At 71.7% G+C, this 57,220-nt stretch carries 46 protein-coding genes and 1 pseudogene (1 of these 47 cut by a window edge); 19 read left to right on the top strand and 28 right to left on the bottom strand.

Going from position 1 to position 57,220, the window contains the following annotated elements; genetic code table 11:
• Positions 1-304 carry the start of a cation:dicarboxylate symporter family transporter gene (locus tag ACTWQE_RS09610; protein WP_443328426.1) on the bottom strand. It extends 1,028 nt beyond the left edge of the window, so 304 of the gene's 1,332 nt are visible here — the first part of the coding sequence; it begins with the start codon at positions 302-304; its stop codon lies beyond the left edge, outside the window.
• 225 nt (positions 305-529) lie between these two features.
• Here ACTWQE_RS09610 and ACTWQE_RS09605 point away from each other — a divergent pair, with 225 nt between their 5' ends.
• From ACTWQE_RS09605 to ACTWQE_RS09590, 4 genes are all read left to right on the top strand, one after another.
• A complete protein-coding gene (locus tag ACTWQE_RS09605) occupies positions 530-1,234 on the top strand; it encodes a response regulator transcription factor (protein ID WP_443328425.1) in 705 nt (234 codons plus the stop codon).
• A 13-nt stretch (positions 1,235-1,247) separates the two neighbouring features.
• Entirely contained in the window at positions 1,248-2,684 is a 1,437-nt protein-coding gene (locus ACTWQE_RS09600; protein WP_443328424.1) for a sensor histidine kinase, read from the top strand.
• A gap of 126 nt (positions 2,685-2,810) precedes the next feature.
• Positions 2,811-3,455 (top strand): response regulator transcription factor, encoded by a 645-nt coding sequence (locus ACTWQE_RS09595; RefSeq protein ID WP_443328423.1) that lies wholly within the window; start codon positions 2,811-2,813, stop codon positions 3,453-3,455.
• A 55-nt stretch (positions 3,456-3,510) separates the two neighbouring features.
• On the top strand, positions 3,511-4,872 hold the full coding sequence (locus ACTWQE_RS09590; RefSeq protein ID WP_443328422.1) for an MFS transporter: 1,362 nt from the start codon (positions 3,511-3,513) through the stop codon (positions 4,870-4,872).
• Here ACTWQE_RS09590 and ACTWQE_RS09585 read toward each other — a convergent pair.
• Together ACTWQE_RS09585 and ACTWQE_RS09580 are read right to left on the bottom strand one after the other, a co-directional pair.
• Positions 4,789-6,072 (bottom strand): M16 family metallopeptidase, encoded by a 1,284-nt coding sequence (locus tag ACTWQE_RS09585; protein WP_443328421.1) that lies wholly within the window; start codon positions 6,070-6,072, stop codon positions 4,789-4,791. The genes ACTWQE_RS09590 and ACTWQE_RS09585 overlap by 84 nt on opposite strands.
• On the bottom strand, positions 6,069-7,433 hold the full coding sequence (locus tag ACTWQE_RS09580) for a M16 family metallopeptidase (protein ID WP_443328420.1): 1,365 nt from the start codon (positions 7,431-7,433) through the stop codon (positions 6,069-6,071). The genes ACTWQE_RS09585 and ACTWQE_RS09580 overlap by 4 nt, the downstream gene beginning before the upstream one ends.
• Positions 7,434-7,832: 399 nt before the next feature.
• Here ACTWQE_RS09580 and ACTWQE_RS09575 point away from each other — a divergent pair, with 399 nt between their 5' ends.
• Positions 7,833-8,420: an O-methyltransferase gene (locus ACTWQE_RS09575; RefSeq protein ID WP_443328419.1), complete on the top strand. Its 588-nt coding sequence runs from the start codon at positions 7,833-7,835 to the stop codon at positions 8,418-8,420.
• Positions 8,421-8,502: 82 nt separating this feature from the next.
• Here ACTWQE_RS09575 and ACTWQE_RS09570 read toward each other — a convergent pair whose 3' ends face one another.
• The 3 genes from ACTWQE_RS09570 to ACTWQE_RS09560 form a co-directional block, all read right to left on the bottom strand.
• A complete protein-coding gene (locus ACTWQE_RS09570; protein ID WP_443328418.1) occupies positions 8,503-9,234 on the bottom strand; it encodes a hypothetical protein in 732 nt (243 codons plus the stop codon).
• Between the two features lie 77 nt (positions 9,235-9,311).
• Positions 9,312-9,443: a hypothetical protein gene (locus ACTWQE_RS09565; RefSeq protein WP_443328417.1), complete on the bottom strand. Its 132-nt coding sequence runs from the start codon at positions 9,441-9,443 to the stop codon at positions 9,312-9,314.
• Between the two features lie 252 nt (positions 9,444-9,695).
• Positions 9,696-10,034, bottom strand: coding sequence for a glycosyltransferase (locus tag ACTWQE_RS09560; RefSeq protein ID WP_443328416.1), 339 nt, complete (start codon positions 10,032-10,034; stop codon positions 9,696-9,698).
• Between the two features lie 123 nt (positions 10,035-10,157).
• Between ACTWQE_RS09560 and ACTWQE_RS09555 the strand changes: the two genes are divergently transcribed.
• Entirely contained in the window at positions 10,158-10,904 is a 747-nt protein-coding gene (locus tag ACTWQE_RS09555; protein WP_443328415.1) for an SIR2 family NAD-dependent protein deacylase, read from the top strand.
• Here the strand turns inward: ACTWQE_RS09555 and ACTWQE_RS09550 are convergent.
• The 5 genes from ACTWQE_RS09550 to ACTWQE_RS09530 form a co-directional block, all read right to left on the bottom strand.
• Positions 10,901-11,392 (bottom strand): methylated-DNA--[protein]-cysteine S-methyltransferase, encoded by a 492-nt coding sequence (locus tag ACTWQE_RS09550; RefSeq protein ID WP_443328414.1) that lies wholly within the window; start codon positions 11,390-11,392, stop codon positions 10,901-10,903. The genes ACTWQE_RS09555 and ACTWQE_RS09550 overlap by 4 nt on opposite strands.
• Positions 11,393-11,531: 139 nt before the next feature.
• Positions 11,532-13,004 (bottom strand): AlkA N-terminal domain-containing protein, encoded by a 1,473-nt coding sequence (locus ACTWQE_RS09545; RefSeq protein ID WP_443328413.1) that lies wholly within the window; start codon positions 13,002-13,004, stop codon positions 11,532-11,534.
• A gap of 123 nt (positions 13,005-13,127) precedes the next feature.
• Entirely contained in the window at positions 13,128-14,549 is a 1,422-nt protein-coding gene (locus tag ACTWQE_RS09540) for a phytoene desaturase family protein (protein ID WP_443328412.1), read from the bottom strand.
• A gap of 101 nt (positions 14,550-14,650) precedes the next feature.
• Positions 14,651-15,550 (bottom strand): inositol monophosphatase family protein, encoded by a 900-nt coding sequence (locus ACTWQE_RS09535; RefSeq protein ID WP_443328411.1) that lies wholly within the window; start codon positions 15,548-15,550, stop codon positions 14,651-14,653.
• Between the two features lie 68 nt (positions 15,551-15,618).
• Positions 15,619-17,430 carry a gamma-glutamyltransferase family protein gene (locus ACTWQE_RS09530; RefSeq protein ID WP_443328410.1) on the bottom strand — a complete coding sequence of 604 codons (1,812 nt, stop codon included), beginning with the start codon at positions 17,428-17,430 and terminating at the stop codon, positions 15,619-15,621.
• 297 nt (positions 17,431-17,727) lie between these two features.
• Between ACTWQE_RS09530 and ACTWQE_RS09525 the strand changes: the two genes are divergently transcribed.
• Positions 17,728-18,831 carry an ADP-ribosylglycohydrolase family protein gene (locus ACTWQE_RS09525; RefSeq protein ID WP_443328409.1) on the top strand — a complete coding sequence of 368 codons (1,104 nt, stop codon included), beginning with the start codon at positions 17,728-17,730 and terminating at the stop codon, positions 18,829-18,831.
• 223 nt (positions 18,832-19,054) lie between these two features.
• On the opposite strand, the gene ACTWQE_RS09520 is transcribed toward ACTWQE_RS09525, so the two are convergent.
• The 5 genes from ACTWQE_RS09520 to ACTWQE_RS09500 all read right to left on the bottom strand — a co-directional run bounded on the left by ACTWQE_RS09520 (position 19,055) and on the right by ACTWQE_RS09500 (position 22,977).
• Positions 19,055-19,213 carry a hypothetical protein gene (locus ACTWQE_RS09520; protein WP_443328408.1) on the bottom strand — a complete coding sequence of 53 codons (159 nt, stop codon included), beginning with the start codon at positions 19,211-19,213 and terminating at the stop codon, positions 19,055-19,057.
• A gap of 113 nt (positions 19,214-19,326) precedes the next feature.
• On the bottom strand, positions 19,327-20,328 hold the full coding sequence (locus ACTWQE_RS09515) for a TIGR03842 family LLM class F420-dependent oxidoreductase (RefSeq protein WP_443328407.1): 1,002 nt from the start codon (positions 20,326-20,328) through the stop codon (positions 19,327-19,329).
• Positions 20,329-20,338: 10 nt separating this feature from the next.
• Positions 20,339-21,739 carry a dihydropyrimidinase gene (gene hydA, locus ACTWQE_RS09510; protein ID WP_443328406.1) on the bottom strand — a complete coding sequence of 467 codons (1,401 nt, stop codon included), beginning with the start codon at positions 21,737-21,739 and terminating at the stop codon, positions 20,339-20,341.
• Positions 21,736-21,909, bottom strand: coding sequence for a hypothetical protein (locus ACTWQE_RS09505; protein WP_443328405.1), 174 nt, complete (start codon positions 21,907-21,909; stop codon positions 21,736-21,738). Before ACTWQE_RS09505 ends, hydA begins: the two co-directional genes overlap by 4 nt.
• A gap of 216 nt (positions 21,910-22,125) precedes the next feature.
• Positions 22,126-22,977: an SCO6745 family protein gene (locus ACTWQE_RS09500; RefSeq protein ID WP_443328404.1), complete on the bottom strand. Its 852-nt coding sequence runs from the start codon at positions 22,975-22,977 to the stop codon at positions 22,126-22,128.
• 459 nt (positions 22,978-23,436) lie between these two features.
• Here ACTWQE_RS09500 and ACTWQE_RS09495 point away from each other — a divergent pair, with 459 nt between their 5' ends.
• The 8 genes from ACTWQE_RS09495 to ACTWQE_RS09460 are packed head-to-tail and all read left to right on the top strand — an operon-like array spanning position 23,437 to position 33,262.
• Positions 23,437-24,615 carry an aromatic ring-hydroxylating oxygenase subunit alpha gene (locus ACTWQE_RS09495; protein ID WP_443328403.1) on the top strand — a complete coding sequence of 393 codons (1,179 nt, stop codon included), beginning with the start codon at positions 23,437-23,439 and terminating at the stop codon, positions 24,613-24,615.
• Between the two features lie 24 nt (positions 24,616-24,639).
• Positions 24,640-25,404 carry a Phenylacetic acid catabolic protein gene (locus tag ACTWQE_RS09490; RefSeq protein ID WP_443328402.1) on the top strand — a complete coding sequence of 255 codons (765 nt, stop codon included), beginning with the start codon at positions 24,640-24,642 and terminating at the stop codon, positions 25,402-25,404.
• Complete coding sequence (locus tag ACTWQE_RS09485) at positions 25,401-26,567, top strand: radical SAM protein (RefSeq protein WP_443328401.1); 1,167 nt, start codon at positions 25,401-25,403, stop codon at positions 26,565-26,567. Before ACTWQE_RS09490 ends, ACTWQE_RS09485 begins: the two co-directional genes overlap by 4 nt.
• Positions 26,564-30,637: a beta-ketoacyl synthase N-terminal-like domain-containing protein gene (locus tag ACTWQE_RS09480; protein WP_443328400.1), complete on the top strand. Its 4,074-nt coding sequence runs from the start codon at positions 26,564-26,566 to the stop codon at positions 30,635-30,637. Before ACTWQE_RS09485 ends, ACTWQE_RS09480 begins: the two co-directional genes overlap by 4 nt.
• Position 30,638: 1 nt before the next feature.
• Positions 30,639-30,953: an acyl carrier protein gene (locus tag ACTWQE_RS09475; protein WP_443328399.1), complete on the top strand. Its 315-nt coding sequence runs from the start codon at positions 30,639-30,641 to the stop codon at positions 30,951-30,953.
• Positions 30,950-31,660, top strand: a complete 711-nt coding sequence (locus ACTWQE_RS09470; RefSeq protein WP_443328398.1) for a thioesterase II family protein — start codon at positions 30,950-30,952, stop codon at positions 31,658-31,660. The genes ACTWQE_RS09475 and ACTWQE_RS09470 overlap by 4 nt, the downstream gene beginning before the upstream one ends.
• Positions 31,661-31,662: 2 nt before the next feature.
• Entirely contained in the window at positions 31,663-32,814 is a 1,152-nt protein-coding gene (locus tag ACTWQE_RS09465; RefSeq protein WP_443328397.1) for a ferritin-like domain-containing protein, read from the top strand.
• Positions 32,798-33,262, top strand: coding sequence for an acyl-CoA thioesterase (locus ACTWQE_RS09460; protein ID WP_443328396.1), 465 nt, complete (start codon positions 32,798-32,800; stop codon positions 33,260-33,262). The genes ACTWQE_RS09465 and ACTWQE_RS09460 overlap by 17 nt, the downstream gene beginning before the upstream one ends.
• Before the next feature lie 28 nt (positions 33,263-33,290).
• Here the strand turns inward: ACTWQE_RS09460 and ACTWQE_RS09455 are convergent, their stop codons facing one another.
• The 4 genes and pseudogenes from ACTWQE_RS09455 to ggt form a co-directional block, all read right to left on the bottom strand.
• A complete protein-coding gene (locus tag ACTWQE_RS09455; protein WP_443328395.1) occupies positions 33,291-34,628 on the bottom strand; it encodes an aspartate aminotransferase family protein in 1,338 nt (445 codons plus the stop codon).
• Positions 34,625-35,467 carry a nitrilase-related carbon-nitrogen hydrolase gene (locus tag ACTWQE_RS09450; protein ID WP_443328394.1) on the bottom strand — a complete coding sequence of 281 codons (843 nt, stop codon included), beginning with the start codon at positions 35,465-35,467 and terminating at the stop codon, positions 34,625-34,627. Before ACTWQE_RS09450 ends, ACTWQE_RS09455 begins: the two co-directional genes overlap by 4 nt.
• A gap of 189 nt (positions 35,468-35,656) precedes the next feature.
• Positions 35,657-37,027 carry a hypothetical protein gene (locus ACTWQE_RS09445; protein WP_443328393.1) on the bottom strand — a complete coding sequence of 457 codons (1,371 nt, stop codon included), beginning with the start codon at positions 37,025-37,027 and terminating at the stop codon, positions 35,657-35,659.
• 274 nt (positions 37,028-37,301) lie between these two features.
• A pseudogene (ggt, locus tag ACTWQE_RS09440) lies at positions 37,302-39,143 on the bottom strand (gamma-glutamyltransferase).
• A 110-nt stretch (positions 39,144-39,253) separates the two neighbouring features.
• Between ggt and ACTWQE_RS09435 the strand changes: the two are divergent.
• Together ACTWQE_RS09435 and ACTWQE_RS09430 are read left to right on the top strand one after the other, a co-directional pair.
• Positions 39,254-39,985, top strand: a complete 732-nt coding sequence (locus ACTWQE_RS09435) for a hypothetical protein (protein ID WP_443328392.1) — start codon at positions 39,254-39,256, stop codon at positions 39,983-39,985.
• A 430-nt stretch (positions 39,986-40,415) separates the two neighbouring features.
• Complete coding sequence (locus tag ACTWQE_RS09430; protein ID WP_443328391.1) at positions 40,416-42,032, top strand: alpha/beta fold hydrolase; 1,617 nt, start codon at positions 40,416-40,418, stop codon at positions 42,030-42,032.
• Positions 42,033-42,156: 124 nt separating this feature from the next.
• Here ACTWQE_RS09430 and ACTWQE_RS09425 read toward each other — a convergent pair whose 3' ends face one another.
• Entirely contained in the window at positions 42,157-43,068 is a 912-nt protein-coding gene (locus tag ACTWQE_RS09425; RefSeq protein ID WP_443328390.1) for a glutamate ABC transporter substrate-binding protein, read from the bottom strand.
• A 74-nt stretch (positions 43,069-43,142) separates the two neighbouring features.
• Positions 43,143-43,583, bottom strand: a complete 441-nt coding sequence (locus ACTWQE_RS09420; protein WP_443328389.1) for a DUF6278 family protein — start codon at positions 43,581-43,583, stop codon at positions 43,143-43,145.
• 159 nt (positions 43,584-43,742) lie between these two features.
• Between ACTWQE_RS09420 and ACTWQE_RS09415 the strand changes: the two genes are divergently transcribed.
• Entirely contained in the window at positions 43,743-45,551 is a 1,809-nt protein-coding gene (locus ACTWQE_RS09415) for an SGNH/GDSL hydrolase family protein (protein WP_443328388.1), read from the top strand.
• Positions 45,552-45,790: 239 nt separating this feature from the next.
• Here the strand turns inward: ACTWQE_RS09415 and ACTWQE_RS09410 are convergent, their stop codons facing one another.
• Genes ACTWQE_RS09410 through pcaDC form a run of 3 tightly spaced genes read right to left on the bottom strand, consistent with a single transcriptional unit; the run spans position 45,791 to position 48,623 of the window.
• Entirely contained in the window at positions 45,791-46,570 is a 780-nt protein-coding gene (locus tag ACTWQE_RS09410; RefSeq protein ID WP_443328387.1) for an exodeoxyribonuclease III, read from the bottom strand.
• A 57-nt stretch (positions 46,571-46,627) separates the two neighbouring features.
• Complete coding sequence (locus ACTWQE_RS09405) at positions 46,628-47,275, bottom strand: MBL fold metallo-hydrolase (RefSeq protein WP_443328386.1); 648 nt, start codon at positions 47,273-47,275, stop codon at positions 46,628-46,630.
• Positions 47,276-47,324: 49 nt separating this feature from the next.
• Positions 47,325-48,623: a bifunctional 3-oxoadipate enol-lactonase/4-carboxymuconolactone decarboxylase PcaDC gene (pcaDC, locus tag ACTWQE_RS09400; protein WP_443328385.1), complete on the bottom strand. Its 1,299-nt coding sequence runs from the start codon at positions 48,621-48,623 to the stop codon at positions 47,325-47,327.
• Between the two features lie 701 nt (positions 48,624-49,324).
• On the opposite strand from pcaDC, the gene ACTWQE_RS09395 reads away from it, so the two are divergent.
• Positions 49,325-52,522 (top strand): lantibiotic dehydratase, encoded by a 3,198-nt coding sequence (locus ACTWQE_RS09395; protein WP_443328384.1) that lies wholly within the window; start codon positions 49,325-49,327, stop codon positions 52,520-52,522.
• Positions 52,523-52,600: 78 nt separating this feature from the next.
• On the opposite strand, the gene dpgD is transcribed toward ACTWQE_RS09395, so the two are convergent.
• The 3 genes from dpgD to ACTWQE_RS09380 form a co-directional block, all read right to left on the bottom strand.
• Positions 52,601-53,425 (bottom strand): enoyl-CoA-hydratase DpgD, encoded by an 825-nt coding sequence (dpgD, locus tag ACTWQE_RS09390; protein WP_443328383.1) that lies wholly within the window; start codon positions 53,423-53,425, stop codon positions 52,601-52,603.
• 5 nt (positions 53,426-53,430) lie between these two features.
• Positions 53,431-53,559, bottom strand: a complete 129-nt coding sequence (locus ACTWQE_RS09385) for a hypothetical protein (RefSeq protein ID WP_443328382.1) — start codon at positions 53,557-53,559, stop codon at positions 53,431-53,433.
• A 158-nt stretch (positions 53,560-53,717) separates the two neighbouring features.
• On the bottom strand, positions 53,718-57,220 hold a 3,503-nt coding region (locus ACTWQE_RS09380), incomplete at its 5' end, for an SDR family NAD(P)-dependent oxidoreductase (RefSeq protein WP_443328381.1).

The raw sequence follows: 57,220 nt of genomic DNA, 5'->3' as shown, positions 1-57,220 counted from the left end.
TGCCGACGACCAGTCCGGTGACGAGCGCGAGGGTGGTCACCGCCTCGAAGTAGAACAGTGCTCTCAGCGACAGTCCGCCGAGCCGGTGGGTGCCGCCGATGGTGGCGATGCCACCGACCACCGTGGTGAAGACGATGGGGGCGATGAGCAGGGTCATCAGGGAGATGAACGCGTCCGCGAGAAAGCGCATCCGTACGGCGTACTCGGGTGCCACGGCCCCGAAGAGGAAGCCGGCCACCAGTGCGCCCAGGACCCAGACGGTCAGCGATCGGTGGAACCGACGGCCGCGATGCGTCGTCGCCACGCCGGCCCCTTCTGTCCGTGCGGTACGGGGTGTTACCGCGGCCGATGCTAGGGACGTGGTGCGAAGACAACGCTCGGACAACTCCAGGAGAGTGTGAGACAAATGTAAGATCTCCGCTCGCGACACCTGAAACGCGCAATATGGTTAAAGATGTGGGCGGGAACCGACCAGATCCACCACGTCCCGTCAGATCCTCTTCATCTTCACTATGCGTGCGGGGGCGGCATGAAGGCTCTGATAGTCGAGGACGATCCCGAAGTGGTCGGGGCGCTGGCGGAAGGCCTCCAGCAGCACGGATGGGATGTGGCCCATGTGTCCACGGGAGCCTCGGCCCTGCGGGCGCCGGACGCCTTCGACATCGTGCTCCTCGATCTCAATCTCCCCGACATGGACGGGCTGGAGGTGTGCCAGAGCCTGCGCAGTGCGACCAGCGTGCCGATCATCGCCGTCACGGCGCGCTCGGACGAGTTCGACAAGGTGCTGTGTCTGCGGCTCGGCGCGGACGACTACATCGTCAAGCCCTACCGTCTGCAGGAGTTACTGGCGCGGATGGCGGCGGTGCGCAGACGCGTCGGGACACGTCCCGCCGAGGCGGCGGAACGCCCCGAGCAGGACAACGCCGGGCACATCATCGACCACGGCCGCCTCACCATCGACCAGTTGGAGCGCACGGTGCTCCTCGACGGCTCCCCCGTCGGCCTGACCCGCAAGGAGTTCGAGCTGCTCGTCCTGCTCGCCGGGGCGCCGCGCCGGGTCTTCACCCGGGCGCATCTGCTGGAGTCCGTGTGGTCCCATCGGTGGATCGGCCCGTCACGGACCCTGGACTCCCATGTCGCGGCGCTGCGGCGCAAGTTGGGGGACGGGCGCTGGATCAAGACGGCGCGCGGGGTCGGTTTCAGCTTCGAGACCCAGCCGTCGTCCTCCGGCTGAGGCCGGGGCCCCCATGCGTCTGACGTATGTGACCGTCCTCTGCGTTCTCACCAGTACCGTACTGGCCGCACTGCTCGCCCCCTTGGGGTATCTGTACGCGCGCGCCGCGGGCCGGGAGGCGACGGGCCGGCTGACGGCCGCCGCCGCCTCGGTGGCGCCGCGGGTGTCCGAGGCCGTGAACGCGGAGGCGCCGCCGGACTCCCTCGGCCGGCTGCTCACCACCCTCTCCCGCGAGCGGCACATGGAGTTCTCCGTCCTTCTGCCCGACGGCAGGGTCGCGAGCTCCTCGGCCGACCCGGCCGCTGCCGGACGGGCCCTGCGCCGGCCGGACCCGGCCCGCACCGGTACGGAACTCCATGTGGCGCCGGTGCCGCTGGTGCCCGCCGGCGGCTCCTGCCTCGCCGTACGGACCGCCCTGCCGGCCGGTGGCCGGGGCCGCCCCGCGACCCTGCTGGTGCGCCGGCCGGCCGACGAGCTGCGCGGGCGGGTCCTCACCGTCTGGGCCGCCCTGGTGGCGCTCCTTCCCGTCGGCCTGCTCTGCTGCCTGCTTCCGCTCCTGGTGCTGCGGCGCCGGTCCCTGGAGTCCGTGCGCCATCTCGGGGCGACGCTGCGGGCCCTGTCCGAGGGCGCCTACCACGCGCGGGCGGAGTCCGGGCGTCATGGCCACCACCTCGACGAACTGGCCATGGACGTCAACCAGCTGGCCGGCACGGTCCAGGCCGCCATGGAGGAGTACCGGGCCTTTCTCGCCGATGTCGCCCACCAGCTGCGCAATCCGATGATCGCGCTGCGTCTGCGGATCGAGAACCTCGGCCCGTATCTGCCGGACTCGGCCGCGGAACGGCGCACCCGGCTGCTCGCCGACGTCGACCGCCTGGACCGCACGCTCACGGACATGCTGGACCATGCGCGGCAGGTGCCGGCGGACCGCAACACCCGGGTCGTCGATGTGTGCGGCGTCGTCGAGGAGTGCGTACGGGGCTGGGCGACGGTCGCGGAACAGCGCGCCGTCCAGCTCCGGCTGAGCCGGCCCCGCCACGCATGGGCGCTGGCCCGCCCCGGCGCGGTCGAGCAGGCGCTGAACGTTCTGCTGGACAACGCCCTCAAGCACTCACCGGAGGGCAGCGCCGTACGCCTGTCCATCACCGCGTCCGGCGCCCGGCTGCGGATCGACGTACGGGACGAGGGGCCCGGGCTGCCGCACGCCGACCGCGAGGCGGCCCTGGAGCGGGGCTGGCGCAGCGGCCCGGCGGCCAGCAGCGGCATCGGGCTGTCCATCGCCGCGAAGCTGATCGAGTCCTCGGGCGGACGGCTGGAGCTGCGGGCCCATGAGTCCGCCGGACTGAGCGCGGTGATCCACCTCGCCGGCGCGGTACCGGAGTACGGCGGGCGGCCCGCAGCGGAAGGGGCCCCTTCGGAACTGTCCGGTACCGGAGCCGAGCGGGCGTGAAAGGGACAACACGATGAACTCCTGGCCGCTCGAGGGGTTTCGGGTGCGAGCATCGGAGCCGGATTGCGGACGGCCAGTCGATCCCATGGTGCGATCCACCGGACTCCACCGGAAGAGGTCTTCTCAATGTCCATCGCCACCCCCCAGGACCGGCGCCTGACGGGCCCGGCCGAATTCACCTGTACGGCCCGTGAGTTCATCGAAGCGGCCGACGGGGATCTGATCTGCTACTGGAACTGCCTCCCCCGGGAGGACCCGCTGCCCGCGGTGCTCCGCGACGGCGGCACACCGCTGTGGGACCGGGCCGGCCGGGTGCGGATCATCTACCCCACGGGGGCGCTGGACGTCCCCCGTGTCGCCGCCGACGCCGCATGGCAGCAGCAGCGGGGCGCCCAGGTGGGCCTCAGCTCGGGCCTGCCGCCGGGGGCCATGCTGCTGACGGCGGCGGGCGCGATCGTCACCACCCGGCCGGAGGGCAGCGACTACGCGGTGATCCGGGACCCCGCTGTGCTGCGGGCGCTGGACGCGCTGGCCGAACTGCTGTGGCAGCGCAGCGACATCGTGCGGGCAGAGCCCGAGCGGCTGCCGACCGAGGCCGAGCGGCAGCTGCTGCGCATGCTGGTGGAGGGCCTGACCGACCAGGCCGTGGCACGCAGGCTGGGCATGTCGGACCGCACGGTACGGCGTGTGGTGGCCCAGTTGATGGAACGTCTGAGCGCGGTGAGCCGCTTCGAGGCGGGTGTACGCGCGGTCGAACGCGGCTGGATCTGAATCGACGTGCGGTACGACCGGGACGCGTGCCCGGTCCGGTGGGGAGGGCGACGCGGTGGGTGAGAGCGGAAGACGCGGAAAGAGTCGGGGGCTGCTGCGGGCCGTGGTGGTGGACACGACCGCGTTCCGGGTGTCCCGGGACTACCGGCTGCTGCTGAGCGGCGGGGTGATCAGCCGGATCGGTTCGCAGATGACGCTCGTCGCGCTGCCGCTCCAGATGTACCGGTTCACCGGCTCTCCCTGGCAGGTCGGCCTGCTCGGGCTGGCGGAGTTCCTCCCCTTCGCGCTGCTGTCGCTCTTCGGCGGCGTCATCTCCGACCGCGGCGACCGCCGCCATGTGCTGATCGGCTCACAGACGGCCATGGCCTTGATCATCGGGACGCTGGCCGTGACGAGCGGGACCGGTACGGCCGGCCCGGTGCTGCTCTATGCGCTGGCGGCCGCGACCGGGGCGGCGTCCGCCTTCGACGCGCCCGTACGCCAGGCGCTGTTGGTTCAGGTGGTGCCCAAGGAGTACCTGCGGTCGGCGGTGTCCCTCTCCTACGGCATCGTGCAGGCGACCGTGGTCCTCGGTCCTGCGCTCGGCGGGTTCATGGTGGCGTGGTTCGGCTTCACCGCCGTGTACGCGCTGGATGCCGTCACCTTCGCCGCGCTCATCGTCACGGTGGCCATGGTCCGCCACCGGGCGCCCGCCGCCCCGCCGTCGGGCCGGCCGTCGGTGCTGAGCTCCCTGGCGGAGAGCTTCCGCTTCGTACGGCGGGAGCGGGCGGTGCTGGGCAGCTTCGGCATCGACCTGGTCGCCATGACCTTCGGTATGCCCCGGGCGCTGTTCCCCGTCCTGGCCCTGCACGTGTACCACGTCGGGCCGGAGGGCACCGGTCTGATGCTCTCCGCCGTGTCCTTCGGGGCGCTGGCCGCCGCGCTCACCACGGGATGGCTGGGGCGGGTCCGCCGGCTCGGCCGGGTGGTCGTCCTCGCCGTCCTCGTCTGGGGCGCGGCCATCGCGCTGGCCGGGACGATGACCGGTTTCGTGGCGGCTCTGGTGTGTCTGGCCGTCGCGGGCGCGGCCGACAGCGTCAGCGCGGTGTGCCGTTCGACCGTCGTGCAGACCGTCACCACCGATGAGATGCGGGGCCGGATGTCCGCGATGTACATCCTGGTGGTCGGCAGCGGCCCGTATCTCGGTGACATGGAGGCGGGCGCGGTCGGTTCGCTGTACTCACCGCGGGTCTCGGTCAGCTCGGGTGGGCTGATCTCCATGGTGGGAGCCGTACTGATCGCCGTCGCCTGTCCGCAGCTGTACCGGTTCGACAGCGATGACTACCCCACGCGCTCAGCTGACGCCGCCGAGGTCCCAGCCGGCACCGCCGAGGGGCGGCAGCCCTCCGCCACCGATCCGGTCGAGATCGCCGACTAGCGCGGTGTGCCAGCTGCCCTGCGCCAACTCCCGTGCGACCCGGTCGAGTTCCTCACCGTCCACATCGGCCAGCAGCCGCACGTCCCGGTCGACCGCCTCCCAGTCCCGGCCGAGGCCCAGTTCCTGGGAGAGCAGTCCGGCGAGGTCGCTCTGCCCGCCGCGCGACATCATGAGCGCGGTGGCGGCGAATCCGCCGGCGGCGGTCCGCTCGGCGTCGGTGACCCGGTCCGCCATTCCACGGGTCACCTCGTCGAGGAGCGTGAGGGCCGGCGCCGTCACCGGCAACCCGACGTCGGCGATGACCCGGAGGTCCGCCCGGCGCAGCCGGCGGACGAGCCGGCTGCGCGCGATATAGGCGTAGCCGTTCTCCTCGCGCAGGGAACGGGCGAGACGGGAGGAGGGCTGTCCGCCGAACACCAGGTCGCAGACGCGCCAGGCGGCCAGGCCGCCGTCGTCCGGCGGAAGGACCAGGACGCGCCGCAGGGTGGTCTGGGTGGCGCCGGGGCGGTGCAGGGCGACGTTGCGGGGGCCGCTGGGGGCAGGGGGCAGAGCACGGTCCGGCAGCGACGGCCCGCCCACCCCGGCGAGGAACCGCTCCACGAGTGCGACCGCGGTCCGCGGGTCGATGTCGCCGACGACCGCGGCGCTCGCGCCCGTCACCGTGATCCCCGCGCAGACCGCGCGTACCTCCTCCGGCTCCAGCGCCGACAGCAGCGCCGGACCGGGCCATTCATAGGCGTACGCCGAGGTGGCGCCGTAGGCCGAGCGCAACGCCACGGCCGTCGCGAGCACGTCGGGGTCGTCCTCGCTCGCCCGGCTCGCCGCCGCCAGCTCCCGGGTCACCGACCGTACGGCCGCCTCGTCCGCGGCCCGTCCCGCCAGGGCGGCTCCGATCTCCCGGAGCAGCGTGGCGAGTGCCGCCGCGGGCGCCGTGGCGGCGACGCACAGATGGTCCTGGTCCGCGGCGGCCACCAGATAGCCGCCGTGGCGGACCAGTGCGCGGCCGGTGGGCGCCGTGTGCCCGAACAGCACCTCGGCCGCCACCTCGGCCGCGGCCACCGCGCGGGGGCCCGGCATGGGCATCGGCAGCCGCAGCCGCACCTCGACGAGGGGCACCGTGCTCAGCCGTACCGCCGTCGCGGCGATTCCGCCGACCTGCGCGGTGTACAGGTCCGGCGGACGGGTGGGTGTGACGGTCATGAGCGGTGACCCCCCTCTTCGGCCTTTCCCGGCTCTTCCGGTGCTCCCGGCTCTACGACGAGCACGGCGGGCTCGGTGGCGAGGATCCGGGCAGCGCACCGGCGGACGTCGTCGGCCTCGATACCGGAGGCCAGTGCGGGGTGGGCGAACAGCCCGCCGGAGGAGCCGCGCAGCACTCCGTGGGCGGCAAGTGCCCTGGCCTGGCCCGTACTTCCCTCCAGGCTCCGCCAGTACGCGATGAGCGAGAACAGAGCGGTGCCCGCGAGGCTGTCGTCGTCGACCCCGGCGGCGAGTTCGCCCACCGCCTCCTTCACCAGCGCGACGGCCCGGTCCGGGTCGGCTCCCCGGGCCAGATGGGCCTCGGCGACGAGCAGCATGGGGCTGCGGCACTGCAGCGGGTCGTTGAAGCCGACATAGCAGGAGGTCATCCGGGCGACGCCGGTGTCCAGGACGAGACGGGCGTGCAGCCGGCTCTCGCTGCCCCCGCCGAGCATGTCGGCCAGCAGCATGGCCGCCGCGTGCTCGCGGGCGGCGGTCTCGGCGGGGGGAGCGGGCCAGCCGATGGCGACGGCCGGAGAGGTCACGAACGGGTCGGTGCCGGTGTACCGCCCCGGCAGGAACTCGGCCGGGGCGAGGGCCGGGTGGGGCGGCAGCGGCCGCCGGCTCGCCGGCCAGACCCGGAGCATGAGGTCGCGTACCGTCGCGGGGTCGGTGTCGCCGACCACGGCGACCGTCAGCCGCCGGGGATGGTAGAAGCGGTCGAAGAACGACCGGGCGGACTCGGCGGTCGCGACGGCGAGCGACTCGGCGGTGCCGTAGCCGTTGTGGCGGTTGGCGTGGTCGCCGAAGGCGACAGCGGGCAGCCTGGCCCAGGGGAAGCCGCCGAGCGGCTGGTTGTCCACGTTGGAGGCGATCTCCTCCAGGACGATCTCCCGTTGCCGTGCCACGGCCCCGGGGGTGATCAGGGGCCGCAGAAAGCGGTCCGCCTCGTCCCGCAGGGCCTCCTCCAGCGCGTGGTGCGGCAGTTCCTGCCAGTAGAGGGTGTGGTCGAGATGCGTGGAGGCGTTGGTGGTCCCCCCGCGCCGATGGACCTGGTGGACGAAGCCGCCGTCCTCGGCCCCGCTGCGGAACATCAGGTGTTCCAGCAGATGGGCGAGTCCCTCCTCCCCCGGTGCCTCGGTACGGAAGCCCGCGGGAGCGCCCACGGCCACGCCGATGACACCGGACGCCGGGCGGGGCGACACCAGGAGCCGGGGCCTGCCGGGGAGGTCCCATTCGGTCACGGGGACCCGGTGCGAGGCGAGGGAGTCCAGCAGCGCGCGGCGGTCGGAGCGTACCGCCGTGCCATGGGGAACGGTCATCCGTCCTGACCTCCTGTCCGTGCATCCGACCGGCACCTGGCGGACGTCAGATCGACTGAATGAGACATATACGGCTGCCCGTCGCTCGTGCTAGTGCTGTGACCGGGACTGTTTGCCGGGAAGCTCGCGGCGTCCGGTGCGGTGCATCGCACGGCGGTGGGGGAGATCGCCCTCGTACTGGGGTCCCCCATGCCGAAGGCCAGGGGAGTACCCGGGTGACTCCGACAACGCAGCGTGGGGGCACTCCCCCAGCCTTCGGCCGGGGGGACCCCCACCCAGCGATAGCTGGGGGAGTGCCGTGCCGGGCGCCGGGAGCCGGTGAACCGTCCCGGTCGCAGCACGAGGTGTGACCGAGCAGGACATCGACACCCGAGAACGACAAGCCCGACGGGAGCCTTCGTGGACCACCAATTGGCGGCATATCTGGACACCCTCTACCAGGAGGGGCGCACACACGACGGACCGCTGGCCGACCGGCTGCTGCGCCTGCGCAATATGACCCCGGCGGCCGCGGGGTTCATCGCCCTGCTGATCCGCACACAGCGGAGCCGGAGCGTGCTCGAGATCGGCACCTCCAACGGCTACTCCGCCATCTGGTTCGCCGATGCGGTACGGGACACCGGCGGCAGGCTGACCACCGTCGAGACCGACAAGACCCGAGTCGAGTCGGCGCTGCGCAATCTTCAGCGCGCCGGTGTGGCGGCCCAGGTGGAGGTGGTGCACGGCGACGGCGGCGATGTCCTGACGCACGCCCCGGACGCCTCGGTCGATCTCGTCGTCCTGGACGCCGAGCGGCCCGCGTACGCGGACTACTGGCCGGAGCTGCGCCGGGTACTGACACCCCACGGTGTCGTGGCGGTCGACAACGCCGTGAGCCACCGTGCTCAACTCACCGAATTTCATGGACTACTGACGCAGACGCAGGAGTTCGCCGTGCATCTGCAGGAGGTGGGCGACGGGGTGCTCACAGCGGTCAGGACACGCTGACGCGGCACCTGGCGCCGGGCCCCCGGAACGCGAGCCCGGGGGCCGGACGTGCCGCCCGGATCGCGGGCCGGGCGGCAGCCGATCACTCCGGGTCCAGGGCGAAGCTGTAGTTGTCCGCGAGGTACTTGGCCATGCCGGCGATGTCCTGCCAGGTCTCGCGGTTGGTGTGGGCGAAGCAGCCGTCGAGGGTCTCCTTCAGAGAGGGGTCCTCACGCAGCCAGCCGTCGATCGCCTCGCCCGTGTACACCACATGGTTGATCTCGTCGACCATGATGTGCTCGATGACCGGGATCATCTTTTCGGCGATGTCCTGCCGGGACATTTCACGGAGTGCGTCCAGGTAGTACCGGAGCACCGTCCAGGAGCGGATTTCGATGGAGTGCACGCGGCATATGAAGGCGCGCAGCTCATCATCGAAATCCATGACCATACCGACTTGTTCCTCGCCGTCCGCGAGATCCACTTCGACGGTCTGGTAGCCGGTCAGTTGCACCATGTTCAGAAAGAGCCTGCTGTGCTTCAGCTCCTCACCGACATGCCGGTGCATCTTCTTGGCGAGTTCGGGGTCCGCGTATTTCTCCGCGATGATCTGGATGCGCGCCGCGCCCTTTGCCTCGTCAATTCCGTTCTGGACCAGGTTCCAGGCGATCATCCGAGGGCTGTCGAAGAGCGTCCGCGTGATGCCGTACATGGCCGGCACCTGGTACGAGAGCTGGTGGTTGAGAGCCGTCGTCATCGACTCGACGTAGAGCTCGCCCAGCTCGATTTCACGTTCCTTGTAGAGATTCTTGAGGTCGGCCAAGACGTCGTACATGCCGGGCTCCTCCTTCTTCGATGATGAGGTCGGCAGGAGGGGAGGCGCCTCATACGGCGCCTCCCGTCCTTCAATGCTTACTTCTTCTCGCTCGGCTTGGCGAAAGCGGAGTTGGCGCGCACCAGGCGCGGCGGCTCCTGGCCCGGGGCGGAGAGCTTCTTGCCGATAACCGCCTCGAGCTTGCTGTTGAGCTGCTGCGTGGAAGCCATGTCGAATCACCTCCCTCGTTTTTCGTCCTGGTGAGAATCCTTCGCGCCACCGGGCGGGCATGTCAACGTATGAAGGGGAGTTGGCCGGGTTATGACGTGGCCGTCGGAAAGCGGCCATTTCTCTTCCCCGGACGTACGGGTCGGCTGACGGTATGTTGACTGACGGTATTCGTGCCTGTTCCGACGAATCCCGGAAAGGAGGTGTCCGCACTGCACGCGTCCCCGTACGCCCCGACAGCACTGCCCAGCCGCTCAGTCCGCCTCGGTGCCCCGGCCGTCGACGAGCGCGGCGAGCCGCGGTACGACCTCGTGCGGTGCCGGCATCGACAGGATCTCCCGTCGCAGCGTCCGCGCACTCTCCCGGTGATCCGTGCGCTCCAGCAGTGCTGCGCTCTCCCGCCGTACCGCCTCGGGTGTCACCTCTCCGGGGGCGAGGTGCCGTCCGGCTCCCGCCCGTACACACCCCTCGGCCACCCGGAATCCGTCGGCCGCCTGCGGCAGGAGCAGCGAGGGGATGCCGTGTTCGAGCGCGGCCAGGGTGGTGCCCGCGCCGGCGTGGCTGATCACGAGGTCGCAGTGCGGCAACAACACCTCGTGCGGGACGGACGGCGGCGCTGGTGATGGGCTCGGCCGCTGTGGTGGCGGGGCCCGCGCTGCGCCGGGTGGTCCGTTAGCCCTCCGCCGCCGCCCGGTACATCACGTACCCTCGCGGGCATGAGCAACGGCGCGCGCCCCCTCATAGCGGTGCTGAGCGGTGCGGGGATCTCCACCGACTCCGGGATTCCCGACTACCGCGGTCCGAACGGACTGTGGCGGCGGGACCCGGAGGCCGAGAAGCTCGTGACCTACGCGTACTACATGGCCGACCCCGAGATCCGGCGCCGCTCCTGGCGGATGCGCCGGGACAGCGCGGCGCTGCGGGCCCGGCCGAACGCCGCGCACCACGCCGTCGCCGATCTGGAGCGCTCGGGCGTGCCGGTGCGGGTGATCACCCAGAACGTGGACGGGCTCCATCAGCTCGCGGGGATGCCGGCACGCAAGGTCCTCGAACTGCACGGCACCGCGCGGGTGGTGCAGTGCACCGGCTGCGCGGTGCGGTCGGAGATGGCCGAGGCGCTGGAGCGGGTCGCGGCGGGCGAGGAGGACCCGCTCTGCCGTGCGTGCGGCGGGATCCTGAAGTCGGCGACCGTGATGTTCGGTGAGCGGCTGGACCCCGAGGTGCTGGGCCGGGCGCTGTCCGTCGCCAAGGCGTGCGACATCTTCATCGCCGTCGGTACGAGCCTCCAGGTGCAGCCCGCCGCCTCCCTGGCGGGCACCGCGGCGCAGCACGGCGCGCGGCTGATCATCGTGAACGCCGAGCCGACGCCGTACGACGGGCAGGCCGACGAGGTGGTGCGCGAGCCGATCGGCACCGCGCTGCCCGCCCTGCTGGCCCGGCTGACCGCGGACGACCGAGGCTAGAACACACCCCCGACGCCGGATTCGAGGTCCAGGAGGCGGCGTTTGCGGTCGAGTCCGCCTCCGTAGCCGGTGAGGCTGCCGCCCGCGCCGACGACCCGGTGACAGGGCACGATGATCCCGATGGGATTCCTGCCGTTGGCCAGGCCCACGGCGCGCGAGGCGGACGGGTTCCCGAGGCGTTCGGCGAGCTGTCCGTAGGTGATCGTCGCGCCGTACGGGATGGCCCGCAGGGCCGACCAGACGCGCCGCTGGAACGGGGTGCCCTCCAGGTGGAGCGGCAGGGCGAAGTCGGTCAGCTCCCCGGCGAAATAGGCCTCCACCTGCTGGGCGGCCTCGGTGAACGGCGCCGCGTCCGGTGTGCCGAAGGTGTCCTCGGCCGGCCGGTGCCGCTGCTCGGTCATGTAGAGGCCGGAGAGCACTCCGTCGGTGGCGACGAGGGTGAGCCGTCCGACGGGGCTTTCGACCACGGTGTGGCTGCGTTCGGGCATGGTGCTCCTCCAGTTCGTTCCGCGGTCACGACGCAGGCTGCCAGCCGCGGACACGCGGCGGACAGGGGGTCGACGGGGGTGGGCCCCGACCACGGTGTGGCTGCGCTCGGGCATGGTCCTCCTCCACTCCGCGCCGCTGTCACGCGGCGGGCAGACGGTTGATGGGGTGGTCATCGGTGGCCCACAGGTACTGGACTGCGTACGCCCGCCAGGGCCGCCAGGCGCCGGCCGCCGCTGTGAGGGCGGCGGGAGTCGCCGGCAGGCCCGACGCACGGGCGGCGCGGCGCAGACCGAGGTCCGTGGGCAGAAAGGCGTCGGGGTCGCCGAGGGCGCGCATCGCGATCGTCTCGACGGTCCAGGGCCCGACGCCCGGAAGGGTGGTGAGCAGGGCACGGGCCTCCTCCCAGTCGCTGCCCGCGCCGAGGGTGATATCGCCCGCGGCGAGGGCCCGGACGAGTGCGATGAGGGTGGCGCGGCGGGTGCGGGGCAGGGCCAACTGCCCGGGGTCGAGCGCGGCCAGTGCCTCCGGCTCCGGGAAGAGATGGGTGAGGCCGCCCTCGGGGTCCTCGACGGACTCCCCGAACGCCAGGACCAGACGCCCGGCGTGGGTGCGGGCGGCCGCGGTGGACACCTGCTGGCCCAGGACGGCCCGTACGGCGAACTCCGCGGCGTCGGCCGTGCTCGGCACCCGGCGCCCGGGGGCCTTGTCGACCAGCGGCGCGAGCACCGGGTCCGTACGGAGCAGATCGTCGACGGCGACCGGATCGGCGTCCAGGTCGAGCAGCCGGCGACTACGGCTGATGGCGACGGTGAGATCGCGCAGATCCGTGAGGGCGAGCCGGCAGGCGATGTGTCCGGGCCCGGGGCGCAGGGTGACCACGCCCCGGCCGTACGGCAGCCGCAGGGTGCGCCGGTACGCGCCGTCGCGCCACTCCTCGACGCCCGGCACGGCGGTGGCGGCGAGGTGCCCGAAGAGGTTGTCGGGGCAGAGCGGCGCCCGGTAGGGCAGCCGGAGGGACAGCGCGCCCGTGGTGGCCGCGGGACGACTGCGGGCGGCGCGGCGGCGCAGCTCGGACGGGGAGAGGGCGAAGACCTCGCGCACCGTGTCGTTGAAGGTGCGGATGCTGGCGAATCCGGCCGCGAAGGCGACGTCCGCCATGGGGAGCGCGCTGGTCTCGATGAGCAGCCGGGCGGTCTGCGCACGCTGGGCGCGGGCCAGGGCCAGCGGGCCGGCGCCCAGTTCGGCGAGGAGCTGCCGCTCCACCTGGCGGGTGCTGTAGCCCAGGCGTGCGGCGAGCCCGGGCACGCCGTCGCGGTCGACACAGCCGTCGGCGATCAGCCGCATTGCGCGGGCGACCAGATCGGCGCGCTCGTTCCACTGCGGGGAGCCGGGGCTGGCGTCGGGCCGGCAGCGCTTGCAGGCCCGGAAACCGGCGTGCTGAGCGGCGGCCGCGCTCGGATAGAAGCGCATGTTCTCGGCCCTGGGCGGGACGACCGGGCAGCTCGGTCGGCAGTAGATCCCCGTGGTCAGGACCGCGGTGAAGAACCAGCCGTCGAACCGGGCGTCCTTGGACCGGACGGCGCGTACGCACCTGTCGGTGTCGGTGTGCATGGCTCAAGCATCCGGGGAGAAGGACCGCCGGGCTGGCGAGAATCCGACATCGACGTCGTGCTGTCCGCCGCTCCGCGGTGCCCCTGGCGTCCGGCGTCCGGCGACCGGTCCGCCTGAGCCCCGTCAGCGCCGCGGCGAGCGCAGCCTGCGCCAGACCTCCCGCGCCGCGTTGTGCCCGCACATGCCGTGCACACCGCCGCCCGGCGGGGTCGCCGAGGAGCACAGGAAGACGGCCGGGTGCGCGGTGGCGTACGGGACGCGGGCGAGCTTGGGCCGCAGCACCGCCTGGAGGCCGTCGAACGCCCCGCAGCCGATGTCGCCGCCCACATAGTTGGCGTTGCGGGCGGCCATCTCCGGCGGCCCGGCGACGGCACGGGCGAGCACCAGGTCCCGGAAGCCGGGGGCGTAGCGCTCCAGCTGCCGCTCGATGGCCTCCGTGGCGTCGCCGCGCCAGCCGTTGGGCACATGGCCGTACGCCCAGAGGGTGTGCTTGCCCTCGGGAGCACGGGTCGGGTCGATGACCGTGGGCTGGGCGGTGATCAGGAACGGGACCCGCGGCGCCAGGCCGCGGACGGCCCGGTCCAGCGCGGCGCCGATCTCCCGGGCGGAGGAGCCGACATGGACGGTCCCGGCCCGGCGGGCCTCCTTCGCCGTCCAGGGCACCGGTCCGGACAGCGCATAGTCGATCTTGAAGGCACCGGGCCCGTAACGGAAGCCGCGATAGGCGTTGCCGAGGCCGGCGATCCTGGCCAGGGCGGTGGGCGAGGTGTCGAAGACATAGGCGCGTGCGGGCGGCAGATCGTCCAGACGCTTGACGGTCGTGCCGGTGTGGATCGTGCCGCCCAGGGAGCGCAGATAGGCGGCCAGCGCGTCGGAGACGGCCTGGGAGCCACCGCGCGCCACGGGCCAGCCCCGCGCATGGGCGGCGAGCGCGAACATCACGGCCAGGCCTCCCGTGGTGAGACCTCCCAGCGGCGCTATGGCGTGCGCGGCGAGCCCGGCGAACAGGGCGCGTGCCCTCTCCTCGCGGAAGCGGCGGTTCAGCACAGTGACCGGCTGCGGCCCGAGGACGGCGAAGCGGGCGAAGCGCAACGGGTCACGGGGCAGCCCGAGCCACGCGGGCCGCAGGAAGTCCGCCGCCAGGCTGTCCCAGTGGCCGGTGAACGGGGCGACGAGGCGGCGGTACGCGCCGGCGTCGCGGCTGCCGAGAGAGGCGGCGGTCTCCCCGACGGAGTGGGCCAGGACGGCGGCCGTGCCGTCCGGGAAGGGATGGGCCATCGGCAGCTCGGGGTGCAGCCACTCCAGGCCGAAGCGGCCCAGCGGCATCGCGTTGAAGGCGGGCGAGCCCGCCCCGAAGGGGTGCACGGCGGAGCAGGGGTCGTGCCGGAAGCCGGGCAGGGTCAGCTCCTCCGTGCGGGCGCCGCCCCCGACGGTGTCCTCGGCCTCGAACAGCGCCACCGCCATGCCCCGGCGGGCGAGTTCGACAGCGGCGGTCAGCCCGTTGGGCCCGGCCCCCACCACGACCACATCGAGCATCGACGCCACCGCAGGACTCCTTCGTCGGACGGCCGGATCCCGATGCCCCGCTCGGCTGTTCGGGCTGTGCCCAGGATAGGCGGCACGCGGACCGCCCATCCGGCCGACCGCTACGCGAGCGGTGCACCGCCGGGATCGCCGCCGGGATCGCCGCCGCGTTCGCTGCCGAGGTCGGAGCCCTTCAGAAGGCCGAGGACCCGCCGTGCCGTCGCCTCGTCCCGGGCGGCGGTGAACGGCAGGGCGTTCCCTCCGGCCAGCCGGAACGGTTCGCCCGCGACCGTGCCGCTCGCTCCACCCGCCTCGGCGACCAGCAACAGGCCCGCGGCGTGGTCCCAGGGGTTCTCCCAGCCGAAGGCGACAGCCCCGAGGGCGCCCTGGGCCACCTGCAGATACTCCAGGCCCGCCGAGCCGCAGGGCCGCGGCGCGACTCCGGTGACCACCAGTCTGGCGAACGCCGTGTCCTCCTCCAGGGAGGTGAAGTCCGGGTGCGAGGTGGCGATCTCGAGGAGGGCGTCCGGGTCCGGACTGCCGCAGTGCAGCGGCTCGCCGTTCAGCTGCGCTCCCCCGCCCCGCACCGCGACCGCCATCAGGTCGAGCGCCGGGCCGTACGTCCAGGAGGCCAGCAGCTCGCCCCGGTGGGCCAGCGCGACGAGCGTGGCGAATCCCGGGTCGCCGTGTACGAACTGCCGGGTGCCGTCGACGGGGTCGACGATCCACACCGGGGCGTCCCCGCGCAGCGCGTCGAGGATGCCCGGATCGGCGTGGACGGCCTCCTCACCGACCACCACCGAGCCGGGCAGCAGCGCGGTGAGCGAGGCGGTGAGGTGTTCCTCGGCGAGCCGGTCGGCGACCGTCACCAGATCATGCGGGCCGTTCTTCTCGACGATCTCGTGGGCGGCGAGCTGCCGGAATCTCGGCAGGACCTCGGCGGCGGCCGCCTTGCGCACCGCTTCCTCGACAGCGGACAGGTTCTGGGCCGCGCCGGGCCCGGTGGCGAAATCATCGATCATTTCTCCATCGAACCACGCACCGCCGACATCCCTGCTGTCGCCCGGATGGCTGTCCGGTGACCTCCGGGTCAACGCCCGACCGCGTACCCCTGCATGCCCCGCGGGTCGGCGCCCCCGGACAGCACCCCGCTCCCGGGGTCCCGGGCCACGGCACACAGCCGCCCCTCCGACCACGGGCCGCCGACCGTCACGTCATGGCCGCGCCGCCGGAGTCCGTCGATCACCTCGGCACCGATCCGCGACTCGACCGTGACGCCGCCCGGCCGCGACCGGCGGGGGTAGAACGACTCCGGGAAGCCCTCCTGGTGCCAGTTCGGCGCGTCGATGGCGCCCTGCAGGTCGAGTCCTCCGCGTACGCGCCCGCGCACCGCCACGGCCAGGAAGAAGTGCACCTGCCACTGGTCCTGCTGGTCGCCGCCGGGCGTGCCGAAGGCCATCACCGGGACCCCGCCGCGCAGCGCGAGCGAGGGCGTGAGGGTCGTACGGGGGCGGCGCCCGGGGGTGAGCGAGTTCGGCAGGCCCGGGTCGAGCCAGGTCATCTGCAGCCGGGTGCCGAGGGGGAAGCCCAGCGCCGGTACGACGGGGTTGGACTGGAGCCAGCCGCCGCTGGGAGTGGCGGCGACCATGTTGCCCCACCGGTCGACGATGTCGAGATGGCAGGTGTCGCCACGGGTCGCCCCGTCCCCGGACACGGTCGGCTCCCCCGCGCCGGGTATCGCGCCGCCCGCGCCGCCGGACGGGCGCCCGGCCGCCGCGCGGACGTGCGCGCCGAGGCGTGGTGTGCGGCCGTCGGGGCTGCCGGGGCGCAGCTCGTACGAGGCGTCCGGGCCGATCAGGGCGCGGCGCCCGGCGTTGTACGCGGCGGAGAGCAGCGTGCCGAGGGGTACGGTGCCGGGGCCGTCGGCGTCCCCGTACCAGGCCTCGCGGTCGGCCATCGCGAGCTTGCTGCCTTCGATGAGCCGGTGGACGTACTCGGGGCTGCCGTACCCCAGGTCATCCGGGTCGTCGGGGAGCAGGGCGAGCTGCTGGAGGAAGGCCGGGCCCTGCGACCAGCCGGCGGCTTTGCAGACGGTCCAGCCGTTCCAGTCGTGGGTGACGGGGTCCTCGTACGTCGCGGAGTGGGCGGCGAGGTCGTCGCCGGTGAGCGTGCCGGTGTGGCGCCTGCCCGAGGTGTCCAGGGTGGGGCGCGCGGCGGCTTCGGCCAGCGCCTCGGCGATGAAGCCCTCCCGCCACACGCGGCGTGCGGCGTCGATCCGGGTCTCGCGGCCGCCGCCCGCCGCCTCGGCCTCCGCGATCACGCGCCGCCAAGTGGCCGCGAGAGCCGGGTTCTTGAGGAGTGTCCCCACGGAGGGGGCCGTTCCGCCGGGGAGATAGAGGGCGGCGGAGGTGGTCCATTCCGTCGCGAACAGCTCACGCACGGCCTCCACGGTCCGGCCGACCCCTTCGACGGGCGGGTGGCCGTGCTCGGCGTAGCCGATGGCGTAGGACAGCACCTCGGCGAGGGGCTTGGTGCCGTGGTCGCGCAGCAGCAGCATCCATGCGTCGAACGCGCCGGGTACGGCGGCGGCGAGCGGGCCCGTACCGGGGACGAGGTCCAGTCCGAGTGAGGTGTAGTGGCCGATGGTCGCCCCGGCGGGCGCGGGGCCCTGCCCGCACAGCACCTGGACCGGCCCGCCGGCGGGCGCGAGAAGGACGGGCACCTCACCGGCGGGGCCGTTGAGGTGCGGCTCGACGACATGCAGCACAAACCCGGCGGCGACCGCCGCGTCGTAGGCGTTGCCGCCCCCCTCCAGCACCGCCATGGCGGACTGGGAGGCGAGCCAGTGGGTCGAGGAGACCATGCCGAACGTGCCCTGGAGGGTGGGCCGGGTGGTGAACAAGGTGGCGGTACTCCTCCTGCCATGCGGTCCCGCCGACTGCCGCGACGACGTCCTCTCGGCGACGGCCTCTCGACGACGGCCGGACGGATGCCTGCGGGGCTGCCTCCCGACGACGCCCTCGACGGCTGGCTGCGGTGCTGCCTCCCGACGACGGTGCCGCGACGACTCCCTGCGGGCAGCCTACGCAGGACGGATGCTGCCCGTCAGGCCCCTGGAGGCGCGGGCCGCGCCGACACGCCGCCGCGGGCCGCCGTCACCGACCGCGCTCCGCCGGGCATCCGGTAGTACACCGGAGACATGACTGCGCAACGCACCGCCGCCCTCGACGACCGCGTCCTCGGCGACCGCGTTCTCGGCGGCTGGCTCGGCCGGATCGCGGGCAACATGCTCGGCAAGCCCGTCGAGCGCGGCGACCACTGGACGCGGCAGCGCATCGACCGCTACCTGCGCCGCACGGACGCGCTCCCCCTCACCGACTACATCCCGCCACCGCCGCCCGGAAACACCCTCGCCCCCGGCGAGTTCGAGCTCCGCCCCGAGTGGCCGCAGTGCACACGCGGAAACATCCGCGGCAGCGCCCGCGACGACGACATCGACTACACGATCCTCGGCCTGCATCTGCTGGAGACCCACGGGTTCGGCTTCACCACCGAGCAGGTCGGAGAGATGTGGCTGCTCCGGCTTCCGTATCTGCAGACCTTCACCGCCGAACGCGCCACGTACCGCAATCTGGCGAACGGCCTCAGGCCGCCCGTGACCGCGACCGTCGACAACCCCTACCAGGAGTGGATCGGGGCACTCATCCGCGCCGACATCCACGGCTTCACCTCCCCCGGCGATCCACGGCGCGCCGCCTCTCTCGCCCGCCGCGACGCGGTCCTGTCGCACACGGGCAACGGCGTGTACGGCGCGATGTGGGCCGCCGCGCTCGTGGCCGCGGCCTTCACCGAGCCCACGCCGCGCGACGCCCTCGAAGCCTCGCTGTCGCAGATCCCGCCGCGCTGCCGGCTCGCCCGTACGATCCGCCGCACCGCCGCCCTGCACGAGGCGGGCGCCCCCTGGGAGGACGCACTCGACGAGCTGGACCGCGAGGTCGGTCACCTCCACTGGATCCACACCGTCCCCAACGCCGCCGTCCTCACGGCCGGACTCCTCTACGGCGAGGGCGACTTCACTGCCACCATCGCCCTCACCGTCCGCGGCGGCCTCGACACCGATTCGAGCGGTGCCACGGCCGGATCCGTCGCGGGCGTTCTCTGTGGAGCGTCCGCGATTCCTGCGCAGTGGACCGCACCGCTGGAGGACCGCGTGCGCACCGCGGTCTTCGGCTTCGACGGGGTGCGGATCAGCGAACTGGCGGAACGCACCTGTCGGCTGGCCGTGCACGGCGCCAAGGACTGACGATCGGCGCTCCGAAGCCGACGGCCGGAGATCCGACGGCTGACGGCCGGGCGCCCCCACCGGCCGGCGGGCGGGACGGAGGCACCCCGGTGGGCCGGTCGAGCAGGCGCGCCGATGTCTCCGGCAACCACCCACCCACACGGGCCGGGCACCTCCGCTTTTGATCTGCGGTCAGAGCCGCTGCCGTCCGTCCTCCCGGCCGAGCGGCAGCATCTGCGCCGTGTTACAGCACCACGGCGGCAGCCGGCCCCAGCCCCTCGCCGACTACGGCTGCCGACGGCGAGGGGCCGTCGGTAGTGCCCTCCGGGAGTTCCACCCGGCCGTCGGTGTAGGTGAGTTGGGGGGCGGGACCTGGTCCCCGGGCAGGGGGAGCGTCGGTCATGGAGGGCCGTTCGTTCGCGGGGACGGCGCAGGACAGCGCAGGACCGGGGACGGTAATCGAACGGGCCGTGCGGGGCCGGAGGCGCGGCGGGCCGGGGCGCGCGGCCCAGCGGTTCAGTCGGCGAGTGCGGGGATCACCTGCTCGCCGTACGCGTCGATGGTGGACTCCTTGGCGTCGTGCATGGCGTAGACCGCGAACTGGTCGACGCCCAGTTCGCGGAGGGCCCGGAGCCTGTCGATATGCGCCTGCGCCGGGCCCAGCAGACAGAAGCGGTCCACGATCTCGTCGGGGACGAAGGCCGTGTCCGGATTCCCCGTCCGGCCGTGGTGGCTGTAGTCATAGCCCTGCCGGGCCTCGATGTACTCGGTCAGGGCCTCGGGTACCAGGCCGGAGTGCTCACCGTAGCGGGAGACCAGATCCGCCACATGGTTGCCGACCATGCCGCCGAACCAGCGGCACTGCTCCCGCGCATGGGCCAGGTCGTCCCCGACATAGGCGGGCGCCGCCACGCACATGGTCAGGGAGTCCGGGTCGCGTCCGGCCTCCTCCGCCGCCGTCCGTACGGACCGGATCATCCACTCCGTCAGGAACGGATCGGCGAGCTGAAGGATGAATCCATCGGCCTTCTGCCCGGCGAGCGCCAGAGCCTTGGGTCCGTACGCGGCCATCCAGACCGGCAGCTTCCCGTCCTTCACCCAGGGGATGCGCAGCGGTGTGCCGTCGACGACCGCCTCCCGGCCCTCGGCCAGATCGCGGATGACGGGGATGGCCTCGCCCAGCCGGGCCAGGGTGTTGGGAGGGCGGCCCGCCACCCGCATCGCGGAGTCACCGCGCCCGATGCCGCAGACCGTGCGGTTGCCGTACATGTCGTTGAGGGTGGCGAAGATGGAGGCGGTGACCTCCCAGGTGCGGGTGCCCGGGTTGGTGACCATCGGACCCACGGTGAGCCGGTCGGTGTGCTCCAGGATGCGGCTGTAGATCACGAACGGCTCCTGCCACAGCACGGCGGAGTCGAAGGTCCAGCCGTAGCGGAAGCCGTGGCGCTCGGCACGGCGCATGAGGCCCACGACGGCCGAGGCGGGCGGGTCGGTCTGGAGAACGAGTCCGAAGTCCATGGCACAGCTCCTAGATGAGGTACTGGCAGGTGCCGCGCGGTACGTACAGGCCATGGCCGGCCCGTCCGGTGAACTCCCCCGCGGTGATGACGGGTTCGCCCCGGGAGAGAACGGTCTCCACCCGGCCGGTGACACGCTTGCCCTCGTACGCGGAGTAGTCGACGTTCATATGGTGGGTCTCTGCGGAGACGACCTGCTCGGTGTGCGGGTCGTAGATGACGACATCGGCGTCGGCACCAGGGGCGATGGTGCCCTTGCGCGGGTAGAGGCCGAACATACGGGCGGGTGCTGCGCAGGCGATCTCGATCCAGCGGCGGCGCGAGATATGCCCGTCGACGACGGCCTGGTGCAGCAGGTCCATCCGGTTCTCCACCCCCGGCAGACCGTTGGGGATCTTGGAGAAGTCGCCGCGGCCCAGCTCTTTCTGCCCTGTGAAGCAGAACGGGCAGTGGTCGGTCGAGACCACCTGGAGGTCGTTGGTCCGCAGGCCCCGCCAGAGGGCGGCCTGGTGTTCACGCGGCCGCAGGGGCGTGCTGCACACGTACTTGGCGCCCTCGAAGTCCGGCTCGGCGAGGTTGTCGGTGGACAGGAAGAGGTACTGCGGACAGGTCTCGCCGAAGACGTTGAGGCCCCTGTCGCGGGCATGCGCCAGCTCGGCCACGGCCTCCTCGGCCGATACGTGCACCACGTACAGCGGCGCGCCCGCCACCCGTGCGAGCTGGATGGCCCGGTGGGTGGCCTCGGCTTCCAGCAGCACCTTGCGGACCTCCCCGTGGTAGCGGGGGTCCGTACGGCCTTCTTCCAGGGCCTGTTCGACGAGGACGTCGATCGCGATGCCGTTCTCGGCGTGCATCATGATCAGCCCGCCGTTGGCGGACGAGCGCTGCATGGCGCGGAGGATCTGTCCGTCGTCGCTGTAGAAGACCCCGGGATAGGCCATGAAGAGTTTGAAGGAGGTGACACCCTCGGCCACCAGCAGGTCCATCTCCTTGAGGGTGCCCTCGTGCACATCGGAGAGAATCATGTGGAAGCCGTAGTCGATGGCGCAGTTGGCGTCGGCCTTCGCGTACCAGGCGTCGAGTCCCTCACGCAGGCTGTGGCCCTTGGTCTGCACGGCGAAGTCGACGATGGTCGTGGTCCCGCCCCAGGCGGCCGCGCGGGTTCCGGTCTCGAAGGTGTCGGAGGCAAAGGTGCCGCCGAAGGGCAGCTCCATATGGGTGTGCGCGTCGACGCCGCCCGGGATGACGTACTTCCCGGTGGCGTCGAACGTACGGTCGGCGGTCCAGGTCTGCGCGAACCCACTTCCGTGAGCGGCGAGGGCGGCGATCCGGCCGTCCTCGATGAGGACGTCGGCGTGGGTCTCCTCGGCGGCGGTGACGAGAAGCCCGCCGCGGATGACGGTGCGGGTCATGCTCCCACTCCTTCCAGTTCACTCCCGGCCTTGCGGCGCGCCCCGCGGGGCTCGGGACGGAGGGCGGTACGCGATGGGGTGCCCGCCGGGATGCCCGCGGCGGCCAGGGTCCGCGAAAGCTGGGCGCTCGAGTCGTCCGGCTCCGGCGCGGCGTACGCGGACTCGGGCATGACGACTCCCTCGACAGGGTGTTACGGCAGCTCTACGCAGCTCTACGCCCGTAGAGGCCGACGGTCGTGGAGAAAAACGTAGAAGCGTGTCACCTACTGTGGCAAGCGCTTACGGTCAATCGGGGAAGACGATCACATGTCCCCCATCGAGGGACCCGTCCGGCGCAACGCCGACACCCACGGTCCGGACGGGGCGGGGCCCAGGCGGGGCGCGGCTCAGGCGGGGCGGGGCAGCCCGATCGGGTTGGGGAACGGCAGCACATCCGCGGCCAGGATGGTGTGGACCACGGGCTCCAGTGCGGCGAACAGCGCGTCGGAGGCCGGGTCGGACAGCGGGCGCAGCAGCTGCGCGGCCAGGCGGTCGGTGGTGTCCTCGATCCGCTGCCGCTCCTCGCGGCCGCGGACGGTGGCTTCTCCGTCCGCGTCCAGCAGGGCGCGGGAGCGCAGCCGGTCCCGGGCGGCCTCCCACTCCTCTTCGCTCCAGCCGCGGTCCAGCCGGATGCCGTCCCGGGGGACGCGGTCGGTGGCGGCGGCGAGCCACAGGGCCTCGCAGCCGTCCAGGCCGTGGTCCGCGAGGACGGCGGCATGAGCGTCGCCGCGGAATTCACGCAGGGCGGTGGTGAGCTGCCACAGCTGCTCAACGGGGTCCTCGCGGTCGCACAGCGCGCGGTTGGCGGTGAACAGCGGGCGGGCCACGGCCGGCGCCCGTTCCACCATCTCCAGCATCGGGACGGACAGCTTGACCGCCCGGTCGTCGATGCCCGGGTCGAGAGCGCGCAGGGCCCGCGCGGCGCCGTGCGCACGCTGGTCGATCACCTGCGCCGGGGCCACGGTCTCCCAGGCCGCGGGCAGGGCCCGGGACACCATGCCGGGAGCGAACACGGCGAGCACGGCTGTGGCCGGCGACGGTTCGACGGCGCCCATGGGTGCCGTCCGGGCCGCGAAGTAGCCCATCCAGAAGCCCTTGAGGCCCAGCGATCTGCCCATCGCGCGGCACTGTTCGTCGAAGTAGACGACGGCGTGAAGGGGTTCGGTCCGCAGCCACAGGGTCCGTGCTCTGAGCTCCATGAGCGACAAGGTTACCGTGGGGTACCCAAACCGGGACGCACTACAAACGACCGGTGGTACGGGAACGACGAGAACCAGCCACAAATGGGGGGCCCGGGCGGCACGGCGGTACGGTCCGCCCGCGCGCCGTCGAGGACCGGGCCGACCACGCCCGACCTGCGGTCTCGCAGCGGGAACGCGGCACGTGCGCCGAGGGGTCCGGCGCCGCGACGACAGCGTCGCACAGTTGACCGAAACCGCAAACCGAACGGTTGACGCGGGGATCGCTCGTTGCTGAGACTCGCTGGGACGAGGCCCCCTGCTGCCCATCCATCTGCGACCCGCTGTACGCGCCCGCCATTCTCCGTTTTCCGGCGGCAATTACCGGTATCACCGCGTACACCGAGGAATTTGCGCAACATTCCTGGCGCCACGCACTTCATCACCATCCTTCTCCGCATGTGTCCGAGAGGAGCATTGATGGATCACGCCACCGAAGTTCGCATCATCAATGAGCTGCTGGAATTCGAGGAACAGCGCACCACGGACATGGCCGGCCAGGACCGCGAGCACCACAACCCGGTCGCCGCCTACACCGATCCGGAGCGGCTGGACGCCGAACTCGACCGGATCTGGTACCGCCGCCCGATGGCCGTCGCCCATATCGCAGAGTTCCCGTCCGCCGGTTCCTTCAAAACCCTCGAAGTGGGCAAGGTCCCGATTCTTGTGGTGCGGGGGAAGGACGACCGCATCCGGGCCTTTGTGAACGTCTGCCGGCATCGCGGCACGGTTCTCGTCGAGGACGAATGCGGAAAAGCCAACGCGTTCGCGTGTCCGTACCATGCCTGGACCTTCGGACAGGACGGCGCGCTCCGGCACGTCCCGGATGACTTCGGATTCCCCGGTGTCGCCGCCGACAAGAGCGAGTTCGGCCTGCGTGAGCTCTGGTCGCAGGTGCATGCGGGGTTCGTCTACGTGCAGGCGGACGGGAACGCTCCGGAGCACGAGCTGGTGGACTGGCTGGACGAGGTCGGGAGCGACCTCCAGGGCCTGGGCCTCGACGACTATGTGGCTCTGGCGCCCTCGACGGTCCGGCACCCGGTCAACTGGAAGCTGCCCTTCGACATCTTCCTGGAGAACTACCACACCAAGTTCACGCACCGGTCCACCATTTACCCGGTGTTCCTGTCGAATGTGGCGAAGTTCGATGCCTTCGGGCCGCACATCCGCTGTGTACTTCCGCGGCGTGAGATCACCGAGCTGCGTCATATCGACGAGAGCAAATGGGATCTGGTCGAGCAGTCGACGCTGCTCTATGTCGTCTGGCCGAACACGATGATCGCGGTGCTTCCCGAACACGCCGCCGTCTGGCATGTGTACCCGGACGGCGTCGGTCACACCAGGATGAATTTCTACGCGCTGGTCGCCCGGCGTCTCTATGAATCCGAGTCGGAGAAGGAGACCTGGGAGAAGAGCCTGAAGGTCGTCCAGAAGGTCAAGCGGGAGGACGCCGAGCGCTTCCTCTCCATCCAGCGCGGGCTGGATTCCGGAGCCAATCCGGCTCTGACCTTCGGGCGCTACGAGAAGGCCATCGCCTGGTTCCACCAGAGCATCGAGGCGGCGATCACCGAAGCGCCCGCCCCATCCTCCACCCACTGAACGGCCCAGAGGGAGACGACGCACATGTCGCAGACGACTGCCGAGCCCGTACCCGTGGTGGAGACCCCCGAGGAATTCCACCGGATGCCCGAGGAGTACCGGGAGCTGGCCATCCACCAGATGATGGTCCACACCGAGGGTGAACTGTCCGGTGCGGACGACTACCTGCAGATCTTCTTTCCCATCGCGCCCAGCGCCTACGAGCGCAAGGTGTGCTGTGAGCGTGCGGCCGAGGAGGTCGACCACTACATGATCGGCGCCGCGGTCCTCGAGGGGCTGGGGATCAACACCGATCACATGCTCGACCAGAAGCTGCTGGACCGCGGGCTGTACGCCTCCCCCGCCATCCACAACATCAAGACGTGGACGCAGCGCGCCCTGTTCTCCTTCATCGGCGAGGACGCGGTGCTGGACCACATCAAGGAGATGGCGCAGAGCAGCTACCGGCCGTGGGCCGACTCCTTCGACAAGGTCATTCGCGACGAGCACGTCCACGTCGGCCACGGCCGCCGGATCGTACGCGAGATCATGCGCAAGGAGGGCGGGCACGAGGAGGTGCAGGCCACGCTGAACAAGATGTGGCCCTTCATCCTCAGCCTGTTCGGCAGGGACGACTCCCGCCGCTCGCCCCTGTACGTGCGGTGGGGCCTGCGGCAGCGCAGCAACGCCGAGGCCCGGAGCGCCTTCGTGGCCCGGATCGTCCCCGAACTCGCCCGTATGGGGCTGACCGTCCCCGCGACGCCCGCTCCGCCCGCGCCCGCCCAGCCGGAAGGCACCTCACACGTATGAAGCAGGACGTCACCATCGCTCCGTCCCCCACCCGCTCCGCGGCGGCCCCCGGCCTGACCGGCTGGGGGCGGCGCATGCGGGAGCTCCTCGCCGCCGACCCCGAGCTCCGGGAACGCTTCGACGCCGTACGCCGCTACGCCGCCGGAATCCGGGTCTCCGAGTACCACCTGACCAACGCCTGCAACATCCGCTGCAAGGGCTGCTGGTTCTTCACCTACGAGTTCCAGAAGTCGGCGAAGGAGAACACCAGCGTCGCCGACCTGAGGAGCTTCGTCTCCGCCGAGGTGGCCCGCGGCGTCAACGCGGCCCTGCTCATCGGCGGCGAACCGACCCTCTTTGCCGACCGGATAGCCGTCTACCGCGAGGCCATGCCGTATGTGACGATCTCCACCAACGGTCTGAAGCCACTGCCCCGTTCCGGCTTCGAGGACATCACGGTCGCCATCTCCCTCTTCGGCGGCGGGCCGCTCGACGACGAGCTGCGGGCCATCCGCCCCAACGGCCGCCGCTTCACCGACCTGTTCGACACGGCGCTGGAGAACTACCGTGACGATCCGCGGGCGGGCTTCATCTACGCGCTGTCCGAGGACGGCATCGAGTACATCGAGGAGACCGTCCGCCGCATCCGCGACAACGGCAACCGACTGCACTTCAACTTCTACAGCAGCTACGACTCCAACGACCCCCTGTATGTCGCACGCACCCGTGAACTGCTCGCCGAGGCGCTGCGGGTGCAGGCGAAGTACCCCGAGACGGTGATCAGCCACCCGTACTCCATCGAGGTCATGATCACCGGCCGCAGCCACTGGGCGGACTTCGGGTACGAGGTGTGCCCGAGCATCAGTTCCGGCAACCCCGTCCACGCCTCCCGTATCAGCAACGGCAATCCCGTGCTCCCCAAGTTCAACACCTGGGCCGCGGATCTGGAGACCGTCCACTTCTGCTGCACCAGCGGGCACTGCGACTCCTGCCGGGACAGCCAGGCCGTGTTCAGCTGGCTGATGGTCAGCCCGCACCACTTCCTGGAGTCCACGGACCAGTTGTGGACCTGGGTGCACATCGCGGAGAGCTACTGGAGCCAGTTCTACTGGTCGCCCTTCCACCCCGAGAAGCTGCGGGAATCGGGCACTCCCGTCCGTACGGCCCTCGGGGAGGGCGCGTGAGCGGATCGGGCTGGAGCATCCCCGACCATGCCGCCGACCGCCGCACACCTGTGTCCAGTCTGGTGGACATGGCCCGGATACGGGCCGCGAGCACTCCCGGCCGGACCGGCTACGTCCTGCACCATCCGACCGAGCACGGCGAGGAGGAACAGCACCTCACCTATGGGGAGCTGGACACCCGCGCCCGCTGTGTGGCGGCAGGACTGCTCGACGGCGGCCGGCCGGCCGGCCGCCGTGCCGTACTGCTCTACCCGCCGCCGTCGGCCGACTACATCGCCGCGTTCTTCGGATGCCTGTATGCGGGCGTGCTGCCGGTGCCCGCCTACCCGCCCCAGGGGCCGGACCAGTGGGCGTCCTTGACCGCCACCATCCGCGACTGCGGAGCCGAGCTGGTGTGCACCACGGCCGACCTGGCGCAGTGGGTCACCGACGCGCTGGCCGCGGCCGGGGCCACCGGGCTACGGGTGATCGCCACCGACCGGCTCACCGACCCCGCGGCCGAGGACCGGCTCGCCCGCCCGCAGGCGGAGTCCACCGCCTTCCTGCAGTACACCTCCGGCAGCACCGGGCATCCGAAGGGCGTGGTCGTCCGCCACGGCAATCTGCTGGCCAACCTGGAGGTGATCGACTCCGCGTTCGGCCACACCGCCGAATCGACCGGGGTCATCTGGCTGCCGCCGTACCACGACATGGGTCTCATCGGCGGCATCCTCACCCCGCTGTACCGCGGCTTCCCCGTACACCTCAGCTCGCCGCTCGCCTTCCTCCGGGATCCGCTGTCCTGGCTGCGCCTGGTGTCCCGGACGGGGGCGACCACGAGCGGCGGGCCGGACTTCGCCTATGCGCTGTGCGCCCGCAAGGCGCGGTCCGAGGATCTCGAGGGCCTGGATCTGAGCGCCTGGCAGGTGGCGTTCAACGGGGCCGAGATGCTGCGCCCGCAGACCCTGGACGCGTTCACCGGGACCTTCGGCCCGGCGGGGTTCCGCCGGAAGGCCTTCCTCGCCTGTTACGGCATGGCCGAATGCACCCTGATGGCTGCCGGGACACCCGCCCGCCGGGAGCCGCTGGTCGTCCCCGGCCGGCAGGAGGTGGCGAGCGGGGAGCCGCGCGGCCACGACGTCCGCATCGTGGATCCGGCCGAGCGGCGCGTGGCCGCCGACGGCGAGGAGGGGGAGATCTGGCTGCGCGGGCCCAGCGTGGCCGCCGGGTACTGGGGGCGGCCCGAGGAGAGCCAGGAGGTGTTCGGCGCCCGGCTCGCCGACGGCAGCGGCCCCTACCTCCGCACGGGCGACCTGGGCTATCTGCACGACGGGCAGCTGGTGGTGATCGGCCGGATCAAGGACCTGATCATCGTCCGCGGCCGCAACGTCGCACCGGCGGCGGTGGAGGCGGCGGCGTGGCGTGCCGCGCCCCTGCTGCGGCCCGGCTGCGCTGCCGCCTTCGCCCGGGAGGGAGTCCACGGCGAGGAAGTGACGGTGGTGGCCGAAGCACGCCGCCCCGACCTCTCGGAGGAGCAACTCGCCGACACGGCACGGCAGGTGCGCGCCGCCGTGTCCGCCGCTTGCGGTGTGAGCCTCCGCCTCGCCGTGATCGTGCCCCCGGGCGCGGTGCCCAAGACCAGCAGCGGCAAGGTGCGCCGCTCACTGTGCCGCGATGTGCTGCGCAGAGCGGCGCTGAAGGAACTGCACCGGACGGACTTCGGCGCCGGCGGGCAGACCCGCACGGCGCCGGGGCCGGGGCCGGTGGAGCCCGTGGAATCCGTGGACCCCCTGGAGCCCGTGGAGTCCGGGGAGTCCGGGGAGTCCGCCGGTGTGCGTCCGCAGCCGTCGGTGCCGGACACCGTGGCGGAGGCGGTGGCGGCCGTCCTCACGGTGCCCGCCGACACGGTCGACCGCGATCTTCCCTGGACGGAACTCGGGCTGGACTCCCTCGGCACGGTCGAGGTCGCCGCCCTCGTACAGGACCGGCTCGCCCAGGAGGTCCCGGCCGGCCTGCTCTTCGACCAGCCCACCGTCAACGGCCTCGCGACGGAGCTGCGACGCCGCGCGGCGGTCGCGGAGGGGAGGGCGACGGAGGAGGTGCCCGGACCGGTGGCGAAGGGGCACGGACGGGTCGCGGATCCGGCCGAGCCCATCGCTGTCGTCGGCGTCGCGTGCCGGTTCCCCGGCGGGGCCCACCACGCGGACGCGTTCTGGGAGCTGGTGCGCGGCGGCCGGAACGCCACCGGCGAACTCCCCCCGGAACGACGCGAGTTGCTCGGCCTGCGGGACGGCGAGTGGCCCTCCCTGCGGCTCGGCGCGCTCGACGGCGTCGAGTGCTTCGACGCCCCGCTGTTCGAGGTGAGCGCACCCGAGGCCCGCGCCATGGACCCACAGCACCGTCTGCTGCTGGAGGCGACATGGGCCGCGCTGGAGGATTCCGGGTTCGCCCCGCGGTCCCTGCGCGGCTCCCGCACCGGGGTCTATGTGGGGATCTCCTCGGCGGACTACGCACGCGTCGCCGAACAGGGCAGACTCTCCCGGTTCACCGGTGTCGGGGCGAGCCCGGCGGCGGCCGCCGGACGCGTCTCGTACCATCTGGGCTTCCGCGGCCCCAGCGTGGCCTTCGACACCGCCTGCTCGTCCTCGCTCACCGCCGTCCACCTCGCGGTCCAGGCGCTGCGCCGCGGCGAGTGCGAGCGGGCCGCCGTCGGCGGGGTGAACCTGGTGCTCGACAGCCGGCCGACCGAGGCGCTGGAACGGCTCGGGGTGCTCTCCCCCAGCGGCAGGTGCCGGCCCTTCGACGGCTCGGCCGACGGTTACGTACGCGGCGAAGGCTGCGGGGTGGCCGTACTCGTCCGGCTGTCCGACGCGCGGCGCCAGGGACTGCCGGTCCGCGCCGTCATCCGGGGCAGCGCCCTGAACCACAACGGTCCCGGCAACGGGATCACCGCTCCCTCGGGCCTCGCCCAGCGCGAGGTCATCACCGACGCGCTGCGCGACGCCGGGCTGCACCCGTCCCGTATCGGCTATCTGGAGGCACACGGCTCCGCGACCCCGCTCGGCGACGCCATCGAACTGGCGGCGGCGGGTGCGGTGTACGGGGACGCGCGGCCGGAGGGAGAGGTGCTGCGGATCGGGTCGGTCAAGGCGTCCATCGGTCATCTGGAGGCCGCGGCCGGTATCGCGGGGCTGATCAAGACCGTGCTCGCGCTGGAACACGCCGAGTTCCCGCCCCTGCCGCTGACGGCCGGACCCACCGCGAAGGCGGACTGGGCCGGCAGCCGGCTGGCCGTGGCGAGCGAGCCGCTGGACTGGCCGCGGGGCGGCACCGCACGCGCCGCGGGCGTCAGTTCCTTCGGATTCAGCGGCACCAATGTCCATGTCGTCCTGGAGGAGGCCCCACCGCGGGAACGGTCGCCGGAGCGGCCCGGCCGACGGGTGATCGTCCCCGTATCCGCCCGGACGGACGAGGCGTTGCGGGAGGCGGTCGCCCGGCTCGCCGAGGCCCTGAGCGGCTGCGGGCCGGACCGGGCGGCACCGGACCCGGCGGCATGGGACCTGACGGCGGTGGCCGGTACGTTGAGCGAACACCGCACCGGATTCCCGCGTCGCGCCGCCTTCCATGCCGCGTCCCTGCCCGAGCTGCTCGGAAAGCTCGAGAAGTGGCTCACCGACCCGCCCCCGCCCACCGCCGCGATCCCGGCCCCCGACCCCCGCGTGACCCTCACCACCCACACCGACTCCAGGCCCCGCGCTGGGCAGGCGCCGAGCGTCCGCGCCGTGGCCGCGACGCTCCGCGGCTGGGGCGTGCCGATCCGCGTCGAGGACCGGCCCGGGGAGGAGGAGACCACCCCGGGGCCCGCCGGCCGTCAACAGATCACGCGCGCCCACTTCCCCTCCGCTCCCGGCACCCAACCCTCCGTCCCTCTGGACCTGGTGGACCTCGAATCGCTGTTCACCGCTGCCTGCGTTCACCACGTCCTCGGTGGCGATCTGCGGCTGCGCGCGATCAACGGGGAGCCCACGCACCGGGTCCGGCTCCCCTCCTATCCCTTCGAGAAGCGCCGTTACTGGATCGACGGAGGTTGATGTGACTGCTGCCGCATTGTTGACGACCCTTCAGGAAGAGGCGCTGGCCCTGGACCCGGACGCGGTCCGACGAGCCGCCCTGGACTATCTCATCGCCCTGATCCGTGAGGGCCTGGAGCTCGACGCCACCGAACCGGTGCCCGACGACCGGCCCATCGGCGAATTGGGCGTGGACTCCCTGCTCGCCCTGGAGATCGGCGACCGCATCGCCGGGGACATCGGGGTCCATCTGAGCGCCGAGACCCTCGCGGACCAGCCGACCCTGCTGGGGCTGGCCGAGCTGCTGGCCCGCGAATTGCCCGCCCGGCCCGCATGACCACGCTCTTCTGCGTACCGTACGCCGGCGGCACCGGGCTGGCCTATGCCCGGCTCCACCGCTCGGCCGGGCCCGGCCTGCGGCTGGTGGGGCTGGATCTGCCGGGCCGGGGACAGCTGCGCCGTGAGCCCCCGGCCACCACCGTCCCGGCGGCGGTGGCCGCCCTCGCCGCGCAGGTCCGGCTCTCTCTGGGGTCGGAGCCGGTACGCCGCTACGGCGTGCTCGGGCACAGCTTCGGTGCGCTGCTCGCTCACCGGCTGGTGGCGGAGCTGGCCGCGACGGAGCCGGAATCCCCCGCCCGGCTGGTGGTCTCCTGCTGCCCGCCACCGCATCTGCTCGGGCAGCTGGACGGCAGTACCGACGCTCTGCTGGCCGCGGCTGCCCGGGCGCTGCGGAAGACCCTCCCCGCGGGGCCGGCCGCCACCGAGCCTGCCGCTGTCATGGCAGCGGGCCGTCTGGATCTGGCGCTGCTGGAGGGAGAGTCACCGGGCGAACCACCCGTGGTCGACGTACCGGTGCTCGGCCTGTACGGCACCGACGACCCCTTCCGCCCCGGCGAGACGATGGGCGGATGGCAGCGGTGGACCACGGCGGAGTTCTCCCTGCGGCCCGTGCCCGGGGGCCATTTCTGCTTCCGGGAGCACCCGGCCCCGTACCTCGAGGCGCTGCACAGCACGCTGGCGACACAGACCGGAAGCCGAGGATGACGATGGATATGCACACGGTGGAGCTGACGGACGCCGAAGCGCCGACCCTTCAGGTGCCGGCCACCGGAGAAGCCCGGATGACCTGGGAATACGACGTCAGCGACGAGCGTTTGATGGCGCTCTACCAGCGGGGCAAGGAGCGGCAGTGGGATGCGGCGAGCCGCATCCCCTGGGAGTTGGAGGTCGACCGCGGCAATCCGCTGGGTCAGCCGGAGAAGCTGCTGCCGATATACGGTTCCCGCACCTGGGAGCGGTTCGGCCACGACCGGCGTTTTGTCTCCGATCTCTTTCTGCACACCACGGCCTGGCAGTTCAGCCAGTTCCTCCACGGTGAGCAGGGTGCTCTGGTGTGCGCCTCGCGGATCGTGGAGACGGTGCCGGATCTGGAGTCGAAGTTCTACGCCAGCACCCAGGTGGTCGACGAGGCGCGGCACATGGAGGCGTACTCCCGGTTCGTCAACGACAAGCTCGGACTCCTCTATCCGATCAATCCCGCCCTGCGTGAACTGCTGGAGCAGACGCTCGCCGACTCCCGGTGGGACATGCCGTATCTGGGCATGCAGGTGCTCATCGAGGGCTTGGCGCTTGCCGCGTTCGGGCTGCTGCGCGATGCGACGGCCGGCGGTACGGCTCCGCTGCCGCACGCCCTTCTGGCGTATGTGATGCAGGACGAGGCCCGCCATGTCGCCTTCGGACGGCTGTCGTTGCGCAGGCTCTACGGGGAGTTGTCCAGCGCCGAGCTGAAGGACCGGCAGGAGTTCGTCATCGAGGGGTCCCGGCTGCTGTTCCGGAGGTTCCGCGGCGACGAGATGTGGGAGGCCCTGGGGCTCGACCGGGCGGACTGTGTGGCCACGGTCGAGAGCTCACCGTCGATGAGGGCGTTCCGCAGTCTGCTGTTCAGCCGGGTGGTACCGGCGCTGCGCGACATCGGCCTGTGGAGCGAGCAGGTGGCGGCTGCCTACGAGCAGCTTGGGCTGGTCGAGTACGCGACGTACGACCTGGACGCGCTGATGGCCAGGGACGAGAATATCGCGCGGACGGCGGAGCGCGAACAGCGTGAACTGACCGTGCGCAAAGCCCAGGTGGCCGAGACCATCGCCGTGGGAGCGACGGCCGGCCGCGGCGGGGACACCACGGATGACACGGAGGACTGACCCGGTGCCGGAGTCGACCAACCACGACCTGTCGCGCTTCCGCTGCGTGACGCGCTTCGATGTGCCCTTCCACGCCGTGGACATGCTCGGACACGTCAACAGCGTGGCGTATCTGCGGTGGGCGGAGAGCGCCCGTGCCACGTACCAGATCGATGTCCTCAAGGAAGAGGTCGACGGCCCCCGCGGGTTCGTGGTGGGCCGGATCGCGTTCGAGTACTTCCAGCCGCTCCGCTTCCGCGATCCGGTCTGCGTGGGCATCCGGATCTCCCGGCTCGGCGGCAAGTCGTTCGACTTCGAGTACGCGGTGTGGCGTGAGGGCGACGGTGCCCTGGCGGCGACCGGGACCTCCGCCATGATCGCCTACAACGCCGTCGACGAGCACTCCATCCCCGTCCCGCAGGCGTGGCGGGACGCGGTGGAGGCCTTCGAGGCCGCCCAGGACGCCTGAGGGGGGCGGGCCGGGCCGGCCCGCGGGGTCAGGGCAGAAGCTCCCCCTCCGTCTCGGACTGCACGCGCTGGAGGGCCGCTCCGAGCATCTCCGCGCCTTCCTCGGCCTCGGCGATGCTCAGGCTGAGCGGCGGGGCGATGCGCAGGGCGTTGCCCTCGCGGCCTCCCTTGCCGATGAGCAGCCCGTTCTCCCGGGCGTATTCGAGGGCGAGGGTCGCGGCGTGCGGCGAGGGGGAGCCGTCGGCGTCGATCAGCTCGATACCGATCATCAGGCCGCGGCCGCGCACCTCCCGGACGACCGGGAGCCCGGCGGCGACGGCTCGCAGCCGTTCGATCAGCAGTCCCCCGACGCGCCGGGCGTTGCGCTGGAGGTCGTGTTCCAGCAGATAGGCGAGGTTGGCCAGGCCCGCGGCCATGGTGACCGGGCTGCCGCCGAAGGTGGAGATGGAGTTGGCGTCGAGGCAGTTCATCACCTCGGCGCGGGCGACGACGCCGCCGATGGACATGCCGTTGCCGATGCCCTTGGCGAAGGTGAGCATGTCCGGCGGCCCGTTCCGGCCGTGGGCCTGCCAGCCCCAGAAGTGTTCGCCGGTCCTGCCCCATCCGGTCTGCACCTCGTCCGAGATCCAGAGGATGCCGTGCTGCTGGAGCACCTCGCGGAAGGCGGCGAACAGTCCGTCGGGCGGGGCGGTGAACCCTCCGACACCCTGGACCGGTTCGGCGATCAGCGCCGCGACCGAGCGGTGCTGGGTCTGGCCGAGCATGTCCTCCAGGTCGGCGACGCAGGCCTCGACGAACTGCGCGTCGGACAGCTGGGCGAACGGGCCGCGCGTGCGGATGCCGCCGTGCAGATAGAGCGTCTGGAGCGGGGACAGGCCGGTGGGCGACCAGGCGGCGTTGCCGGTGATGCCCACGGTGGAGAAGGAGCGGCCGTGGTAGCTGTTGCGCATCGCCAGAATCTGGTTCGACCGCCGGAAGGTGGTGGCGAGCAGCAGCGCGGCGTCGTTCGCCTCGGTGCCGGAGGTGGTGAAGAAGACCCGTGCGTCCGGGATGCCGGAGAGAGCGGCGATGCGCTCGGCCAGCTCCACCATGGGGCGGTTGAGGTAGAGCGTGGAGGTGTGGATGATGCGCCCGGCCTGCTCGGTGACGGCCTTGGTGACCTCGGGCAGGGCGTGGGCGGTCATGGTGGTGAGGATGCCGCCGAAGAAGTCGAGATAGCGGTTGCCCTCGGCGTCCCACACGTGGCGGCCCTCGCCATGGGTGAGCTCCAGGGGATCGCGGTAGTAGAGGGCGAGCCAGTCGGGCATCACGGACCGGTGGTGGCCCAGCAGCGCCTGGTGGGAGGAGGACGGGGGCAGGGAGGTCATGGCTGCACCAGGCCTTCGTAGGCGTCGGGGCGCCGGTCGCGGTAGAACGCCCACTGTTGGCGGACCTCGTCGATCAGGTCGAAGTCCAGGTCCCGGACGACGAGTTCCTCCGCCTTGTCGCTGGCGACCTCGCCGACGAACCGGCCCCGCGGGTCGACGAAGTAGCTGGTGCCGTAGAAGTCGTTGTCGCCGTACTCCTCCTGCCCGACACGGTTGATCGCGGCGATGAAGTACTCGTTGGCCACGGCCGCGGCGGGCTGCTCCAGCTGCCACAGGTAGGCGGACAGGCCGCGGGAGGTGGCGGACGGGTTGTAGACGAGCTGCGCCCCGTTCAGGCCCAGCTGCCGCCAGCCCTCGGGAAAGTGACGGTCGTAGCAGATGTAGACGCCGACCTTGCCGACGGCGGTGTCGAAGACGGGCCAGCCCAGATTCCCCGGTTTGAAGTAGTACTTCTCCCAGAAGCCCTTGACCTGCGGGATGTGGTGTTTGCGATAGGTGCCCAGGACGGTGCCGTCGGCATCGATCACGGCTGCGGTGTTGTAGTAGAAGCCGGACTGCTCGACCTCGAAGACGGGGACGACGAGCACCATGCCCGTCTCGCGTGCGAGGTTCCGCATCCGGCGGATGGTGGGGCCGTCGGGCACGGGCTCGGCCCACCGGTAGTGCTCGGGGTCCTGGACCTGGCAGAAGTACGGGGCGTTGAAGACCTCTTGGAAGCCGATCACTCCGGCGCCCTGGCGGGCGGCTTCCCGGGCATGCTCCTCATGCTTCTCGATCATGGACTCGGTATCGCCGGTCCAGGAGGCCTGGACCAGTGCGGCGCGGACGACATGGGCCATGAGGTGCTCCTTCACTGCGCTGTGCGGGGCGGGAAATCCCGCTCCCCGCTGACGTCGGAGAGCCTCTACGCACGTAGACGCAGAACGTAGATGGAACGTAAGCCCCGTCACGCACCGTGGCAAGACCATCGCCGTCACGCGGCGCAGTCGATCAGGGTTTCCTACCGCAACGGGCCACAGCGGGACGGGTCAGGCCACACCGGGCGCTCCGGGGAGGCCGGCCATCCGCAGGGCGTGGGCCAGGCCCCGGTGACAGTGCCGGGACACCGCGTCGGCGGCGGTCAGCAGCAGCGGTACGAGCGCCCCGGGGTCACTCTCCGCCACCCGCGCCGCCTCCTCGGCCGTACGGGTGCGCAGCAGCGCGGCGAGCACGATCTCCGCCTCGGAGGCACGGCTCGTGGAGTGGAGGGCGAGGACGGTGCCCGCGACCTCGGGCGCCGGGCGGGCCACGGCCTGGCGCAGCAGCACGCCGCAGTCCTCGGTCCGTCCCGCGTCCGTGAGCGCCGCGGCCGTGGCGGCCAGAGCGGGCGGCGGCAGGCAGGCCGCCTCCCACAGGAGGGTCGCCACATCGGCGGCGAGCCCGGCGCCTTCGAGCCCGGCGAGGAGCAGCGGCAAGCGCTCGGCCGGGCCCGCCGCGGCCTCGCAGAGCACGATGTACGCCTCTCCGCTCCGGCCGGAGGCGCGGAGGGAGGCGAGCCGTTCGACGGTCTCGACCGTCTCGCGCCGGGCCGCGGCACCGGCTTCGGGGCCGGCCTTCCGCGGTGCTGCATCGGCGCGGGCGGCTCGCGGTGCGGCATCGGCGCGGGCCGCTCGCTTCGGTGCCCGCGGGGCGCGCGGGGCCCGCTCCTCCTCCGCGGCGTCGTACGCTCCGGCGAAGCGGGCACCGCGCGGCTTGGCGGGAGCGGGGGCAGGTGCGGGGGCGGGTGCTTCGGGGACCACGGGGGCGGCGGGCGCGAGGTCCTCGGCGACGTCGTCGAGCCCCGCGAACCGGGCTCCCCTCAAGGGTGCGGCGGGCGCGGCGGTCGGCCGCTCGTCGGGTGGCGGCTCCGCCCGGTCCAGTACCGCGAGGCGGGCCCGGATCTCCTCGCAGCGGGCGGTCGCCCGCTCGAGGTCGTCGCGGGCCCAGGCCAGATCCGTGGCCAAGCCCTCGGAGTCCGACGGTGGTACTCCGCCACTGGAGGCCAGGGCCGCCGACAACTCCCGTTCGCGCGCGGCCGCGTACTGCCGTTCCCGGAGCATCACATCGAGCCGGTCCTGCAGCGCGTCACGGCCTCCGCCGCGGAGGTCGTGGGCCGCGACCGAAGCCCGGTGCAGCCGCTCGGCGCGGAGACGCTCCCCTTCGGAGGCCGAGGGGCCGTGACGTACGGCCACGTCCTGGAGGAGGGCGTCGACGACGTCCCAGGGCAGCACCTCACGGCCCTCCAGACACGCCCGGATGCCCTCGGGATCGCGCTGGGCGAAGACCCCGTACCAGCCCGACTCCGGATCGAGCGCTTCCAGCAGTGTCTGCAGATAGTCCGCGAACTCCGCGACTTCTTCGGGGAGTTGCCCGTCCAGCATTGCCCGCCCCTCTCCCCTGGGCCGGGGGAGCCCCGGGGTCTGCAAGGCATTCGACACCCGTCGTGTTAGGCGGGAGTGACGACTGTGCTACGGGCAGTTTTCAGAAGCCGCACAGTTGACGGACGCCATGGGTGCACGGTGAGTCGTATACGACGGCTCGGCGGCGCGCCGCCCCTACGGAGGACCCTGCGTGACCCGCCCTGATGGCCGTCCCCGCGGGGCTTCGGCCGCCCGTGCGGGGTTACGGCTGTCCCTGCGGGGTTGCTGGGCCGCGTTACGGCCGCCCGTGCGGGGCCACCACCATCGCGGCGCCCCCGCCTCTGCGGGTCTTTTCCGCGGCGGCGAGCCAGCGGCCGTCCGGCAGGCGCTGCACTCCTGTGGCGGCCCCGATTTCCGGGTTCAGTTTGAACACATGGCCGAGCGCTTCGAGCCGGGGCCTCAGCGGGCTGTTCCACAGGCCCGGCTCGAGTTCGGTGGTGGCCGCGTTGCGCTGGCTGGCACGCGGGGCGGCGATCGCGTCGACCAGCGGCAGGCCCCGGTCCAGATGGCCGGTCAGGGTCTGCAGCACCGTGGTGATGATGGTGGCGCCGCCCGGAGAGCCCACGGCCAGCACCGGCTTCCCGCCGTCGAGCACGATCGTGGGGGACATCGAGGAGCGCGGCCGCTTGCCCGGACCGGGCAGGTTCGGGTCGTGCACGGCCGGGTCCGCGGGGGCGAAGGAGAAGTCGGTCAGCTCGTTGTTGAGCAGGAAACCCCGGCCCGGCACGGTGATGCCGCTGCCGCCGGTCTGCTCGATGGTGAGGGTGTAGGCGACGAGATTGCCCCACTTGTCGGCCACCGTCAGATGTGTGGTGTTCTCACCCTCGTACGTCGTCGGCGCGGCGTTGCCTCCGCTGTCGCAGCCGCGGCCGGGCTTCCGCGGGTCGCCCGGTGCGACAGGGCTCGTAAGCACCGCGTCGTCCTTGATCAGGCACTCCCGGGCATCGGCGAACCGCTGCGACAGCAGCCCCTACGTGGGAACGTCCTCGAAGGCCGGGTCGCCGACCCACCGGCCCCGGTCGGCGAACGCGATCCGGCTCGCCTCGATGAACCGGTGCAGATAGGCCTGGTCGCTCAGCCGGGAAAGACCCGTGCGCTCCAGGATGTTGAGCGCCTCGGCGACCGTCGTACCTCCGGAGGAGGAGGGCGCCATGCCGTGGACGTCCAGCCCCCGGTAGGACGTCCGGCTGGGGGCCTGGGCCTTCGTCGCGTACGCCCGCAGGTCGGACTCCTTCAGGTCGCCCGGCCGCACCACGCGCCGCGCTCCGGGCGCCACGGGCGGTTTGCGCACCGTACGGACGATGTCGCGGGCCAACTCCCCCTTGTAGAGGGAGTCCGCACCCTCCTTCCGCAGCCGGGCATAGGTCCGCGCCAGATCCGGGTTGGTGAAGGCCGAGCCGACCACCGGCAGGGCGCCGCCCGGGAGGAACAGCTCCGCGCTCGCCGGGAAGTCCCGGAACCGCGCCTCGTTGTCGGCGGTCTGCTGCCGGAAGGTCTCATCGACGGTGAAGCCGTCACGGGCGAGCCGTTCGGCGGGCTTCAGCACCTGGCCGAGGGACTTGCTGCCCCAGGCGTCCAGCGCCGCCTCCCAGGTGGCGGGCGTACCGGGGGTGCCGACGCCCAACCCGCTGGTGACGGCCTCGGCGAACGGTACCGGCTTGCCGTTCTCCAGGAAGAGGTCCTCGTCCGCGCTGCGCGGCGCGGTTTCGCGGCCGTCGATCGTACGGACCGTGCGGTGCTTCGCGTCGTAGTGGACGAAGTAGCCTCCGCCGCCGACACCCGCCGAGTACGGCTCGGTGACGCCCAGGGCCGCCGCGGTGGCGACGGCCGCGTCCACCGCGTTGCCGCCGTGCTCGAGCACCTCGATACCGGCTGCCGACGCGTCCGGGTCCACGCTGGAGACGGCGCCGCCGTGCCCCACCGCGACCGGCGACTTGGCGGGCGTACGGGCCTCGCTCCCGCCGGAGGGTGCCGGCGGGGCCGCGGCGGCGAGGGACGCCACGGCGGCGGTGACGGCGAGCAGGGAGATCTTCCGTGCGGCGGCTGTGCGAACGGGACGAGGGCCACGACGCGTCATCCATACCTCCACAGAGCGGCAGTTCCGGCAGCCTAACGGCGCCGTGTCGGCTCCGTCAGCATCTCCACCGGTTTCGAACACCGGTCCGTGCACCGCTACGATCCCCGGCCATGAACGACGACGTGCGCAATATCGTCCTCGGCGTGATCGCCACCGGAGTCGCCGCGGCGATCGGCTGGTTCACCCGTACGTACCTGTGGCGGCGCAAGCTCCGCCGCAAGCAGCGCTTCTTCGGGCTGCCGGACAACTCCGCATGCCTCCTGGTGATCAACCGCCATGTGAGCGGCGGGGACTGGAGCGTCGCCCGGCGCGATGTCTTCGCCCTGCTGGAGCTCTCCGCCCTCATCAAGGACTGCGGCGCACATCCGGAGGTGGTGGCCCATGACGCGGCCCAGCAGGGGTTCGGCGAGCGCACCGAGATATGTCTGGGCGGGCCCGTGTCGAACCACCGTATGGCCGCCCATCTGCAATCGCTGCTGCCCGGCGTCAGGGTGAACACGGACGACGAGCCCGGACCGGACCGCGGGGCCTTCCAGATCGGCAGCGAGCAGTACCGGATGGAGCGCGGCTCGGTGGAGTACGTCCTGCTGGCCCGGCTGACCGCGGGACAGGAGGCGCGTCCGGTCTTCCTCGCCTGCGGCCAGGCGTCCAACGCCAACCACGCCGCGGCCCGTTATCTCGCACGCCACCACGCCAAGCTGGCCCGTAAGCACGGAGGCAACACCTTCTGTCTGCTGCTGAAGGTCGTCAACTCCCAGGCGTACGGACCCGATGTGGTCGAGCTCGTCGCCGATGTCACCCGCGCCGCCACCACCCCGGCCCCCGCTGCCCGCACCTCGTAGTGCTGTGACCGGGAAGGGTTGCCGGGAAGCTCGCGGCGTCCGGTGCGGTGCATCGCACGGCGGTGGGGGTGCCCCCGGACGGAGTCCGGGGGAGATCGCCCTCGTACTGGGCATACCCGGGCGACTCCGACAACGCAGCGTGGGGGCACTCCCCCAGCCTTCGGCCGGGGGGAGCCCAACCCAGCGGTAGCTGGGGGAGTGCCGTGCCGGGCGTCGCGAGCCGGTGAACCTTCCCGGTCACAGCACCAGCACCGGGCGAACGGCCGACACGGCCGAGGCAGCCGAGGCACCTGCGCCGATCAGGACTTCAACAATTGTTACTCTCACGTAACTTACGCCACCATTACCGTCGGTAAGGCTTTGGGTTAGCGTCTGCTCACCCAACAGACGTGTGCCGGTACAGGAGTCGGCACGCCGTCAGGAGCTGACCATGGGACACCCTCGCAACGTCCTGCGCACCTCCGCCACGGGCACCGTCGCCGCGGCTTTACTCGCCGGGACCGCGTTCGCGATCGCTCCTCCCGCCCAGGCCGAGCCGCCCCGGGCCGCCCCCGCTCAAGCGGCCCGGGCCGACGCGGCACCGAAAAGCCCGACCGTCAGGTTCGTCGACATCGAGGGCGACGGCGGCACCGTCCTCAAGGCCAATGTGGTCGCCCCGGGCGACGCGGACGGCACACGCCGCCGCCCCGTCCTGGTGCTGCCCACGAGCTGGGGCATGCCGCAGGCCCAGTACCTGGTCCAGGCGAAGAAGCTCGCCGAGGCCGGCTATGTCGTCGTCAGCTACAACGTGCGCGGCTTCTGGCAGTCCGGTGGCTATATCGAGGTGGCCGGACCGCCGGACGTCGCCGACGTCTCCAAGGTCATCGACTGGGCCCTGGCCAACACCCCGGCCGACCCCGAGCGGATCGGAATGGCCGGAATGTCGTACGGCGCGGGCATCTGTCTGCTCGCCGCCGGCTTCGACAAGCGCGTCAAGGCCGTGGTCTCGATGAGCGGATGGGCGGACCTCCCGGGCTCCATCTACAGCAACCGCACCCAGAGCCTCCAGGCGGCAAGCCTCCTCGTCGGGCTCGGCCAGGTCACCGGACGGCCCAGCCCCGAATTCCAGCGCGTGACCAAGGACTTCCTCGGCTCCAACCTCGACGCGGAGGACGAGTTCACCGCCTGGGGCCGCAAGCGGTCCCCCGGGACCTACCTCGACCGGATCAACGCCAACGGTGCGGCGATCATGATGGGCAACGCCTGGGGCGACAGCATCTTCCCGCCCAATCAGTACGCCGACTTCTACGAGAAGCTCAAGGGGCCCAAGCGGCTGGAGTTCCGGCCGGGCGACCACGCGACGGCCGAGGGCCTCGGTCTGTTCGGTCTGCCCAACGACACCTGGTCGAACGCCCACCGCTGGTTCGACCACTACCTCAAGGGCGTGGACAACGGCATCGACCGTGAGCAGCCCGTGCAGCTCAAGTCCCGCTCCACCGGTGCCTACGAGAGCTACCCGGACTGGAGGTCCGTACCGTCCGGAAGCCGCCGGATCCCGCTCGGCGGCACCCACCGGATCTCCGCGAACACCGACTCCGGTGCGAGCGGCGGCATCAGCGTCCTGTCCAGCATGATGGAGCAGTTCTTCAAGCTCCCGCCCCTCACCTCGGTCCCGCTGCTGCCCCGGTCCTTCGCCTCCGTCTGGCAGTCCGAGAAGTACGCCACGGACCAGCGCATCCGCGGCACCGCGAAGCTGCACACCACGGTCACCAGCACCCACAGCAGCGGCACCGCCATCGCCTATCTCTACGACGTGAACCAGCTGGGCATCGGGAAGCTGGTCACCAACGCGCCGTTCACCTTCCACGACAAGACACCCGGCAAGCCGTTCGGGGTGAATCTGGACCTGATCTCGACGTCGTACGACGTGCCGGCGGGGCACCGGCTCGCGCTGGTCGTCGACACCGTCGACCCGCTGTACATCGAGCACAACCCGGACGGGGCGAAGCTCACCCTCTCCTCCCCGGCCGAGGACCCTTCATACGTCGACGTGCCGCTGCGGGATTAGCGCCCGCCGGGGGGCGGCGGGCCTGCTCCGGCTCGGCCACCGCCACGGCCTCGTCTTCGGGCTGCCCCGCTGCCTCCCGGCGACCCAGTGGGCGAACCAGGGCAGCGGCATGCACATCACCGGCTCAGCTCGCCGGGTAACGGTCGATCGGCGGCGGCTTCGGAGCGGGCACCCCGGACAGGCCGAGGGTCGCCTCGTACGCCTTCTTCCGGTTGCCGTTCCGCTCGTTGGCGGCGAGGGCGTCGTCGAGCGCGAAGCGGAGCGCGTGGTCGCTCCTCGGGACGCCGATGCCGTACGGCTCCTGGGAGAAGGCCTTGCCGACCACCCTCAGCTCGTCGGGGTCCTTCGCCGCGTAGCCCAGCAGGATCGTGTCGTCGGTGGTGACCGCGTCCACCTGGAGGGTGAGGAGTTTGTCGACGCAGACCGAGTAGGTGTCGTACGCGACCGCCCTGGTCTCCGGGTAGTTCTCCTGGATGCGCTGCAACGGGGTCGATCCGGCGGCGGAGCAGACCGTCTTCCCGGCGAGGTCCTGGGGGCCGTGGATGCCGGTCTCGTCGGCGCGGACCAGCAGCCGCTGTCCGGCCACGTAGTACGGGCCGGCGAAGCCGACCTGCCGCTTGCGCGGGGCGTTGATGGTGTAGGTGCCGACGTAGATGTCGACTTGGCCGTTCTTGAGGGCGGTCTCGCGGTTGGCCGAGGCGATCGTCTTGAACTCGATCGTCCTGGGCGCGAAGCCCAGGGAGGCGGACATCATCTTGGCGATCTCGATGTCGAAACCCGAATAGATGCCGGTGCCGGGGTCCTTCTCGCCCAGATAGGGCTGGTCGTCCTTGACTCCGACGACCAGGTGCCCGCGGCTCTCGGCCGTGCGCCAGGTCGGCGAGGCGGGCAGTTCGAAGCCCTCGGCCACGGCGTAGACGGGCAGTCGGTCGGCCTCCGGGCCCTTGACCGGAGGGCTGCTCACCTTGCCGCAGGCGGTGGCGAGCAACACGAGCCCGCAGAGAGCGAGCGCGGCGAACGTACGGCGTGGGCGCATCAGCGCAAACTATCCAGCCGAATGCGGCACTCCGGCCCGACACGCACCAGTGCGGCAATAACCGTATTTTGGCGTCACTCCTCGGCGACCTCCGCGTAGACCTGGGACAGCTCCGGCGCTCCGCTGACCGCCCAGTCGAGCCCGGTCTCCACCACGTTGACCTCCCGGCCCGAGGGAAGCCGCACCACGGGCTGGCCGTTCGGCCACACCTGCCAGGCCGCTCCCGGGACCGTACGGACGATCACCGTGCCCAGGTAGAGACCGGCGTCGTTGCCGAGCCACGGCAGCTCCTCCGGGTCGTCGCGCCAGCGCGGCAGCAGCTGGTCCAGCGCTTCCAAGGACTGTGCGGAGTCGTCGAGTTCCAGTCCCAACGACGCTGCCTGGCTGCGCAACAGGGCACATTCGGAGAGGAGCTCGGCCACCCCCTGGGGGTCGTCCTGGGAGGGGCCCAGCACCGCGACTCCGCGCGCCGCACCGTGCCGCTTGCGCCAGTTCTCCAGGAAAGGGATGTGCATACACCTCAGGGTCGCATCCCGGTCCCCTCCCGCACCACCGGCACGCTCGACGCGCGAAATTCAACCGCAGTTCGGGCGGGGATCATTGACGCGTCCCGCCCGTCTCCCTACTTTCATCCCGCACCTGTCGGATCACAGCGGATGCGGGAGGGGACGGCCATGCGCGTCAGAGGACGATGGACGGCGACCGGGACGCTGGCGGGAGGTGCGGCGCTCGCGCTCGCCGCCGCGGGCACACCCGCTCTCGCGGACGAACGCCGTACGGAGCCGCTCCCTCTGGAGCGGCTCTTCGACAACACGGCGATCAGCGACGACGCACGGCCGGAGGAGGCCGACTTCGACGGCGCGGGCGGGTCCCTGTCCGCCCAGGACCTGGCCGCCGCGGGCTGGTCCCCCGGCCGTACGCTCGCCCTCGACGGCTCCCGGCTGGTCTGGCCGCGGTCCGCCTCCGGGCAGCCGGACAACGTCCGGGCCGACGGGCAGCCGGTGCGGCTGAGCGGACGGGGCGACGCGCTGTCCTTCCTCGTCGCGGGGACGGGCGGCGGGGCGAGCGGCACCGGGACCGTGCGCTACCGGGACGGCTCCAGCGGCACGTACACCCTCACCGCGCCCGACTGGCGCACCGGGCCGCTGAGCACCAAGGCCGTCGCCCTGCCGCACATCAACGCACCCGGCGGGCAACGTGCGGAGAAGGTCCGGCTGTACGCGGTCACGGTCCCGGTCGAGCGCGGCCGTGAGATCGCCTCGGTGGTGCTCCCGAGGGACCCGGGGCCGACGGCCGATCTGCATGTCTTCGCCGCCTCCGTACGCACACCGGCGAGCGGGTGGACCGGCAGCTGGTCGGCGAGCACCGCCGGATACACCGCGGTCGGACCGTGGAGCGACCGGACGCTGCGGCTGGTGGTCCACAGCAGCGCGGGAGGGCCGCGGGTCCGTATCCGGTTCGCCAACACCTTCGCCGCGGCCCCGGCGCGGATCGGGCACGCGTCGGTGGCGGTGCAGGGTGCGGGGGCCGCGGCCTCCGGGAAGCCGGTGGCGCTGAGCTTCGCGGGGCGGCCGGGCGCCGATATCCCGGCGGGAGCGGAGGTGTTCAGCGACCCGCTGGGCTTCCGGGTGCCCGCGGGGACCAATCTGCTGGTGAGTATCCACCTGCCGGGGACGGTGGGGGCCGTGCCCGTGCACAGCCGGACGAACCAGCGGTCGTATCTGAGCGCGCCCGGCAGCGGGGACCGTACGGGGGACAGCGGGGACGCGGCCTTCACCGGGTCGCTGACCAGCTGGCCCTTCCTCACCGGTGTCGACGTCGCCGGAGGGCCGGGGTCGGTCGTGGCGCTCGGCGACTCGATCACCGATGGCGACAAGTCGACGGTCGACGCCAACCGGCGGTGGCCGGACGTACTGGCGGCGCGGCTGCGGAGCCAGAGCGAGGTGCCGCGGTACGGCGTCCTCAACCACGGCATCTCGGCGAACCGCATCGTCACCGACCGGTATCCGGGCGACGGGGTCAGTACGGACACGGGCGGGGTCAGCGCCCAGCACCGGCTGGAGCGTGATGTGCTCGCCCAGACCGGCGCCCGGACGGTGGTGGTCTTCGAGGGAATCAACGATGTCCGCTGGGGCGCCTCCGCCGAGGAGGTCATCGCGGGCCTGCGGGCCATCGCGGAGCGGGCGCACGCGCGGGGGCTGCGGGTCGTCGCGGCGACCATCGCGCCCTGCGAGGGATACCCGGACTGCTCGCCGGAGGTCGACGCCCGGCGCACGGCCGTCAACACCTATCTCCGGGAGCAGGGCGTCCGTGGCAGCGGCGGGGTCTTCGACGCCGTCCTCGACTTCGACGCGGTGATCCGGGACCCCGGCCGGCCGTCCCGGATGCTCCCGGCGTACGACAGCGGCGACCATCTGCACCCGGGGGACGCCGGGCTGCGGGCCCTCGCCGACTCGATCGACCTGCGGAAACTGGTGCCGTGACCCGGCGGCGCCGTGGCCGCGCGCGAGAACCGGGTCCCCGACGACCGGGGCGGGCGTGGCCGGAGGGCCCGCGGAGCCCGGCGCCGTAGTCCGGCGGGGCCTGCCGCGCCCGCTCCATGCCAAGCGGCCTCGCTGAAGTCCGGTGCGGTTCGGTTGCGCCCCGAAGGGGCGCGGGGAACTGCGCGACCGGCCACGCCGCAGACGCATGACGGCACCTCGCGGCACTTCCCGCGGAGCGCTCAGAGCTCCAGGTCCACGACGACCGGGGCGTGGTCGGAGGCCCCCTTGCCCTTGCGCTCCTCACGATCGACGTACGAGTCCTTCACCGCCCGGGTGAAGGACTCGTTCGCGTACACCAGGTCGATACGCATACCGCGGTTCTTGGGGAAGCAGAGCTGACGGTAGTCCCAGTACGTGAACGGGCGGTCGTACTTCAGCGGCCGCGGGACGAGGTCGCCGAGGCCGGCCTCGCGCAGCGATGCGAGGGCGGCCCGCTCCGCCGGGGTGACATGGGTGAGGCCGTCGAACGCGGACCGGTCCCAGACGTCCTCGTCGGTCGGCGCGACATTGAAGTCGCCGAGCACCGCGAACGGGCGCTCCCCGGCCGCGTCCTCGGCCACGGCCTTGGTCAGCGCCTCGAGCCAGGCCAGCTTGTACGCGAAGTGGGCGTGGTCGACCTCACGGCCGTTGGGTACGTAGACCGACCAGACGCGGACGCCGCCGCAGGTGGCCGAGATGGCGCGCGGCTCCTGGGCTCCGTCGTAGTCGGGACCGCCCGGCAGGCCGGAGGTCACGTCCTCCAGTCCGACCCGGGACAGCAGCGCGACGCCGTTCCACCGCCCGTCGGCGTTGACCGCCGCCTCGTAGCCCAGCTCCCTCAACTGCTCGCGCGGGAACTGCTCCTCGGTGCACTTGGTCTCCTGGACGCACAGGACGTCGGGGCCACTGCTCTCCAGCCAGGCCAGCAGCCGGGGGAGCCGGGCGGTGATCGAATTGACGTTCCAGGTCGCGATGCGCATGGACCCGAATGTACCGCCCGGCTCGGACAGCCCGGTGCCGGCGGTCGCACCGGCCGGTCACGGCAGGTCGACGGACTCCCCGGGGGCGAGGCGGCCGTGCTCGGCGCCGCCGACGCCCGGACCGTCGGGGCCGAGCACCCGGTCGTAGACGGGCCGGGCGACCGCGGTCAGCAGACCGTCGTGGACATCGATGGCCCGCTGCGGTCTGACCTCGCGGACGTAGTCGATGACCTCGCCCACCTTGTTCCAGGGCGCGTGCACCGGCAGCATCAGGGTCTCCACCGGCCGGCCGGGGACGGTGAGCGCGTCGCCCGGGTGGAAGACCGAGCCGTCCAGCAGATAGCCGACGTTGGTGATCCGGGGGATGTCCGGGTGGATCACGGCGTGCAGCTCGCCGTACACCTCGGCCTCGAAGCCCGCGGCGGTGAAGGTGTCCCCGTGCCCGACGGTGTGCACCCGGCCCGGGAAGGCGGCGGAGATCTGGTCGGCGACGCTGCGCAGGGTCCAGATCTCGGCGGCCGGATTGGCCTCCAGCGCGGCCCTCAGTCGCTCCTCGTCGAAGTGGTCGAGGTGCTCATGGGTGACCAGCACGGCGTCGGCGCCGACCGCCGCGTCCGCCTCGCTGAAGGCGCCGGGGTCGATGACGAGCACACGGCCGTCCTTCTCCAGCCGGATGCAGGCGTGGCCCTTCTTGGTCAGCTTCACAGGTCCTCCTGGTCCTCGTGTCCACTGATCCTTTACGGCCACCATCCTGCTACGCCCGGGGGGTCGTCTCCTGCCGTATGACCTTCTGGGCCACCCTGAACGCGGAGTTGGCGGCCGGGACACCGCAGTAGACGGCGGTCTGCAGCAGCACTTCTTTGATCTCGGCGGGTGTGAGGCCGTTGCGCAGCGCGGCGCGGGTGTGGAAGGCCAGCTCGTCGAGGTGCCCGCCCGCCACCAGGGCGGTGAGGGTGACGACGCTGCGGGTGCGGCGGTCGATGCCGGGTCTGGTCCACACCTCGCCCCAGGCATAGCGGGTGATGAATTCCTGGAAGTCGCCGGTGAAGTCGTCCGCGGCGGCCGCGGCCCGGTCGACATGGGCGTCGCCGAGCACCGCGCGGCGCACCTGCATACCGGCGTCGTAGGGGTCCGGGCGGCCGGCGGCCGCGACCTCCGGGGGTACCTCGGCGGAACCGATCTCGGCGACGGGGCCCGTCGGCTGTCCGGGGACGGCCTGCGGCGGCGTGGAGGTCAGCACCGGCTTGGGCGCGGCGGCCGTGATCGCCGACACCGGGTCCTGCCAGGAGGTGGTGAAGTGGCGGACCAGCAGGTCGGTGACGGCGGCGGGCTGCTCGACGGGCGCGAGGTGGGAGGTGGCGGGAACGAGCGCGAGGCGGGCGTCCGGTATCCCGGCGACCAGCACACGGGCGTCGGCGGGGCTGGTGATCCGGTCCTCGGACCCGGCGAGGACCAGCGTCGGGACGCCGATCCTGCTGAGATCCCCCCGGACGTCGAATGAGGCCAGGGCCTCGCAGGAGGCGATGTAGCAGCCGGGGTCGGTGGTGCGCACCATCTGCACGGACCAGTCGGAGATGGCCTGCTGGGCGGCCGCGAAGGCAGGGGTGAACCAGCGCTCGGGCACGGAGCGGGCGACGGGGTCGAGCCCGTTGGTACGGACGATCACTCCGCGCTGGCGGTGCTCGTCGGCGCTGCCGAAGCGGGCGGCGGCGGAGACCAGGGCGAGCGCGGCGAGCCGCTGCGGGTGGCGCAGCGCCAGCTCGGCTCCGACGGCTCCGCCGAGGGAACAGCCCGCGTAGCCGAAGCGTTCGATGCCGAGCTCGTCGAGGGTGGCGAGGAGACGGTCGACGAGGTCCGTGACCGAGGGGGCGGGGTGGGCGGGCGCGCCGCCGTGGCCCGGAAGGTCGTAGCGCAGGACGCGCCAGTGCCGGCTCAGCTCGGGGACCTGCCGGTCCCACATGTGCCAGGTGGTGCCCAGGGCGGGGCCGAGGACGAGTACGGGGGCGTCCTGCGGGCCGTCGAACCGGTGCTGAAGGGTCTTGGTCTCGCTCACGCGTTCAAGCTATCCGGAGGGTCGCGGTCACAACAAAGTCACACGGTGCTGTGGCCGCGACCCGTCGGGCGCTCACCCGTTCACACTCCCACATCTCACAAATTTCACCGACGGGGGTGGTCTCCACCAAACCACCCCAGGCTTCCGCCGCGGGACGGAGGTCGTCCACGCGCGGCTTCACATACCACCTCTTCGTCGTCTTGACGTTCGTGTGGCCGGCCCACCGGGCAAGGATGTGATCCAGCACGCCCCTGTTCGCCAAGTAAGTGAGACACGCGGCGCGGGCATCGTACAGGCGTGCGCGACGGAGGCCGTTCCGGTCCATGATCAGGTAAGCGCGGACCCGCAGCTGCCTGACGTTCAGCACGGCGCCGAGCGCATCCACGAGAACGTAGTCCGTGGAAACGTACGCCTCCCCGACCGCAAAACCGGCCCGCTGCCTGAATCGCGCGCAGCGCCCGCAGGGCGTCGCACACCATCGGCGAGAGGGGTACCCGCCGCTCCCCTGCCATCGACTTCGTGTCCTTCTCAACGACTGCACGCCGCCACGACCGAAAGTCGCGGAAGACGCCTTAACCACTGGCTTAGAAGCATGTGCTACCTCTCTCTGCCGGACAGCGTCCCTCCGACGAGTGTGGCGTCGGGTAGCGAAGGGCGGCGTCCCCAAGAGCCAACGGACGAATGGACAGGTGCGGGTGCCGATGAGAGCTGATGACATCGACTTCGATGCCGCGGACGTAGCGCTGCTGCGTGCAGCGATCCTGCCGATGCCCACCGGCAGCGCTCCAGAGCGGGAGGTCCCCTTCTCCACCCGCGGGACCACCGACTGCCGTGGCACCGCCGCTTCCAGCTCCGTATGTCCGTCCGGCGATGAGGACGACGAGGAGGAGAGCCGGTTGCGCGCGCTGCTCGGTCGGCTGACCGCTGATCCGGTGTTCTCGGCCGCCGTGAGCCTGGCCAGCCCGAGCCTGGCGCGCGAAGCGCACAAGGTTCTCTCCGGCGGCACGGTCAAGCACAAGCGGCTGCGCCGACTGCTGATCTCGCTGATCAAGTACCAGCTCCGCATGACCTACCGGCCCACGCCCTTCGGCCTCTTCGCAGGCGTATCCGTGGCGGAGTTCGGCGCCACACCTGCCCTCCGCACAGGAAGCGGGCACCGTGCGGTGAGCCGTCCGGACTCGGAATGGCTGGCAGGGCTTCTCCGTGAACTCCAGAAGGTTCCGGGGGTCCTGCAACGCACCCGGCTGGTCGCCAACGAACTGCGGATCGTCCGCAACGGACGCCTGGTGCTCCTCGACGCTCATGACGCGACCGGCGCCAAGCGGCTGCTCCACTCCGTACGCATGACCGGCCCTGTGCAAGCCGCCCTGGATCTGGCGGCCGCTCCGGTGGCCTGGTCCGGTCTCGCCAAGCAGTTGGCGGACAGGCTCCCCCAGGCTTCCGAGGGAGCGGTGGAACGCTGTATTGCGCAGCTGGTACGCGGCGGCTTCCTGCTCAGCGATCTCACACCACCGCCCGATTGCACGACCCCGCTCGCCCACGTGCGAAGCCGTCTCGACGGCCTCGACCATCCGGTCGCCGACGCGTTGGACGGTGTTCAGGGGGCGTTGGATGCCCTTGACGCCACCACGCCGTCCGGCTGGGGCCGGGCGCTGGCCACGGTCTCCGAGCGCATGCGGGACCTGCACGACGCCGAGGACGTCGTGCACGTCGACACGGCGCTGGACGCGCAGGTGGTGCTGCCGCGCGAGGTGCAGCGCGAGGTGGAGCACACGGCCACGGCTCTGTGGCGGACATCCTCCAACCAGGCCGGCAGCCCGCATCTCCGCGACTTCCACCAGCGGTTTCTGGAACGCTACGGAACCGAGCGCCTGGTACCGGTGCTGACGCTTCTCGATCCGGCACGAGGTCTCGGCGTCCCCGAACCGTACGTGCGCAGGCCTACACCGCCGTCCGCCACCCCTCCCGGGACCGAGGAACGCGACAGGGTGCTCGGCGAGCTGTTCCTCGGCGCCATGCGCCGAGGCATCGAGGATGCGGGCAGTGTTCCGGAAGTGGTCCTGGACGAAGCAGTGCTCCGTGCGCTCGGCAGCGACCGGGCCGGCGGAGAGGATGAGCCAAGGCCACCCGTCTCATGGGAGTTGGGCGCCGAGCTGGTAACACGGAGCCGACAGTCGTTGTGGGACGGGGACTTCCGGCTGGTGCTGGGGGCCAATCCCGGATCGCCTCTGGGCGGAGCGACCTTTAGCCGTTTCGCGCCGGCACTGGGCCAGGGCTCGGCACGGATCCGGGAGCTCGTGCTGCGCGGCCAGGAGAACCGGTCGGACGGCGCACGTCCCGCCGCCGTCGCATACCGCCCCCGGGCCATCCGCTCCTCGAACGTCGCTGCCGTCCCGCAATGGCTGGACCACCGCATTCCCTTGGGTGTCGGCCCGGCTGCCACCCCGCACCTCACGGATCTGCGGTTGGCGGATCTGGCTGTCCAAGCCGACCTCAACGGACTTCACCTGGTGCACACCACGACAGGCGAGCGGATACGGCCCCTGTCGTACTCCATGCTCAATCCGCTCAGCGGCCATGTGCCGCACGTGGCACGCTTCCTGCTGGAACTGGGGCAGGAAGGCCAGGAATGGTGTCCGCCATGGAACTGGGGCCGGTGGTCCGCGGCGCCAGCGCAGCCACGCGTGACCTACCGGAAGGCGGTGCTGTCGCCGGCCCGCTGGCTGCCCGACCTGGCGCTGGTGCAGGGGGCGGACGGGCCGGAGCGGGCATGGCACGGCGAGGTGGCGAAGTGGCGGCGCCGCTGGGACCTGCCCCGACACGTCCTTCTGACGCGCGCCGACACCCGTATCGCCGTGGATCTCGACGACCAACTGCACCTCTTGGCCTTCCAGGACGAAGTACGCCGCGGCGCCGGTCTCGTCGTGGTGGAGCAGTACGGCGGAGCACAGGGCCGGCAATGGCTGTCCGGGCCGGACGGCGCACACGCCTGCGAGTTCGTCTTCCCCCTGTTCGGCCGGCACTCCCCCCGCGCCGCGCAAGCGAAGAAGCTCACGCCGGACGAATCCTCGGCGGCCACCACCGGAGCCCCTCCGGCGACTCGCCGCACCGCGCCATGGTCGGTACCGTCGCAGCCGCCCCTGCTGGGACGGGAGGCCGAGGCCCACGTACCAGGTGGCGAGTGGCTCTACGCCAAGGTGTACGCGCCCGAAGAGGTGCAGGCACAGTTGCTTGCCCACCATGTCGGGCGCCTGACCCGTCCGGAGCTGCTGGGTGCCACCGGCACCGACTCCTGGTTCTTCCTGCGGTACGCGGACCCCGATCCGCATCTGCGGCTGCGCTTTCACGGCAAACCGAACCGCCTGTGGTCCGCTCTGCTGCCCGAACTGCGCCAGTGGATGGAGCACGTGCGTAGCGCGGGACTCGCCGACCGCATGGTCCTGGACACCTACGACCCTGAAATCGAACGGTACGGCGGTGCGGCCGCCATCGCGCTCGCCGAGGACGTCTTCCACGCGGACAGCGCGGCCGTGATCGACCAGCTGCCGCTGTCGCGGGACCCCTCACCGGCCCTTCCGGACGTCACATCGGCCGCACTGGGCATACTCGCCGTGCTCACACGTCTGGGGTCGGCGCACGAGGCCCTGGCATGGCTGGACGATCCGCAGCTCCACCACCGCCGCAAGATGGTGGGTCGGGATCAGAAGAACGCGGTCGCCGCACTGCGCAGGTTTCCAAGCAACTCATATCTCACGGCATCCCCCGGTCCCGTACTTCGACCTTTCGAAACGGCACGGCAGCTCGACACCGAGCTACACCGCTTGATCCACGGCGGATCAAGGCTTGCGAAAGCAACACGTAAGCGCATCAGGGAAATCCTGTCGCAGTTCGGCAGCTGATCCGCGTTCCCCCGCGGCCTTGGGCCGGGGGCGCAAGAACGTCGGCGCGCCCCCGCCCATCGCATCGCCGGGCAGTACTTACCGGCCGGTCCACTCCGGAGGTCGTTTTTCCACGAAAGCAAGGGGGCCCTCTTGCGCGTCCGCACTGTGCATGCGCCTCTCTTCCCACACGAAGCGCGTACGGAAAGCCTGCTCCAGGGGCATCGTCAGGGACGCCGCTGCGGCCTCCTTGATTGCTCTGACCGACAGCGGCGCGCAGCGCAGGATGTCCTCGACCCATGCGGTAACACAGTCGTCAAGCGCCTCGGGCGGTACCACTTCGTTGACCAGGCCCAGTTCATAGGCCCGAGTGGCCGTCATGGAACGGCCGCTCAGCAGGTGTCCGAGCGCGGCCCGGTAAGGCGCCTGCCGAACCAGCCGGAACACCCCGCCCGCCCCCGCCATGAGTCCAAGGCGTGCCTCGGGCAGCGCGAAGGACGCGGTCTCCGCCGCGATCACGACATCGCAGGCGAGGGCGAGTTCGAAACCACCCCCGAACGCATAGCCGTTGACACGTGCGACCACGGGCTTGCACAGACCGAACCGCTCGGTCAGCCGTGGCCAGCCGGGCTTTCCCCGGCTCCCGAACGTGCTCGGCTCCGCCGTTCCCGCGCGAACACGCTCGGAGAGTTCCTGGAGATCCTGGCCGACGGAGAACGAACGATCATCCGCGCCCGTGAGTACGGCCACCCACAGTTCGTCGTCCCGTTCGAAGTCGTCCCAGACCAGCGTCAGTTCCTCGTGCATCAGCAGGTCCATGGCATTCAGACGGTCCGGGCGGTCAAGCGTGATGTGAGCCACCCTTCCGGACTTCACGTACTCGACTCGGGTAAGACCGTCCAGCCGGCTTTCTTCGACCACCATCGCTATCAGACCGCCGCTCGCGACGGCGGCGCCGTCGACAGCACATGGATGCGGTTGCCCTTGATGTGGTGGGGACAGTTGCCGTTGATGAGCGCAGAGAACGTGCCTTTGAAGTCATAGGACGGATTGTCCATGCCAGGTCTCCTGAAATGGCGTTCGTTACAGTGGACGACTTCGGTCGAGAAGACGGAATGAGCCGCGGGTCTTCACCGATTGCGTCCTGTCCGTCGGCCTTCGGCGCACTTTCTCCGTGCGCCGAAGGCCGACGGACAGGGCGTCACGTAAGTGCTGGTCAGGACAGTTTGAATTCGGCGTCGATGAAGTCCAGGACTTCGGTCAAGGAGGCATCGGTCAGGTCCGGAGGGGTTGCGCCGGTGTGATCCGGGGTACTCCGGTTGGTCCACTGACGCAGGAGATCGGTCAACCGGTCCGTCACCTCGCTGTGGTGAGCCGGGTCCGCATCACCCAGGGCTGCTTCGAGTCCGCCGAGCGCCGATTCGAGCGAGGCGACGGGTCGGGGCGCGGGGGCCGGAGCCAGCCTGTCGGTGAGGTGATCGGCCAGTGCGCGCGAGGTTGGGTAGTCGAAGGCGACGGTGGCGGACAGCCGTAGACCGGTCTCACGTTCAAGGTGGTTGCGCAGTTCGACCGCGGTCAGCGAATCGAGGCCGAGGTCGAGCAGCCCGCGGTCCGGGTCGACGGCCGTCCCCGCGGCGTGTCCCAGGACCCGGGCGACATGCCGTCCCACCAGGTCCTCGACCGCACGCTCGCGGGCGGCGTCGTCAAGCTCTGCCAGGCGTTCGGCCAGGGGGAAGGGGGCGGACGCCGGCACCGCGCGGGTGCCCACCAGGGTGCGTAGCAGATGGGGCACGGAGGCGGAGGTGCGCAGCCCGGCGATGTCCAGACGCGCCGGGATCAGGAACGGGTCCTGTCCCGCGGCCGTACGGTCAAACAGTTCCAGGCCCTCGTCGGCGTCGAGCGGCAGCATTCCCGCGGCCGCCATGCGGGCGAGATCGGTCGGAGAGAGCCGGCCGCCGAGTCCGTCCGGCTCGGACCAAAGGCCCCACGCCAGCGATATCGCGTGCCCACCGCTTTGGCGCACCCGGTGCGCCAAAGCGTCGAGGAACGCGTTGGCAGCGGCGTAGTTCCCCTGTCCCGGTCCGCCAAGCACTCCGGAAGCCGACGAGAACAGCACCAGCGCCTGCAAGCCGGCGTCAGCCGTCAGCTCCACCAGGTGGTGCGCGGCCTGCGCCTTCGCGGCCAGTACGGGTTCGATGCGGCCGCGGTCGAGGGACAGGAATGCGCAGTCGTCGGTGACGCCCGCGGCGTGGATCACGGCTGTCAGCGGGTGTTCAGCGGGGATCGACGCCAGCAGGTGGGTGAGCGCCTCGCGGTCGCCGATATCGCAGGCCCGGATGTCGATCTCGGCACCCAGCGCGGTCAGTTCGGCAGCCAGCGCATCGGCGCCCGGGGCCGCGATGCCACGTCGGCTGACCAGCAGCAGCCGGCGGGCGCCCCGGTGGACGACCAGGTGCCGGGCGAGCAGCGCGCCCAGACCGCCGGTTCCCCCTGTGATCAGTACGGTCCCCGGTCCGGAGAGGTCCAGCGGCTCCGGCGCGGGGGCGTCCGCCCGTACCAGGGACGGGGCGAACGCACCGCCCAAACGGAGCGCCAGCTGCGGTTCTCCGGTGGCCACGGCGCCCGCGACCGCGTCGCCAGACTCCGGTCCGTCGATGTCCACCAGCGCGAACCGGTCAGGATGTTCGGACTGGGCCGAACGCACCAGGCCCCAGAGTGCGGCCTGCGCCGGGTCGGCCTCGTCCCCCGGGCCGACGACCGCGCCATGCCGTGTGAGCAAGACCAGCCGGGAGCCTTCGAACCGTTTCTCGGCGAGCCAGGTGCGCAGCGTCTCGGCGGTCACGGAGACCGTGTCGGTGGCGTCACCGCGGGGTGCGGCCACGACCACGGCGTCCGGCACCGGCTCGACCACGTCGACGAGCGCGGCAACGCGGTCCGCGTCCGGAAGGTCGAATCCGGGCGTGCCCACAACGGTGCACCGCGCGGGAGTAGCGGGGAGCGGCAGCGGCTGCCATGCCATGCGGAACAGCGCATCTTCGGTGACGCTGCGGCCGGCGGCCAACTGGTCGCGGCTCGCGGCGGCGAACTCCACGGAAGCGATCGAGACGACCGGTCGGCCGGTGGCGTCCGTGGCCTCGAAGGTCACCCGGCCCGCGTCGTGGCGGACGATCCGGGCCCGGGTGGCCGGGCCACCGCGCGCCCACAGCCCGCGGAAGGCCGTCACCAGCGGCCCCGCGAGACCGGGTACGGCGTACCAGGCCGCATCCCAGGTGCCGGCCGCCGGGTCCAGTTCGACGAAGATCTCGTCGCCCCGTTCCCAGGCGGCCGTGACCCCGCTGTAGGCGGCGCCCAGCCGTGCGCCCTCCGGTGGGCAGACGTCGATCGGTTCGGCACCAGCGGGCGGCCATGCGTTCGGCGCCGGGTCCGGCGCGGGTGGGGCAGTGGCCACCTCACCCGCCGCGAAGCGGACCCAGTCCAGGTCACCGCCCGCCTGCCGCCGGTACAGGCTCAGGGCACGGTCGCCGGACTCGTCGGCCAGGTGGACGCGTACCTGCACTTCCGTCTCCCCGTCCGCCGCCAGCACGAGTGGGCTTTCCACCACCAGCTCCGAGACGCCCGCGCCGCCGACGGCCGCGGCCGCGTGCACCGCCATATCGGCGAGGACGCCACCCGGTACCACGACCTCGCCGAGCACCACATGGTCGGCGACCTGGGGCAGCAGGTCCGTGGACAGACTGCCCGTCAACACCGTCTCGCCGCCGCCCGCGAGGGTGAACTCCGAGGTCAGAACGGGGTGGTCGGATCGGCCGAAGCCGGTCGGCCGGTGCGCTTCCTCGGTGAGCCAGTAGCGCTGGTGCTGGAAGGCGTAGGTGGGCAGATCGACTCCGCCGGCAGGCGGGACGAGCGCGGTCCAGTCGACCGGGACCCCGGCGCAGGACAGCGCGGCCACCGCGGTGAGCAGGGCGGTGTCCTCCGCCCGGTCGGACCGGAGCGCCGGCATCGCGACGCCGTCCGCGCCGACGAGCGGGGTGAGCACGCTGCTCGGCCCGACTTCCAGATGATGGTGCGGGCCCAGGTCGGCCGCGGTGGCCAGAGCGTCGGCGAACCGGACGGGCTCGCGGACCTGGCGCAGCCAGTACGCCGCGTCGTACGCCTCGTCGATCCGCCCGGTGACCGAGGACACCAGTGGCAGCCGGGGACGGGCGAACGTCAGGGGAGCCAGTGCCTCGGCGAACTTCGGGAGCATCGCGTCGACGTGTCCGGAGTGGAAGGCGCGGTCGACGCGGAGGCGCCTGGTGCGCAACCCCTGCTCGGCCAGGTCCGCGGCGACGGCCGTCACCACGTCCGGATCTCCGGAAACCACTACCGACGACGGGGCGTTGACAGCCGCGATCCAGGTGCCGGGCCGCAGTAGCGGTGTGACCTCGGCCTCGGGCGCGCGGACCGCGACCATGGCGCCGGTCGGCAGTTCCTGCATCAGTCGGCCACGCGCCGACACCAGGGTGGCGGCATCGCGGAGGGAGAGCACACCGGCCGCATAGGCGGCGGCGATCTCTCCGATGGAGTGGCCGGCCAGCACGGCGGGGCGCACACCCCAGGAGTCGAGGAGCCCGTGGAGGGCCACTTCGACGGCGAACAGGGCGGGCTGGGTGTACTCGGTGCGGTCGAGGGCGGTGCCCCCCTGATCCCACATCATCTCCCTCAACGGCAGATCCAGCA

The sequence above is a fragment of the Streptomyces sp. 8N706 genome, from assembly GCF_052245415.1.
GTDB lineage: Bacteria > Actinomycetota > Actinomycetes > Streptomycetales > Streptomycetaceae > Streptomyces.
The sequence above is the reverse complement of the archived record's forward strand: the minus strand, read 5'-3'. Positions and strand labels throughout refer to the sequence as shown.

Bases quoted from the DNA above. Each gene is read 5' to 3' on its own strand.
- ACTWQE_RS09555 (WP_443328415.1), top strand. From the start codon at position 10,158: ATGAGCAACGGCGCGCGCCCCCTCATAGCGGTGCTGAGCGGTGCGGGG.
- ACTWQE_RS09535 (WP_443328411.1), bottom strand. From the start codon at position 15,550: ATGATCGATGATTTCGCCACCGGGCCCGGCGCGGCCCAGAACCTGTCC.
- ACTWQE_RS09455 (WP_443328395.1), bottom strand. From the start codon at position 34,628: ATGACCTCCCTGCCCCCGTCCTCCTCCCACCAGGCGCTGCTGGGCCAC.
- ACTWQE_RS09505 (WP_443328405.1), bottom strand. From the start codon at position 21,909: ATGCCCGAGTCCGCGTACGCCGCGCCGGAGCCGGACGACTCGAGCGCC.
- ACTWQE_RS09410 (WP_443328387.1), bottom strand. From the start codon at position 46,570: ATGCGCATCGCGACCTGGAACGTCAATTCGATCACCGCCCGGCTCCCC.
- ACTWQE_RS09525 (WP_443328409.1), top strand. From the start codon at position 17,728: ATGACTGCGCAACGCACCGCCGCCCTCGACGACCGCGTCCTCGGCGAC.
- ACTWQE_RS09490 (WP_443328402.1), top strand. From the start codon at position 24,640: ATGTCGCAGACGACTGCCGAGCCCGTACCCGTGGTGGAGACCCCCGAG.
- ACTWQE_RS09485 (WP_443328401.1), top strand. From the start codon at position 25,401: ATGAAGCAGGACGTCACCATCGCTCCGTCCCCCACCCGCTCCGCGGCG.
- ACTWQE_RS09450 (WP_443328394.1), bottom strand. From the start codon at position 35,467: ATGGCCCATGTCGTCCGCGCCGCACTGGTCCAGGCCTCCTGGACCGGC.
- ACTWQE_RS09420 (WP_443328389.1), bottom strand. From the start codon at position 43,583: ATGCACATCCCTTTCCTGGAGAACTGGCGCAAGCGGCACGGTGCGGCG.
- ACTWQE_RS09545 (WP_443328413.1), bottom strand. From the start codon at position 13,004: ATGCACACCGACACCGACAGGTGCGTACGCGCCGTCCGGTCCAAGGAC.
- ACTWQE_RS09415 (WP_443328388.1), top strand. From the start codon at position 43,743: ATGCGCGTCAGAGGACGATGGACGGCGACCGGGACGCTGGCGGGAGGT.
- ACTWQE_RS09565 (WP_443328417.1), bottom strand. From the start codon at position 9,443: ATGGCTTCCACGCAGCAGCTCAACAGCAAGCTCGAGGCGGTTATCGGC.
- ACTWQE_RS09465 (WP_443328397.1), top strand. From the start codon at position 31,663: ATGGATATGCACACGGTGGAGCTGACGGACGCCGAAGCGCCGACCCTT.
- ACTWQE_RS09595 (WP_443328423.1), top strand. From the start codon at position 2,811: ATGTCCATCGCCACCCCCCAGGACCGGCGCCTGACGGGCCCGGCCGAA.
- ACTWQE_RS09550 (WP_443328414.1), bottom strand. From the start codon at position 11,392: ATGCCCGAACGCAGCCACACCGTGGTCGAAAGCCCCGTCGGACGGCTC.
- ACTWQE_RS09385 (WP_443328382.1), bottom strand. From the start codon at position 53,559: ATGGACAATCCGTCCTATGACTTCAAAGGCACGTTCTCTGCGCTCATC.
- ACTWQE_RS09470 (WP_443328398.1), top strand. From the start codon at position 30,950: ATGACCACGCTCTTCTGCGTACCGTACGCCGGCGGCACCGGGCTGGCC.
- hydA (WP_443328406.1), bottom strand. From the start codon at position 21,739: ATGACCCGCACCGTCATCCGCGGCGGGCTTCTCGTCACCGCCGCCGAG.
- dpgD (WP_443328383.1), bottom strand. From the start codon at position 53,425: ATGGTGGTCGAAGAAAGCCGGCTGGACGGTCTTACCCGAGTCGAGTAC.
- ACTWQE_RS09515 (WP_443328407.1), bottom strand. From the start codon at position 20,328: ATGGACTTCGGACTCGTTCTCCAGACCGACCCGCCCGCCTCGGCCGTC.
- ACTWQE_RS09605 (WP_443328425.1), top strand. From the start codon at position 530: ATGAAGGCTCTGATAGTCGAGGACGATCCCGAAGTGGTCGGGGCGCTG.
- ACTWQE_RS09585 (WP_443328421.1), bottom strand. From the start codon at position 6,072: ATGACCGTCACACCCACCCGTCCGCCGGACCTGTACACCGCGCAGGTC.
- ACTWQE_RS09570 (WP_443328418.1), bottom strand. From the start codon at position 9,234: ATGTACGACGTCTTGGCCGACCTCAAGAATCTCTACAAGGAACGTGAA.
- ACTWQE_RS09395 (WP_443328384.1), top strand. From the start codon at position 49,325: ATGAGAGCTGATGACATCGACTTCGATGCCGCGGACGTAGCGCTGCTG.
- ACTWQE_RS09435 (WP_443328392.1), top strand. From the start codon at position 39,254: ATGAACGACGACGTGCGCAATATCGTCCTCGGCGTGATCGCCACCGGA.
- ACTWQE_RS09430 (WP_443328391.1), top strand. From the start codon at position 40,416: ATGGGACACCCTCGCAACGTCCTGCGCACCTCCGCCACGGGCACCGTC.
- ACTWQE_RS09445 (WP_443328393.1), bottom strand. From the start codon at position 37,027: ATGCTGGACGGGCAACTCCCCGAAGAAGTCGCGGAGTTCGCGGACTAT.
- ACTWQE_RS09600 (WP_443328424.1), top strand. From the start codon at position 1,248: ATGCGTCTGACGTATGTGACCGTCCTCTGCGTTCTCACCAGTACCGTA.
- ACTWQE_RS09460 (WP_443328396.1), top strand. From the start codon at position 32,798: ATGACACGGAGGACTGACCCGGTGCCGGAGTCGACCAACCACGACCTG.
- ACTWQE_RS09495 (WP_443328403.1), top strand. From the start codon at position 23,437: ATGGATCACGCCACCGAAGTTCGCATCATCAATGAGCTGCTGGAATTC.
- ACTWQE_RS09520 (WP_443328408.1), bottom strand. From the start codon at position 19,213: ATGACCGACGCTCCCCCTGCCCGGGGACCAGGTCCCGCCCCCCAACTC.
- ACTWQE_RS09580 (WP_443328420.1), bottom strand. From the start codon at position 7,433: ATGACCGTTCCCCATGGCACGGCGGTACGCTCCGACCGCCGCGCGCTG.
- ACTWQE_RS09500 (WP_443328404.1), bottom strand. From the start codon at position 22,977: ATGGAGCTCAGAGCACGGACCCTGTGGCTGCGGACCGAACCCCTTCAC.
- ACTWQE_RS09425 (WP_443328390.1), bottom strand. From the start codon at position 43,068: ATGCGCCCACGCCGTACGTTCGCCGCGCTCGCTCTCTGCGGGCTCGTG.